This is a genomic window from Microbacterium sp. 22296 (assembly GCF_052045385.1).
GTDB lineage: Bacteria > Actinomycetota > Actinomycetes > Actinomycetales > Microbacteriaceae > Microbacterium.
Genome location: NZ_JBQEOS010000012.1, coordinates 1 through 56,398 on the forward strand (window position 1 = coordinate 1; position 56,398 = coordinate 56,398).

The window sequence follows — 56,398 nt, forward strand, 5'->3', positions numbered from 1 at the left end:
GTGCCGACGGCGCGCTCGAGGGTCGCGACGAGCGAGGCGTACACGCCGAGGCTCGTCGGACCCGCGGGTTCACCGGAGCCGCCGACCGAATCGGGGAGACCGACCACTTGCGCGGTGCGTTCGCTCACGACGAGCATGTCCTCGGTCGTGGAACCCACGTCTTCGGCCGTGCGGTACAGCCCACCGAGGCTCTCGACGGCGTCGCCGAGGTCGAGGAAGGCCGCGCGGCGACGGTCGGCGTCGAGAATCGTGCCCTCGGGGAGGCCGATCACGCTCTTGCCGCCGCCCGCGTCGAGTCCTGCTGCGGCGTTCTTCAACGTCATGGCCGCGGAGAGCCGCAGGGCGTCGCCGAGGGCGTCGGTCCAGGACGGGTAGGTCCACAGACGGGCGCCGCCGAGGGCGGAGCCGAGCACGGAGGAGTGCAGCGCCACGGCGACGAGCAGACCGCTGCGCCGCCCCGTGATCACCTCCACGCGTTCGTGCGTGAAATCGGGCAGGGGCAGGGCGTTGATCATCGCGTTCCTTGTCGTCGGTCGCCTTGTGGGCGGCACTTTCCGGATGCCGCAGCGTCGCGGCATCCACCTCCATTGTGTCGCGCGCGACGGCCGGGCGCGAGCGTCCCGGGCCGCAGGAAATGGGGGAGGTGCCGAGACCGCACGTCCGGCCCGAGACGACACGGTTCGGCGCGATCGAAGCCCGTGATCTCGCGCGGATCGTGGGATCTCGCGGTGGGCGGCGTCCTAGGCTGTCGGGCATGACCGACGCCCTCCCCGCCCGTAGCCGTCTCGTCGCCGCAGCCCTTCGGGAGGCCGGTATCGAGGGCGACATCGTCGTTCTACCGGATGCCGCGTCGACGGCGGCCCTGGCCGCGGCGGCGCTCGGCATCGAGGTCGGCGCCATCGCGAACAGCCTCGTCTTCTGGAGCGACGACGAGCCGCTGCTGGTGATGACCAGCGGCGCGCACCGGGTGGACACGGCGGCTCTGGCCGAGCGGCTCGGGCGGGGCGGCATCCGCCGAGCGACTCCGGATCAGGTGCTGGCCGCGACCGGACAGCCCATCGGGGGAGTGGCGCCGACCGGCCACCCCGCGCCGCTGGTCACGATCGTCGACGAAGACCTGGCGGCGTTCGACGAGATCTGGGCCGCGGGTGGCACGCCCCACACGGTGTTTCCCCTGACGTTCGACGAGCTGGTGCGCCTCACCGGGGGTTCGGTCTCGCGCGTGGCGTGAGCCGGGCGCGGTCGTGGGGCGTCGCGTCGGGTCGCGGGATGCAGCGGGGCCTGGCGCGGGGTCGCGGGGCGGACAATGTGCACCGGGGCGGTCGGTGTGCGCCCCGGTGCACATTCGGCGCCCCGCACGGTGCGATTGCGTCCGTGACGGGCCCGCCGCGCGGCCGCGCGAGTCAGCGCGGTGACGCGCGGGGGCCACCACCGCGCTGTCGGTCAGACCCCGGTCTCGGGGGTGAGCGCGGTCAGGCACACCACCGCGGCGGCGGCCGACCACGCCTGGGGGCGGCACGCGGCCGGATACGGCGTCGGCACGGAGGAGTGACTGCGCGGGTCGCCGGAGTGCAGTTCGGGGACGCGGTAGGCGAAGCCCTCGGCGGCATCCAGCAGCCCGTCCACCACTGCGCGCGCCCCCTCGTCCAGGCCCGCGCGCAGCATGCCGTGGACCGTGATCGCGGTGTCGTGCACCCAGACGCTGCCGCCGTGATACGACAGGGGCCAGTAGCCCGCGGCGCCGGTCGACATCGTGCGGATGCCGTACCCGCTCGACATGCTCTCGCCGAGCAGCAGCGAGGCGACGTGCGCCTCCTGCTCGCGGGTGAGGATGCCGGTGCCGATCAGGTGGCCGATGTTGCTCGTGAGCGAGTCGACGGGACGCTTGTCGCGATCGAGGGCGACCGCGGGGTAGCGGCCCTCGGGCGTCTGGACCCAGTACGTGTCGGCGAAGCGCGCCTTCAGGTCGTCGGCCCAGGCGCGCCAGAAGAGGACGTCGTCGGCATCCGTCGCCTCCCCGAGGGCGTCGAGCAGATCCGCACCGGCGAGGGCGGCCTCGTACGCGTACGCCTGCACCTCGCACAGGGCGATCGGACCCTCCGCGAGGCGGCCGTCACGCCACTGGATCGAATCGCCGGAGTCCTTCCAGCCCTGATTCGACAGTCCGGTGCCGAGGCGGTCGATGTAGTCGAGGAAGCCGTCGCCGTCGCTGTCGCCGCTGTCGCGGATCCAGCCGAGGGCGCCGCGCAGCGCGGGAAGGAGCTCGCGCACCTCCGCCTCGGGCATGCCGGCGCGCCAGGCGTCGGCGAGCAGGCAGATCCACAGCGGGGTCGAGTCGACGCTGCCGTAGTACTTCGGCGGCAGCACGATGCCCTCGCCCGGTATCTCGAGGGCCGAGGCCCGCAGCTCGTGGAGGATCTTGCCCGGCTCCTGAGCGGTCTGCGCGTCGTCGTCGACCCCCTGCAGCCGCGCGAGCACACGCAGGGTGGATGCCGCGATCTCGCGGTCCAGCGGAAGAGCGAGACGCGCGGCCCAGATGGAGTCACGCCCGAACAGCGTGAAGAACCAGGGAGCGCCGGCGGCGAAGAACTCGTCGTCGGGGTGCTCGGGGAGCACGAGGCGCAGGGCGTCGAGATCGTCGAGGGCGGTCCGCAGCCACCGCGCGAGACGGGGATCGGGCGCCTGGGCGGCCACGGACGCGGCATCCCACCGCGGCGCCGCCGCGGCCGACCCGACGACGAGGGTGTCGTCGCGGAGCGTCAGCGTCCAGGCGACCTCGACGTTGCCGAACGCGGGGACCTCGACGCTCCAGCTCGCCTCGAGCCCGTCGACTCCGGATGCCACGCGGGCGCCGGGAGCGACGAGTTCGAGACCCTGCGTCCCGGCATCCACGATCGCGCGGTCGCCGTCGACGTCGGTGGTCATCTCGCGGCGATTCGCGTGGCCGGACTTCACCTCGTGGAGCTGCGCGAACTCGGGCGACAGCGCGAGCCGCAGGGTCGTCGAGATCGGTCGGTCGACGCGCGAGTGCAGCGTCCAGGTCTCGCTGACCACTCCGTCGGCGACGCGCCGGTCGCGCAGCACCCGCACCTTCGGGTCGGGCGTGGTGTCGTCGAGTCCGCGCAGCAGACCCCCGAGCACGAGACGCGAGGCGCCGTCGGGTGCGGTCGAGATCCATTCGACGGGCGAACCGTCGCAGACGAGCGCGAGGGAGCGCACGTGCCGGACGTCACCGTGGTACACGCCGTGCACCGCGGCCGCGCCCATGTCGCCGGTGGCGTCGGACCACACCTGAGTGGGGGCGCGCAGCACGATGATCGCGTCGTTCAAGAGGGGTTGGAGCGGGGCGGTCACGGCGTCCGTCGTGGCGTCCGTCACGGCCGCGGGCGTCGCGGTGGGGGCGGTGGTCATTCTTTGACGGCTCCTTCACTGGCGTTCATGATGCGGCGCTGGAAGACGAAGAACACCACGGCGACCGGAATCGTCATGATGGCCGCGGCCGCGAGTTTGAGGGGGAATTGGCTGCCCTGACTGAGCTGACCGCTGGCGAGGGCGGCGACGCCCTTGGTCAGGGTGGTGAGCTCGGGCGATTGGGTGGAGATGACGAAGTGGCTGAGCTCGTTCCACGATCCCTGGAACGACAGGATGACGATCGTGATGAGGGCGGGACGTGCCATCGGCAGCACGACCGACCAGAAGATGCGGAACGTGCCGGCGCCGTCGATACGCGCCTGTTCCTCGACCGACGGCGGGATCGACTCGAAGAAATTCTTCATGATGAACACCCCCGCGGCATCCACGAGGAGCGGGAGGATCATGCCGGCGTACGAGTCGTAGATGCCGAGCTGGTTGATCACGAGGAACTTGGGGATCAGCAGCACGACGCTCGGAACGGCCATCACCGCGATGAGACCCGCGAAGACGAGACCGCGCCCACGGAACTGCAGGCGGGCGAGGGCGTACCCGGCGAGGGAGTTGAAGAACACCCGGCCCGCGGTGACGAACACCGTCACCACCGCGGAGTTGGCGAACCAGACGGGGAAGTCCGAGTTCAGGAAGAGCCGCTCGTACGCCGCCCACGTGAAGGTCTGCGGAAAGAGCGAGATGGGATCCGCCGCCGCCGCGGCATCCGTCTTGAAGGAGGTCGCCACCTGCACGAGGAACGGATAGATGTAGATCAGCGCGAGCACGATCAGCAGGGTGTACAGGCCGATCTGCCAGCCCAGCGCCTTGCGCGACATGCGGTGCTTCGCGGGGCGGCGGCCGGGCCCGTCGAGACGCTGCTCGGCGAGGACGGTGGTCTGCGGGGACGCCGTGGCGGTCATCGCTCGCCTCCCTTCGTGGGCACCTCGTATTGACGGATCCGTCGTTTCGACACCGGGCGGTCGCGCAGCACGAAGCGCTGCAGGATCGTCAGCGCGACGATGATGACGAACAGCACGAAGGCGATCGCCGCACCCTGTCCCCATTGCTGCGACAGGAATGCCGACGAGTAGCTCAGGTAGGCCGGGGTGAGCGTGGTCTTGCCGGGGCCGCCCTGCGTGCCGGTGTAGATCTGGTCGAACACCTGCCACGTGCCGATCAGGCCCAGGGTCAACACGGTGAACAGCACGGGCTTGAGCTGCGGCAGGGTGACCCGCCAGAACCGCTGCCACCCGCTGGCGCCGTCCATCATGGCGGCCTCCTGCACGTCGCCGCCGATGTTCTGCAGGCCCGCGATGAAGAGCAGCATGAACGTGCCCGACGTGGTGAACACGGCCATCAGGATGAACGCCGACATGGCGACCGAGGGTCCCGCCAGCCAGTCCCACCACGAGACGCCGAGCAGGGTGTTGCCGGTGAGGAACGCGGGGCCGCTGGTCACGCCGACGGCGGCGAGCAGATTGTGCACGACGCCGGAGGGGTCGCTGAACCAGTTCGGCCCGTTCACGCCGAGCCACGAGAGCACCTCGTTGACGGCACCGGATGCCGAGAAGAGGAACAGCCACAGCACGGTGATCGCCACGGAACTGGTGACCGACGGGAAATAGAAGGCGGTGCGGAAGAACCCGCGGCCGCGCAGGACCGCCCGGTTGACCAGCACCGCGAGGAAGAGGGCGAGCGCCGTCTGCAGCGGGACCACCAGCAGCACGTACCAGGCGTTGTTGCGCAGCGCGGTGCCGAAGTCGCGTTCGGCGAGTCCGCCGCCGGTGGTGACGGCGGCGTAGTTGTCGACGCCGACGAAGTTCACGTTCGACGAGAAAGGGCTGCCGCGACCGGTCCAGTCGGAGAAGCTCACCCACAGCGCCATGAGCACGGGGATGAGCAGGAACACACCCAGGATGACGAGCACGGGTGCGGTGAAGAGCCAGCCGGCGGCGGCCTCGCCGCGCCGGATCCCCGAAGAGGAGGATCCGGCGCGACGCGGCGCGGTGGTGAGAGCACTCACGATTACGGGACGATCGCCTCGAGGTTGGACTGGGCCGTCTGCAGCAGCGCCGCAGGGTCGCCGGTCTTGAGCGACTCGAGCTGCGCGTTGAAGTCGGTGATGACGTCGGCCGCGCCGGCCATGTTCGGCGGGAACTGCGCGTACTCCGCTCCGGCGAGGAAGGCGCCGAGGTCGGGGTTGGCGCTGGTCCACGCGTCGGCCGCGGACTGGATGGACGGCATCGGGCCGAAGGCCTGCGAGAACGCCAGCTGCTGGTCGGTGCTCGTCAGGTACTCCACGAGCGAGCGCGCCTGCTCCTGGTTGCCGCTGTCGGCGGCGAGGCCCCAGCAGTTCGTGAACTGCAGCGTGCCTTTGCCGCCGGGGCCGGCGGGAAGCTCGGCGACGGTGTAGTTCACGTCGGGGTAGTCGGCCGACATGGCCCCTGTGATCCAGTTGCCCTCGATGACCATCGCGGCCTTCTGCGTGCCGAGGGCTTCGCCGCCCCAGCCCGCGCCCACGTCGGACGCGAAGGCGAAGGAGCCGTCGTTCAGGTGCGTCTTGACGTAGGTGAGGGCCTCGACGTTCTCGGCGCTGTCGGCCGTGGCCTGCCCGTCGGTGACGAGCCCGCCGCCGGCCTGCGCCATGAAGGCGCCGACGCGCTGGTACTCGGCGCCGAACGCCAGGCCTACCCGGCCGTCGGCGGTGAGCTTCTGGGCGACGGATGCCAACTGGTCCCACGTCGTGGGGATGTCGGCATCCGTGAGTCCGGCCGCGGTCCACAGGTCGGAGTTGATGATCAGCGCGAGCGTGGAGAAGTCCTTCGGGGCGCAGTAGAAACTGCCGTCGACGGTGAAGTTGTCGACCAGCGAGGGGTAGAAGTCGTCCTTGTTGGCGAGGTCGTCGCCGTAGGCGGCGATCGACCCGTTCGCCGCGTAGCCGGCGAGGGCCTCGGGCGCGAGGTAGAACAGGTCGGGCGGGGAGCCGGCGGCGAAGCCCTGCGAGAGCTGCTGGGGCAGGTCGTTGGCGGTCTGCACCTCGGCGGCGACGCCGGACTGCTCGCTCCACGCGGCGACGGCGTCGGTGACGGCCTTCGTCTCGGCGTCGCCCGAGGAGCCGATGAGGATGCTGAGGCTGCCGCTGCCGGAGGCCTGGCCCTCGCCGGGGGTGTCGTTGAAGCCTGAGCCGCACGCGGTGAGCGTGAGGGCTCCGGTGGCCAGCAGCGCGCCGGCGGCGAGCGCCGTGCGTGTGCGGGGTGCGGGCGTGTGCCGTGTCATGTGTCTCTCTCCTTCGATGAGGCATGCGACCCCTCCGCATGTGGTCGGAGGGCCGTCAGTTTGAACGTTCAAATAACGGTTTCCCCACGGTACGAACACCTCACGGCGGATGTCAAGCGGTTGTCCCCCGGCCTAGGCTGACGGTCTGGACGCGCGTGCCGCACCACCGCCGGGAGCCGGACACGGGGTCGACGCCGCTGCACAGACCGGGACGGGAGGGGATGACATGGCGAAGGCGCCCACCGTCGACGACGTCGCCCGCGTCGCCGGCGTCTCACGGCAGACCGTGTCCAACGTGGTGAACACCCCCGACATCGTGCGCGAGACCACGCGGCACCGGGTCGAGGCCGCGATCGCCGAGCTCGGGTACCGCCCGCACGCCGCCGCTCGTCGGCTGCGGATGCGTCGGAGCTCCACCATCGGCATCCACCTCGATCCGTACGCCGGCGGCATCTCGGGCGTCGTGCTCGACCGCTTCGTGCACGCCCTGACCGAGCGCGCCGGCGAGCGCGATATGCGCGTGCTGCTGTACGCCGCTCGCACGCCCGAGGAGGAGATCGCCCGGCTCGGCGACCTGCTGGAGGGGGGAGAAGTGGATGCCGTCGTCGTCACCGGCACCTTCCACGGCGACCCCCGCACCGGGTGGCTGACCGCGCGGAACCTGCCGTTCGTGTCGTTCGGCCGGCCGTGGGGTGAAGACGACGTGGAAGCGCCCGCGCACCTGTGGGTCGACGTGGACGGCGCGGCGGGGACGCGGGCCGCGACCGAGCACGCGCTGGCCCTCGCGCACGGCGGTGGGCACGTGGCGTTCCTCGGCTGGCCGGCCGGGTCGGGCACGGGGGACGAGCGCGAACGCGGATGGCGCGAAACGGCGAGTGCCGGGCCGAGGTGGGTGGTCGAGGAGAACGTGTCGGCGGCGCGCGACGTGGTGGCGGCCGGTCTCGTCGCCGACCCGGGCATCACCGGCATCGTCTGCGCGAGCGACTCCCTCGCCATCGGGGCGCACCTCGCGACCTCGCTCGCCGGGCGCCCCGACATCACCGTCGTCGGCTTCGACAACACCCCCGCCGCCGAGGCCCTCGGACTCTCGAGCGTGGAGCAGTTGCCCGAACGGGTGGCATCCGGGGCTCTCGACCTGCTGATGGGCGACGGCACGGTCGTCGCCCCGCGGGCGGCGACGGCAGGTGCGGCGCACGTGCTGGTGGAGCCGCGACTCGTCGTGCGGTGAGGCGCGGCGGTGCGCCGCACCGCGGTGTCGCGAGCCGACGGCGGGGCGGCGTCGCGGGTCGGGGCGGGGGGAATGGCATGCGGCGGGATCCTGCGGCGCGCGGCGGCCGGTGGCCCGCAGCACCGGGGCGTGGAATGTGCAGGGGGGCAGTCGTCGCTCGCCCCGGTGCACATTCCGCGGCCCGGACCGGCGGAATGCGCTCGAACCTGTGGAACGTGCACCCTCACGCACCCGAGCGACGCGCGGGGGCGGCGGTGTCGATCCGCGCGGGCGTCAGGCGTGACGGCCGATGCGCCGCGCGAGCTCGCCCGCGGTGGCGGAGGCGGCGTCCGCGAGCGAGGTGGCATCCCGCTCCGGACCGTCCGACGGCCACGTGATCGCCACCGCGGCCGCGGGCCAGCCGGCGTGGTCGAGGACGGCGGCGGCGACGGAGCGGAAACCGGGCGTGACCTCGCCGTCCTCGCTGGCGAAGCCCGCCGCGCGCACCTGGCGCAGAACCTCGCGTAGCGCGCGCGGGGTGGCGGGGCCGGAGCCGTGGCGCTGGGTCAGGGCCGTGGCATCCGGAAACGACGCCCGCACCTGCTCGCGGGGGAGGGCCGCCAGCATCGCCCGACCCGTCGCGGTGAGATGGGCGGGAAGACGCACGCCCACGTCGGTGACGAGTGCGGGGCGACGGGGGGCGCGTTCTTCGACGATGTACAGCACGTCGCGTCCGGCGAGCACGGCGAGGTGGGTCGACTCGCCGACCCGGTCGGACAACGCCGCCAGCAGCGGGCGCCCGAGCCGGGCGAGGGGCTGCTGACGCGCGTATCCGCCGCCCAGTTCGAACGCGGCCGTGCCCAGACCCCACCGTCGGTCGCCGGGCAGGTGGACGACGTATCCGTGCTCCTCGAGCGTCGCGAGCAGGTGGTACACGCTCGAGCGGGGGATGCCGAGGGTCGTGGAGATCGACTGCGCGGCCATCGGGCCGGGCTGGCGCGCGAGCAGCGAGAGGATCCGCAGCGTCTGATCGGCGGCGGGAACCTGCGGGCGCGGATTGTCTGACATGACAGACACAGGATGCCAGAACCCTCTCGTCGCCGGCCGCCTCCCGCGATGGAATCGGCGTATGGACGTCAGCATCACCGTCGGAGCAGCCCCCCTCACCCCCCGCGAGGTGGTCGACGTCGCGCGCCACGGCGCACGGATCGTCGTCGACGGCGACGCGCTCGGCCGCGTGGAGGACACCCGCACCCTCATCGAGGGCCTCGCCGACGACCCGCAGCCGCACTACGGCATCTCGACCGGCTTCGGGGCTCTCGCCACGACCTTCATCGCCGAGGACCGCCGCGCGCAGCTGCAGGCGAGCCTGATCCGCTCCCACGCCGCCGGGACGGGCGGCGAGGTCGAGCGCGAGGTGGTGCGCGCTCTCATGCTGTTGCGCCTGCAGACCCTCGCCACCGGTCGCACGGGCGTGCGCCCCGTCGTGGTCGAGACCTATGCGGCGCTGCTCAACGCCGGGATCACCCCGGTCGTCCGCGAGTACGGCTCGCTGGGCTGTTCGGGCGATCTCGCACCGCTGTCGCACGTGGCGCTCGCCGTCATGGGCGAGGGCGATGTGCGCGACTCCGGCGGGCGATCGATGCCGGCCGCCGACGCCCTCGCCGCCGCGGGGATCACCCCCGTCGCCCTGCGCGAGAAGGAGGGACTCGCCCTCATCAACGGCACCGACGGCATGCTCGGCATGCTGCTGCTCGCCCTGCACGACCTCGAGACACTGCTGCTGACCGCCGATGTGTCGGCCGCCCTGTCGATCGAGTCGCAACTCGGCACGGATGCCGTGTTCGCGGCCGACCTGATGGCGCTGCGCCCGCAGCTCGGCCAGGCCGAATCCGCCGCGAACCTGCGCGCGTTCCTCGCGGGTTCCCCCATCGTGGCGAGCCACCGCGGACCCGCGTGCACGCGCGTGCAGGACGCGTACTCGCTGCGCTGCGCCCCGCAGGTGCACGGCGCGGCGCGCGACACGCTGGAGCACGCCACCGTCGTGGCCGAACGCGAGCTGGCGTCCGCGGTCGACAACCCCGTCGTGACCGTCGACGGCCGCGTCGAATCGAACGGGAACTTCCACGGTGCACCGGTGGCCTACGTGCTCGACTTCCTCGCGATCGCGGTGGCCGACGTGGCATCCATGTCGGAGCGCCGCACCGACCGTGCGCTGGATGCCGCGCGCAGCAACGGACTGCCGCCGTTCCTCGCGCACGAGGTGGGCGTCGACTCGGGCTTGATGATCGCCCAGTACGCCGCGGCCGGGATCGTGTCGGAGCTGAAGCGTCTGGCCGTGCCCGCGTCGGTCGACTCGATCCCCTCCAGCGCCATGCAGGAGGACCATGTGTCGATGGGGTGGGCGGGTGCCCGCAAGCTCCGCCGCGCGATCGACGGGCTCGCGCGCGTGCTCGCCATCGAAGTGATGACCGGATGCCGCGCCCTCGACCTGCGTGCGCCTCTCGTTCCCGCGGCCGCCACCGGCGCCGTGCGCGCGCTCGTCCGCACGCGTGTCGCCGGCCCCGGTCCCGACCGCTTCGTCTCGCCCGAGATCGAGGCCGTCACCGACCTCGTGGTCTCCGGCGCCGTCGCCCAGGCCGCCGTCGCCGAGACGGCCCTCGCCGAGACCGCACTCACCACCTAGACCGCTGTCGCCGAGACCGCGCTCACCGAGAATCACGCTCACCCGGACGGCGCTCGGCGAGACGGCCCGTCCGAACCGCCCCCGACCGGATCGAAGGAGATCACGCATGACCGACACGATGAACCCCTCGCACACCGCCGCTGCCGCCGGCGGAGGGGCCGAGGTTCCGGTCTCACGGGGGCCCGTCCGCGCCGCGCGCGGCAACACCCGCACCGCGAAGAGCTGGGGTGCCGAGGCGGCCAAGCGCATGCTGATGAACAACCTCGACCCCGACGTCGCCGAGCGCCCCGACGACCTCGTCGTCTACGGCGGCACCGGCAAGGCCGCCCGGTCGTGGGCCGCGTACGACGCGATCGTGCGCACCCTCGACGAGCTGGAGCCCGATGAGACGCTGCTCGTGCAGTCGGGCAAGCCCGTGGGGGTGTTCCGCACGCACGAGTGGGCGCCGCGCGTGCTCATCGCCAACTCGAACCTGGTCGGCGACTGGGCGACGTGGCCCGAGTTCCGCCGGCTGGAGGAGCTGGGCCTGACGATGTACGGGCAGATGACCGCGGGATCGTGGATCTACATCGGTACGCAGGGCATCCTGCAGGGCACGTACGAGACGTTCGCGGCGGTCGCCGCCTCCCTCGGCCGAGAATCGCTCGCCGGTACCCTCACCCTCACCGCGGGCTGCGGGGGAATGGGCGGGGCCCAACCGCTCGCCGTCACGATGAACGGCGGCGCCGTGCTCATCGTCGACGTCGACCGCACGCGCCTGGACCGACGTGTCGCCCACGGGTATCTCGACGAGGTGGCCGACGACCTCGATGCGGCGATCGAGCGGGTGAGCGCCGCACGCGACGCGGGCGAGGCCCTGTCGGTCGGGGTCGCGGGCAACGCGGCCGAGGTGTTCCCCGAACTCCTCAACCGCGGCATCCGGATCGACGTCGTCACCGACCAGACCAGCGCCCACGACCCCCTGTCGTACCTGCCCGTCGGGGTGTCGGTCGATGACTGGCGGGCCGAGGCCGCGCGCGACCCCGAGGAATTCACCCACCGCTCGCGCGAGAGCATGGCCGCACACGTGCGCGCGATGGTGGAGTTCCAGGATGCCGGAGCCGCGGTGTTCGACTACGGCAACTCGATCCGTCGCGAGGCGGAACTCGGCGGATACGACCGCGCGTTCGCCTTCCCGGGGTTCGTTCCGGCGTACATCCGCCCGCTGTTCGCCGAGGGCAAGGGCCCGTTCCGCTGGGTGGCGCTGTCGGGCGACCCCGACGACATCGCGAAGACCGATCGCGCGGTCGCGGAGCTGTTCCCGCACGACACCGCCCTGCACCGCTGGCTCGAGAAGGCCGGCGAGCAGGTGCACTTCGAGGGGCTTCCGGCGCGCATCTGCTGGCTCGGCTACCAGGAGCGCCACCTCGCGGGGCTGAAGTTCAACGAGATGGTCGCCTCGGGCGAGCTCTCCGGGCCCATCGTGATCGGTCGAGACCACCTCGACGCCGGTTCCGTCGCCTCGCCCTACCGTGAGACCGAGGCCATGGCCGACGGATCGGATGCCATCGCGGACTGGCCCCTGCTGAACGCGCTGCTGAACACCGCCAGCGGAGCGTCATGGGTGTCGATCCACCACGGCGGCGGGGTCGGCATCGGCCGCAGCATCCACGCGGGGCAGGTGTGCGTCGCCGACGGCACCGCGCTCGCCGCCGAGAAGCTCGCGCGCGTGCTGGTCAACGACCCCGGCACCGGGGTGATGCGCCACGTGGACGCCGGCTACGACCGCGCCCGGGAGGTCGCGGCCGAACGGGGCCTCACGGTGCCGATGTGGTGAGCACTTCCGTGCCGACCGGTGCCACTGATGCCGCGAAGACGTTCCTTCTGACCGGGATCGGCGAGCTGACGACCAACGTCGCCGCCGACGGCGACCCGTGCGGCACCGTCCACGACGCGGCGGTGCTCGTCCACAACGGGCGCATCGCGTGGACGGGTCGGGCGACAGACGCCTCGGAGGCCCTGGCATCCGGAGCCGAGCCCGGCGTCCGCATCGTGAACGCGGGCGGTCGCGCCGTGATCCCCGGTTTCGTCGACAGCCACACCCACCTGATCTTTGGGGGCGACCGGGCGGAGGAGTTCACCGCGCGGATGGCGGGGGAGCGGTACGCGGCGGGCGGGATCCGCACGACGGTCGCGGCGACGCGGGCGGCGACCGACGACCACCTGCGGGCACGTCTCGCCGCGCTCGCCGCGGAATGCCGGGCGCAGGGCACCACGACGCTGGAGGTGAAGACGGGATACGGGCTCGACGTCGAGACGGAGGCGCGTCTGGCGCGACTCGCCGCGGAGGTGACCGACGAGGTGACCTTCCTCGGGGCGCACGTGGTCGCCCCCGATCACGCCGGGAGCGCGGACGAGTACGTCGACCTCGTGGTGGGCGACATGCTCCGCGCCGTCTCGTCGCACGTGCGCTGGATCGACGCGTTCTGCGAGGAGGGCGCCTTCACCGCCGATCAATGCCGGAGGGTGCTCGAGGCGGGCCGCGCGGCGGGACTCGGCATCCGGGTGCACGGCAACCAGCTCGGCTTCGGCGAGGGGGTGCGGTTGGCGGTCGCCCTCGGAGCAGCCGCGGTCGACCACTGCACCTTCCTCACCGACGACGACGTGATCGCGCTCGCCGGCTCGGACACGGTCGCCACCCTGCTCCCGGGCGTGGAGTTCTCGACACGTCAGCCCTACCCCGACGCGCGCCGACTGCGGGACGCCGGCGTCACCGTCGCCCTCGCCAGCGACTGCAATCCCGGCTCGAGTTTCACCAGCTCGCTGCCGTTCGTGATCGCCCTCGCCGTGCGCGAGATGGGCATGACACCGGCAGAGGCGGTCTGGGCGGCGACGGCGGGCGGGGCGCGAGCGCTGCGCCGCACGGACGTCGGAACGATCGCGCCCGGGACGCGGGCCGACCTGGTGCTGCTCGACGCACCGTCGCGCGTCCACCTCGCCTACCGGCCCGGTGTGCCCCTCGTGCGCCGGGTGTGGAAGGACGGCGAAGAGCTGCCGGCCGCCGGGACGCCCTAGGAGCAGGGGGCGGCGATCGCCTTGGCGAACCCGCCCGTCTGATAGGCGAACTGGTAGAGCCACTCTCCGAGATCGAGAGGGATCCGCACGTCGAGCACGGTCACCTGCGCGGCAGCGCACTGCGCCGCGATGAACCGCGTGCGGCTCACGTGGGGCGTGAAAGTGATGACGACGGCGCTGGCCTCGGGGCCGTACCGGGTGTTGAGGAGCGCCATCTCTCCGGCGGTGGTGAACGGATCGGGGTGCGCGCAGGTCACCTTGCGCTCCTGGCAGACGCTCAGGTTCGCGGCGGACTGCTCACCCTCCGAAGGGACCGAGATGAGGATGTCGTCAGCCACGCCCTCGCTGCGAAGCTGCTTGGCGAGGGCGATCCGCCCCTCGGTGGGGGGACCGATCACGTAGATGACGTCGGCGCGCGGCGGCGCTGCGGCGACGGCCGGGAAGACGTACGCCGGCACCATGATCGCCAGTCCCGCGACGACCGTCGCCACGACGAGCGCGAGGGCGGTCACCCATCCGCGTCGGCGACGGCGCGTGCGGGGCAGGGTCAGCGAATCAGTGGCCACGTCCGGCTCCAAGGCGGTCGACCTGCAGGCGCCGTTTCGCGAAGCGGTCGATCGGGGACGGGAGGGTGAAGATCCCTGAGATCGAGCCGACCGCGCGGCGGACCAGCAGGGCCGTCGTGATCACCAGGGCCGTGAGCAGTACGGCGGCGAGCGAGCCCGGCACCAGTTCGACGGGCAGGATCGCGACCGCGAGCGCGAGCAGCAGCGAGTTGAGCACGTAGATCGGGAGGGTGCGCGACCCGAGTGCACCGACGGCACTCCGAGCGATCGGAGAACGCGCCAGCATGACCGCGATCGAGACCCCGAACGCCGCGCCCACGACGCACAGTGCCACACGGAACACGCCCTGCAGCGGCAGGAAGGGCAGCACGACCGTTCCCGCGGCGAGGGCCGCACCGGTTCCCAGCAGCCACCACACGGTGACGCGACGAGCGAACGCCTCGACGATCTGCCGGCAGAGGACTCCGGTCATGAACAGGGCGAAGTAGGTGCCGACCGACCGCCAGGTGTACGACGAACCGACGGTGACGATGCCGGTGGCGAAGAGGCAGGCGACGCCGAAGGCGATCCCGAGCTGGGCGACCCGCGGGAGGCGGCGGAGCGCCCAGGCGGCGACGGTGTACAGGATCAGTGCGTAAAGGAACCACAGGCCCGACCACGGCAGATACAGCGCTGTCGCCAGATCTCCGACCGGGGAGGTCAGTGGGTCGAACGGGCGGGGGACGAAGAGGAACCAGGCCCACCAGATGATGCACCACAGCGCATAGAGGTAGACCAGGAGCGCCAGGCGCTTCCAGAAGAGGGAGGCGAAGCTCAGCCGTGCGATCGCGGAGGACGCGAGAAGCCCCGACACGAGGAAGAACAGCGGCATCCGGAACGTCGACAGCGCGGCGGTCACCTGCACGAGAGCGTCCACCTGCCACCCGGTGGCATCCAGGAACTGGATGGAGTGGTGGAAGACGACGAGGGTGATCGCGATGCCGCGCGCGACGTCGATCCACGCGATCCTCTGCGCGGGCGCAAGGGTGCTGTCGGGAGTCATGACCGTTCCTCAGGTTCCGCCGTCTGCGCCCGCCGGGTCCCCGCGCGGCACAGACGGCCGCGTCGGTTGTCTCCAGTTCTATCAGACGGATGTTCGCCGCAAGAGCGCGTCAGATGTCGGACGGATGACGAAACGCTGATTCCCCGAGCGCATCCGTTGTCGCGGGCGCGAGACCTCGGAGGCGATGACGTGCCTCGTCGTCGCCCGAAACGGGGGGCGACCCGGTGGGTCTACGGGGTGTAGAGGTCGAATTCGTCGGGCGGCGTCTGGTCGACGTCGTCCCAGGTGCCGTCGTGCCAGGTGAAGACGGCGACCGCGCACGTCACCATGCGTTCGTCGCGATCAGCCAGTCGCGACACCAACGAGCTCATGCCGGGATCGTGCGCGACGAGCATCACTTCGTCGACACCGGAGGCGTGGGCGGCCTCGAGCAGACCGTCGGGTGCAGCGAGGTAGAGCTCGGGCCGTTCGACGACCTCGACCTCGAAGGCCTCCGCGAACGCCTCGGCCGTCTGCCGCGCTCGCACGGCCGAGCTCGAGAGGATCACGGCGGGACGCACCCCCGCGCGTTGGACGGTGCGAGCGACCGAGGGCGCGTCCCGCTGCCCACGATCGTTGAGGGGGCGGTCGTGATCATCGAGGCCTTCGTCGGCCCAGTCGGATTTCGCGTGGCGCGCGAGGACGAGTTGGATCATGGTCTTTCCGCCAATCCAGCGAGGAGTTCGAGCACGCAGAGCGCGGCGAGTCGTACGGTGCGGGCATCGACGGTGTCGGCCGTGGCATCCACCTCGACGATGTCGGCGCTGGCGACGCGGGGGTCGCGGGCGACCCCGCGCACCAGTGCCCGCAGCTCCCACGCGGCGAGCCCGCCCGGAACGCTGGCCGGGCAGCCGGGCGCGACGGAGCGATCGCAGACGTCGACGTCGATGTCGAGGTGGATGCCGTCGCGGGAGCCCTCGTCGCCGCCACCCGCGATGCGCAGGGCGTCGCCGACGACAGCGGGGGTGCCGCGGCGGCGGACCTCGTCGAGGGTGATGACCGTGATGCCCGCCTCGAGCGCGCGCCGGGCATAGGCCGCGGAATTGGCGAAGTCGGCGATGCCGATCTGCACGACGCGTCGCGGATCAAGTCCTTCGGTGAGGAGTCGACGGACGGGCGAGCCGTTGGATTCTCCGTCGCGCAGGTCGAAGTGCGCGTCGAGGGTGATCAGCCCGCGCGAGCGTCGACCCTGTGCGACGGCGTAGGTCGCGGAGTTGTCGCCGCCGAGCGCGATCAGCAGTCGTGCGGAGGCGAGCTCGGCCACGGCGTCGCGGACGCGCGCTTCGCCCTCCCGCCCGTCGGGCTCGTCGACGTCGCCGGCGTCGGCGATGCGCAGCACGGCGTTCAGGTCGAGGGGTGGCGGGCCAATGATCGTGGGGGAGTACCGGCGCAGGGCCTCCCGCACGGCGGCGGGTGTCTCACCCGCGCCCGTCGGCGAGAGAGAGGTGCGCCATGCGGGAACACCGAGGAGAACGGCATCCGGTGCTTCTTCGCGTGTCGACGCGGGCCAGCCCCCCGCTCGTGGCCAGAGCGGATCCACCGAGAGCGCGCTCATGCGCCCACGTAGACCCAGGCGCTCAGACCGCTCTCGAGGACGACCGAGATGCGGCGCGACCCCGACATCAGGTACTCGTCGGCCGCGTCGAGTTCGTCGGGGCTCAGGCGCACGACCGTGCCGAACACGCGATCGAGCGGGTCACCGGTGTGACGCAAGATGCGGCGGCGGTGGGCGCCCCCGGCCGGGACGCCCCGCTCGTCGCCGTCGTCGAGGCGGAAGGCGGACAGGGTGTCGTCGTCGCCGTGCAGGAGGCGGCCGAATGTGTCGAGTTGCACGTCGGGCGCCTGAAGGACCCCGTAGGTGAAGAGGGACTCCGCGGCCCCCGAACCGTCGCTCACGAGGCTCAGAGTACTCACCCGCCCACGGCGCGCGGTGGTGCGACGCGGGGCCCTTCGTTTACCGGCCACGACGTCGTTCATGGACCCCAGACGAGATGGGCGACGGTGAAGATCACCAGACCGGCGAGAGCTCCGACGATCGTGCCGTTCAAGCGGATGTACTGCAGGTCGCGGCCGACCATGAGTTCGATCTTCTCGGTGGTCTCCTCGGCATCCCACCGCTCGACGGTGTCGGTGATGATCGATGCGATGTCGTGACGGTAGCGGCCGACGACGAAGACGGCCGCGTCGGTCACCCACCCGTCGACGCGCTTCTGCAGCGTCTCGTCGCGCTGCAGGCGTGCGCCCACCTCGGCGAGGGCGGCCGAGGCGCGTTTCCGCAGACCGCTCTCGGGGTCGGCGAGCGAGCGCAGCAGGCCCGTCTTGGCCGTGTTCCAGGCGTCGGCGGCGAGCTGGCGCACCCGCGGGCTGTCGAAGATCGCCGCCTTGGCCTCTTCGAGGCGCACCATGGTGGCCGGGTCGTTCTGGAGATTGTCGGCGAGCCGCGCGAGGTAGCCGTCGATCGCGCCGCGCGCCTGGTGCCGTGGATCGGCGCGCACGGCGTCGACGAACTGCACGGCCTCGCGGTACACGGTGTCGTCGACGAGGCGGGTGGCGACGCCCGGAACCCACGCCGGCAGACGCCGCGACACGAGACCCTGGAAGGTGTCGCGGTTGTTGCCGAGCCAGACCGCGATGTTGTCGAGGGCGAGATCGACCGCGCCGTGGTGGGCACCGGAGGAGACGACCCGCTGGAGCCATCCGCCGATCGACGGACCCCAGTCGGGCGACAGCAGGTGCTCGCGCGCGAGATCCTCGATGAGGCCCTGTACGTCGTCGTCGTCGAGCGCGGTGAGGATGCTCGACGCCAGCGTCGCGGCCTCGGCGGCGACGCGATCGGCGTGTGCGGGGTCGGCCAGCCACGCGCCCGCGCGCGCCGAGAGGGGAGTCGACTCGAGCTTGGCCCGCACGACGTCGCCCTCGAGGAAGTTGGTCTCGACGAACTCGCCCAGCTGGCGGCCGATCTCGTCTTTGCGCCGCGGGATGATCGCCGTGTGCGGGATCGGGAGGCCGAGAGGGTGCCGGAAGAGTGCGGTCACCGCGAACCAGTCGGCGAGCGCGCCGACCATGCCGCCCTCGGCGGCGGCGCGCACGTACTGCAGCCACTCCACCTCGCGCTGGAGCGAGAACGAGATCGCGAAGACGACCGCCATGCCGAGCAGGGCGCCCAGCGCGACGCCCTTCATCACGCGCAGGGCGCGACGGCGCTCCTGGTCGGCGGGGCTGAGCGCCGCCGTGGGGGTGCGGGCCATCAGGCCGTCACCGGTCCGAGCCACGCGGACGCGGCGGTCGAGTGGGCCGACTCGGCGTCGGAGGGGTGGAACATGCCGGCCAGGACGTCCCGGTAGAGGCGGCTGAGCTCGTTGCGCGTGAAGTACGCGGCGCCGCCCCCGACGAGGATCGCATCGTCGACGACGTCTTTCGCGGTGGTGACGGCTCGGTGCTTCACACCCGACAGCAGCGAGAACCATCGAGGGCCGTGGTCGGCGAGGCCGTCGACGTCGCGCGCGAGTGCGTCGAGTTGTGGGGGGAGGGCCTCGTACGCGAGAGCCATGTCGGCGACCCGCCAGCGGATGTCGGGATCGTTCGCGTACGTCGTGCCCGTCTTCTTCGACCGCCGCGAGATGGCCGCCTCGACGGCGAGGTCGAGCGCGCGCCGCGCGATGCCGGTGTAGACCGAGGCCAGCAGGATCTCGAAGACCGCGAAGATGCCGAACACCAGCGGATCGGGCTGCGGGCCCGGATCGATCCTCCGCACGACCCGCGCGGCCGAGGCGTGGGCGCCCCGGAGCTCGGTCGTGCGGCTCTGCGTACCGCGCATGCCGAGGGTGTCCCAGTCGTCGCGCGTGACGACCGCGTCGCTGCGGTCGAGGAAGGCGAAGACCATCTTCGGCCCGTCGGATGACGTGGAGTCGAGGCCGTGCACGCCCAGGTGCTGCCACACGGGGGACAGCGAGGTGAAGATCTTGGTGCCCGTGAAGGTGTAGCCGCCCTCTCCGTCGGGCTCGGCGGTCGTGTCGCTGCCGAACAGCACGAGGTCGTTTCCCGCCTCGCTGATGCCGAAGGCGAACACCTCGCCGGCCGCCGCGGCCTCCTCGACGAACGCGAGATCGTCGATGCCGCGGTCGCGCAGCACCTTGGCGACGCCCGTCCACACCAGGTGCATGTTGACCGCGAGCGCCGTCGCCGGGGCCGCGCCCGCGAGACGCTGTTGCAGCACCGACGCCTCGGCGAGACTCAGCCCCGCGCCCCCGGCGGCCTCCGGAACGAGGATGCCGAGATACCCCGCCGCGCGCAGCTCGTCGAGGTCGTCGTGGGGGAAGGTGTTCTCGCGGTCGTGCACCGCCGCTCGGTCGCGGATGCGCGCGAGGAGATCGTCGGGCAGATACCGAGCCGGATCGAACGAGGTCATGGCATCCATTCTGCGGGGGACGACCGGCATCGGGCCGGGGGGTGACAGCGGTCCGCCAGAAAGTCGTCTTCCTCGAATGGTCGGGGCGCCTGCCTGCGAGGTCCGCGTGCATCTGCGGGATTCGGCACGCGCGGACCCCTCGGCGCCGCTGCGGGTGGGCAGCGAGCGCGCAGCTCTCAGGCCAGCGCGTCGAGCAGCGCTGCGACCGCCGCCTCGGGCCGATCGCGGTGCGGGGAGTGCCCGGCGCCCGCGATGACGCTCATCGTGACCAGGGGATTACGCAGCACCTCCGCGGCGAGATCGCCCGTGAAGATCGAGTGCACCGCCGGATCCGCGCCGATCACGTGCGTGGGCACCGCGAGCGCGGCTGCGGCGGTCCGCACGTCCCAGTCGGCGTTCTGCAGGCTCGTCTGCTCGACCGCCCAGCGGCTCGCGCGTCGGGTGGCGCGTGCCTTCAATTCCACGTCGATCGGATGCCATGCGGGGTGAGCCGCCCGCACCGCCTCGATGCTCGGGTCGGCGAACGCCTGCTCCTGGCTCACCCGCACGATCTCGCGGTCGTCGTCCGACAGCGCGATGGCCGGGTCGATCAGGATGAGCCGGCGCGTCCACCCGACCTCGCCCGCCGCCGCGATCGTCGCCGCGGCGCCGCCCAGCGAGTGCCCGATCACGACGTCCCACGGAGCATCCGCCTCCGGTGTCGTCGCGGCGAGGTCGGCCGCGTACGCGGCGAGGGAGTAGTCCAGCGCGCGGGGTGCGACGCCGTGCCCGCGCAAGTCGACCGCCACCGCGTGCCACCCCGCATCGGCGAGGGCCGTGCCGTAGCGCCACATGAGGGCGCCGTCCGAACCGAGGCCGTGGGCGAGCAGGGCGCGAGGGGCGCGGGGGGAGCCCCACGACAGGCGGGGGAGCGTCACGGGTGCGGGCATGGCATCCATTCTTCCGCCGGTGAGACGGGGTGCGCGGACCCGGGCCGGCGGATCGCCCCCAGAATGGATGCCATGATCTCGACCGAGATGGCTCAGGCGCTCCGCACGGCGGGACTCGTGTGGCACCCGCGGTCCGGCGACCGCTTCCAGTTGGACGAGCCGGAGTTCGAGGCCGACGTCTTCACGGTGAGCGACATGACCGTCGAGCCCCGCGACTACCCGACCGGACGCATCCTCGCCTTCAACGGCACGACGGAGTGGGCGCTGGACTCCGTCGCCACCGAGGACGCCCTGTGGCTGCCGTCGGAGTCGCAGCTGCGCGAGATGCTGCGCGCGACGTTCCGGTCGCTGCGCCGGCTGTCCGACACGTACGAGGTCGAGATCTCGATCGGCGGGGCGACGCTGGTGTTCGATCACCCGGCGCCGGCCGACGCCTACGCCCTCGCGGTGCTGGAGCTGTTGCGTCGCACGCACTGAGGCGCTCAGCGCCGTGGTGTGAGCCGGTTCGGGGCGCATTCGGCGGCGTGGAGCGCATGGTTCACGCCCCGGCGTGCGTGATCCGCCCCAACCGAGAGGCGTGTACGCCGGCAGGTCGCGCCCGGTCGTGGTGGGCGCGGTCAGGAAGAGAAGGGATGCCGCGCGCCGCGGTATCTGATCAGGTGATCGTCTCGACCGGTTCGGTGTCGGGGATGGGGCTCGAGTCGCGGTGCCGCAGGTCGGGGAAGCCGCGGACGAACACGGCCGAGACGATGAGCCCGGCGATCGCGAAGCCGGCCGCGGCGACGTACGCGCCGGTGGGACCGACGCCGTCGACGAGGAAGCCGGCGACCGCGGAACCCGCGGCCGCGCCGATGAGCTGACCGGTGCCGATCCAGCCGTAGGCCTCGGCGGTCTCGCTGAAGCGCACGCTCGCCGAGGTCATCGCGAACATGACCGCGAGGGCGGGCGCGATACCGGCGCCGGCGACGATCAACGTGGCCCCGAGCCACCACGCGTTCAGCGACACGATGGTCAATGACAGGCCGAGGGCGACGATCGCGAAACGACGGGCCATGGCCCACGGTCCGATGGGGATGTGCCCGAACGAGAGACCGCCGGCGAGGCTGCCCACGGCGAAGACCGCGAGGATGAGTCCCGCCTCGAGCCCGCCGTGGTCGAACGTCGCCACGACGCCGGCCTCGACGGCCGCGCACGCGCCGATGAGCAGGAACCCGGTCGCGGTGGCGAGGATGACGGGCGGCTTGGCGAGCACGCGGCCGAGCGCGCGGCGGCTGCGCGGGATGCGGACACGGCCGACCTCGGGGCTGAAGATGAACCACGCACCGCCGCCGAGCAGGATGACGACCACCAGCAGCAGACCCGGAACGGTGCCGACCTGCGTGGCGACGAGGGTGATCACCACGGGCGCGAGCACCCAGATGATCTCTTGCAGCGAGGCGTCGAGCGAGTACAGCGGCGTGAGCTGCTTCGACGGCACCATCTTTGGATAGATGGTGCGCACCGCCGACTGGATCGGCGGGGTCGAGAGTCCGGCGACGAGCCCGAGGACCATGTAGAGCGGCAGGGGCATCTCGATGAGGGCGAGGGTCGCGATCGCGGCCGCACAGACCAGCAGCGTCACCGAGAGCACGCGCCGCATGCCCCAGATGCCCATCCACCTGCTGGTGACCGGACCGGCGACGGCCTGCCCGATGCTCGTGGCGGCGAGGACGAGACCGGCCGCGCCGTACGAACCGGTGACGTGTTCGATGTGCAGCAGCACCGCGAGACTCGTCATGCCGTTGGGGAAACGTGCCGTCAACTGCGCGGCGATGATGCGCCCCACGCCGGGGGTTCTGAGGAGTACGCGGTAGCCGGCCACCGCACCACGCTACAACCGACCTCCGACACGCGGTCCGACGCGGGCTGGTTCGTCCGTTCGCTCGTGCGGGCTGGCACGTGCGGGCGTGCGCCGAGATCACACGACCGAGTCGAGATCGCGCCTCCGTGGTGGCGCGGAAGGGGTGATCCCGCGCGGATCGTGCGACCTCGGAGAGCGGATGCCGCGACACGCCGCGACACGCCGGTCACGGAAATCGACGCCCTGTGCAATGTCGGAACCCCCGTCTACCGTCCGAGCTGTGGACAACCACCGGCGGGCGCCGCGACAACCGCGGAATCGCGCCTGTTAACAAGACGCCGAGAGGGGGCCGATCTGTGGATGAAATCGTGGACAACCTGTGTTGTACATGGGGAGAGACGGTGGAAAATCACACGGATGTAACTACTACCCCTTGTGGTGCCTTCCGATGTCTGTCCCCATATGTAGTATTGAGGTCCCGGCGAGCCCTGCCCGTCCGGACGACGATTTTCCAGGGGAAAGAGAGAACGACATGGCGATCACGGTCTACACCAAGCCGTCCTGCGTCCAGTGCACCGCGACCTACCGCGCACTCGACTCGAAGGGCATCGAGTACAACGTGCTCGACCTGTCCGAAGACCCGTCGGCACTCGAGCAGGTCAAGTCGCTCGGGTACCTGCAGGCACCCGTCGTCATCACCGACGAGGACCACTGGTCGGGCTTCCGTCCCGACAAGATCGACGAGCTGGCGTCGCGTCTCGCCTGACCCCTCGACACGCTCTCAGACCCCTGTCATGAGCGCTGTCATGTCGGCGACCGAGACCCCGCTGCTGGTCTACTTCTCCAGCGTGTCGGGCAACACCGCACGTTTCATCGAGAAGCTCGGAAAGCGGGCCGTGCGCATTCCGCTGCTTCCGACCGACCCGGCCCTCGAGATCGACGAACCCTTCGTGCTTGTCACCCCCACCTACGGCGGGGGTGCTGGCCGGGGCGTCGAGAAGGGCGCGGTCCCCAAGCAGGTGATCCGGTTCCTCAATGAGGAGCGGAACCGACGCAACATCCGCGGGGTCATCTCCGCGGGCAATACGAATTTCGGCGACGCATTCTGCCTCGCCGGCGACATCGTCGCGCGCAAGTGCGCGGTGCCGCACCTTTACCGGCTGGAAGTTTTCGGCACCCCCGACGATGTCGAGCGGGTCACCGAGGGATTGGAACGATGGTGGAAGTTGAGCTGACCGACGTGGACTTCAAGACCGAGGCGCGCTTCGAGGGTCTGGATTACCACGCTCTCAACGCGATGTTGAACCTGTACGACGCCGACGGCAAGATCCAGTTCGACGCCGACAAGCGCGCCGCGCGGGAGTACTTCCTGCAGCACGTCAACCAGAACACGGTGTTCTTCCACTCCCTCAAGGAGCGCCTCGACTACCTCGTCGAGAAGGAGTACTACGAGCCGACCGTGCTCGCGAAGTACTCGATGGAGTTCATCCAGGAGCTCAACGACCGCGCCTACGGCGCGAAGTTCCGCTTCGAGACCTTCCTCGGCGCGTTCAAGTACTACACGAGCTACACGCTGAAGACCTTCGACGGCAAGCGGTACCTCGAGCGTTTCGAGGACCGCGTCGTCATGACCGCCCTCGCCCTCGCGGACGGCGACCCGCGTCTCGCGGTGCAGCTGGTCGACGAGATCATCTCGGGCCGGTTCCAGCCCGCGACCCCCACCTTCCTGAACGCCGGGAAGGCCCAGCGCGGCGAGCTCGTGTCGTGCTTCCTCCTGCGCATCGAAGACAACATGGAGTCGATCGCCCGAGGCATCAACTCCGCGCTGCAGCTGTCGAAGCGCGGCGGCGGCGTCGCGCTGCTGCTGTCGAACATCCGCGAGGCGGGTGCTCCGATCAAGCAGATCGAGAACCAGTCGTCGGGCATCATCCCCGTGATGAAGCTGCTCGAAGACAGCTTCAGCTACGCCAACCAGCTGGGTGCCCGTCAGGGCGCCGGCGCGGTGTACCTCAACGCGCACCACCCCGACATCCTGCGCTTCCTCGACACCAAGCGTGAGAACGCCGACGAGAAGATCCGCATCAAGACGCTGTCGCTGGGTGTCGTCATCCCCGACATCACGTTCGAGCTCGCCAAGAACGGCGAAGACATGTACCTCTTCTCGCCGTACGACGTCGAGAAGGTCTACAAGAAGCCGTTCGGCGACATCTCGGTCACCGAGAAGTACCGCGAGATGGTCGACGACCCCCGCATCAAGAAGACGAAGATCAACGCACGCGAGTTCTTCCAGACGCTCGCCGAGATCCAGTTCGAGTCGGGCTACCCGTACATCATGTTCGAAGACACGGTGAACAAGGCGAACCCCATCGCCGGCCGCATCAACATGTCGAACCTGTGCTCGGAGATCCTCCAGGTCAACACGCCCACCACCTACAACGAAGACCTGTCCTACGCAGAGATTGGCAAGGACATCTCCTGCAACCTCGGGTCGATGAACATCGCTCTGGCGATGGACGGCGGCGACCTCGGCCTCACGGTCGAGACGGCGATCCGCGCCCTCACCGCCGTGAGCGTGCAGAGCCACATCGCCTCGGTGCGCTCGATCGAAGACGGCAACGACCGCTCGCACGCCATCGGCCTCGGCCAGATGAACCTGCACGGTTACCTCGCTCGGGAGCACGTCTACTACGGCTCCGACGAGGGCATCGACTTCACGAACATCTACTTCTACACGGTGCTGTTCCACGCGCTGCGGGCGTCGAACCGCCTCGCGATCGAGCGCGGCACGGCCTTCGACGGCTTCGAGAACTCCACCTACGCGTCGGGGGAGTTCTTCGACAAGTACACCGACCAGGAGTGGGCGCCGCAGACGGCCAAGGCGAAGGAGCTCTTCGCCGGGGTGCAGATCCCCACGCAGGACGACTGGCGCGAGCTGAAGGCATCGGTGCAGGCGCACGGCATCTACAACCAGAACCTGCAGGCGGTGCCGCCGACCGGCTCGATCTCGTACATCAACAACTCCACGAGCTCGATTCACCCGATCGCGTCGAAGATCGAGATCCGCAAGGAAGGCAAGCTCGGTCGCGTCTACTACCCGGCGCCGTTCATGACGAACGAGAACCTCGAGTACTACCAGGACGCGTACGAGATCGGCTATGAGAAGGTCATCGACACGTACGCCGCGGCGACGCAGCACGTCGACCAGGGCCTGTCGCTGACGCTGTTCTTCAAGGACACTGTCACCACGCGCGACATCAACAAGGCGCAGATCTACGCCTGGCGCAAGGGGATCAAGACCATCTACTACATCCGCCTGCGCCAGCTGGCGCTCGAGGGCACCGACATGACCGAGTGCGTCTCGTGCATGCTCTGACCCACTGACCCCGACTGACACACCGATAGAGGACGCAGGAACGCCATGGCTGAGAAGCTGCAGCTGCTGAACCACGTGCAGGCCATCAACTGGAACCGCATCCAAGACGACAAGGACCTCGAGGTCTGGAACCGTCTGGTGAACAACTTCTGGCTCCCCGAGAAGGTGCCGCTGTCGAACGACATCCAGTCGTGGAACACGCTCACCCCCGAGGAGCAGACGCTCACCATGCGCGTGTTCACGGGGCTGACGCTCCTCGACACGATCCAGGGCACGGTCGGCGCCGTCTCGCTCATCCCCGATGCGCTCACCCCGCACGAGGAGGCCGTGTACACGAACATCGCGTTCATGGAGTCGGTGCACGCCAAGAGCTACTCGTCGATCTTCTCGACGCTGTGCTCGACGAAAGAGATCGACGAGGCGTTCCGCTGGTCGAGCGAGAACGAGTTCCTTCAGAAGAAGGCGCGCATCGTCATGGACTACTACCGTGGCGACGACCCGCTCAAGCGCAAGGTCGCCTCGACCCTGCTCGAGTCGTTCCTGTTCTACTCGGGCTTCTACCTGCCGATGCACTGGTCGAGCCGGGCAAAGCTGACGAACACGGCCGACCTGATCCGCCTCATCATCCGCGACGAGGCCGTGCACGGGTACTACATCGGCTACAAGTTCCAGCGCGGTCTCGAGACCGTCGACGAAGCCCGCCGTCAGGACCTGAAGGACTACACGTTCTCGCTGATGTACGAGCTCTACGACAACGAGGTGCACTACACGCAGAGCCTCTACGACTCGGTCGGCCTGAGCGAGGACGTCAAGAAGTTCCTGCACTACAACGCCAACAAGGCGCTGATGAACCTCGGCTACGAGGCGATGTTCCCGTCGTCCGTGACGAACGTGAACCCGGCGATCCTGTCGGCGCTCTCGCCCAACGCCGACGAGAACCACGACTTCTTCAGCGGGTCGGGTTCGTCGTACGTCATCGGCAAGGCCGAGGCGACCGAGGATGACGACTGGGACTTCTGATCGTCCGCCACATCATCGACAGGCCCGTCGTCGCACTCGCGACGGCGGGCCTGTCGTCTGTCGCAGCGGAGGCGCCGGTGCAGGGTGCGGGCGCCGGTCTTGTTCCGCGATGGCTTTCCGGCCGTGACCGGGAACGTCCCTGCATCCTTCCGCACAATTTCTGCCGGATGATGGGGCAGTGGCCTCCTCTCATCCCCAGGACCTCTACCGTCGCCATCCGAGTCTCGTGACGCGATGGACGGGCACGGACCTCGCACCCGTCGCCGAGTCCGCTGCGGCGACCAGCGAGATATGGGCCACCTGGCCGATGGCGAACGGCACATTCTGGGAAGCGCTCAACGCGACCATGAGTGAGCATGACACCGCGCGAGTCTGGGCCGTTCCCACACACGTCTACGGGATCCACTACGGAGACACGGTGGGCGTCGTCGCGTCTGCGGAAGGTCCGCAGGTCATCACGAAGGTCATCGCGAGGGGCGGGTACACCACGTTCCGGGTCTGGCTCGGCGATGAGTGCGCCACGACCTGGAAAGAGCTCGCGGAGACGTACGCCCAGCAAGGCTGCCTCGTCGACGTCTGGAGCGAACGTCTCGTCGCGCTGGCCTGCGCCGAGGAACGTTCTCGCGATATCCGGAACCATCTCGAGCGCGACGCCGGTGAACTCGCGTTCGAGTGGGAGATGGGCTCGCTCACCGAGAAGTGACCGCCTTGAAGGGTTGCCGCAGCACTGATCTGCTCGGCGTTCGCGGACGCTAGCCCGCCGCCCGCACCGTCCGCGCGACGTGCCGCGCGATCCACTCGGCGGTGAACGGATGGGAGCGCAGAAGCCAGCGGTGCAAGATCGGTTCGACGAACAGTTCCGCGAACTCGTCGGGGTCCGCGACGCCGGCGTGGAGGAGGCGATGGGCGATCGCCGACATCTGAACCGACAGGAGCATCTCGCGGTACTGCGTCGCGAGTGCGGAATCCGTCTGGATCTCGGCCGTAACGGCCCGCAGGAGCGGCTCGATCGTGCGGTCGGTCAGTGCCGCGACCATCGGCGATGACGCTTCCGCGCATGTCCGTGCCGCCCTGACCCGACGTCAGCAGGAATACGCCCGCGATCCGCGCTTCACCGTCGATTGACGGGCGACACGCCGCGACGACTCAGCTCGGCTAACTCCCGCGCCTCGAGGGCGCCCAGCAGCACCTCCACCGCCGACCCCTCCATGCCGCTCACCCACCGCTGCGTCGAGGAGCCGCGCGGCGACACGGTCCGCCCCCCGCTCGCCGTGCTCATTGTGCTCCGACTTGTTCAAATCGATGAGTAGTCAATCGTGTCACCCACCTGAGAAGCCGCGAAAAAGCGGAAGAGCTATCGAGGTGTCGGGCATCCAAGTGCTGATGGGGCCGGGCATTGGATTCACAGGATGGAGTGCTACCTCGTCAGTTTGACCTCCGAACCACAATTGGGCCATGACGCGGCCGCCGTCGACTTTGAGAGACGTCCCATCAAGGGCGTATCCGAGAGCGTTCGCGAGAATGTCAGAGGCTGCATGAATGGTCGCACGGTCGTGGGTGACTCCGACCGAGTCTGCGGCGTCACATACCTCGTCGATCACCGCGTGAATCTCGTAAAGGACTTCGACTGCTGGACCTGCGGGCTTCCGCCCGGTGCGAACGTACTCGCTGAGGCCCGAGGCGAAGGAACCGATGTATTCGAATGCGGGACCTCGGTCCCGGTCGTCATGAGCCATCATGTCGCCGAGGTCTCTCAGCAGTGATCCTCTCGGTGCTTCTTCTCTGAGGACGATGAACAGCGCCACCGCGTGGGATGGTTCAAAGAAGCCAGCAGAAAGCATGCTGAAAGAGGCCGCCAGAATCTTCTTGTAGCCATCACGCATGGCCCGACCGTACAGGACCCAGAACTTGAGGGTGCCCTTCCCTCTATGGCTGGCCGTCGTTGCTGCTAGGCCCATCGCACTCGGGAGGCGTCGACGTAGCCGATTCTCTGCTCACGCTCAGCGCGGCACAAGATCGGGCCCTGAAACTCGCCGAAGTCGGTGCTGCAAACATCAATGAAGCGATGGCGGCCGAGGGGCGCAAGTTCCGAATCAGCCCGGCCACTCCCGCGCCTCGAGGGCGCCCAGCAGCACCTCCACCGCCGACCCCTCCATGCCCCGCACCCACCGCTGCGTCGAGGAGCCGCGCGGCGACACCGTCCGCCCGCGCTCGCCGCGCTCGAGCCGCACCTCGACCTGGCCCGACGAGACGCTGACCCCGCGAAGAGAACCTGCCGCGACCATCGCGGCGAGCGGATCGTGAAGGGCGCAGCGCCGGTCGGGGAAGACGCGGCCGGCGTAGAAGTCGAGGTACAGCGGCAGCATCGCGGCCAGCGCCTGCGGGAGCGCGCCGGGGATCGCTTCGAGGCGCACGAGGTCGGTGGCATCCAGGGTCTGCGTCATCGTGACGTCGAGGGGGACGAGGGTGGTGTCCCAGTCCTGCGCGAACACGACGGCGGCGGCCTCGGGGTCGTTGTGAATGTTCGCCTCGGCCCACGCGGTGACGTTGCCCGAGTGCGCGAAGGCGCCGCCCATGACCACGAGTCGCTCGAACCGGGCGACCCCGGGAGCCTCAGCGTATGCGGCGAGGTTCGTCAGGGGCCCGAGGGCGAGAACGGTGAGATCCGGACGCCGCGACGCCAGGTGATCGATCAGCTCGACGGCGGCGCGCGCGTCGTGCGCGCGGGCCGAGGCGGTCAGCGCGATCCCCCCGACCCCGTCGTCCCCGTGCACGTGCGGGGCGCCCCCGGCGTACGCGCGGTCGCGGAAGTCGTGCGCGCCGACGGCGACGGGGATGTCGTGCACCCCGGCGAGATCGAACAGCGACAGGGTGTTGGCGGCCGCGCGGGCGGCATCCGTGTTCCCCGACACCGTCGTGACGCCCACGATCTCGACCGCGGGCTCGGCGAGCAGGTAGGCGAGCGCGAGGGCATCGTCGATGCCCGTGTCGCAGTCGACGAGGATCGGGCGGCGGGTCACGCGACGACCCCGTACGCGTCGAGCGGTTGGAGCGCGGGTTGCGAGGCCTCGTCGGCGACGGCCGCCGCACCGACCGCGCACGCACGCCCCAGCGCGTCCTCGGGCGCGTCGCCGCGCAGAAGACCCACGACGAGCGCCGCGCAGAAGGCGTCGCCCGCGCCGACGGTGTTGACGACGGTCGTCGCGACACCGGGGGAGGACGCCGCCAGTTCTCCGTGCCGGTACAGGCGTGCGCCCTCGGCTCCGAGCGTCACGCACAGCAGCGGCGCATCGTGCACCTCGGGCAGTTGCGCGTACTCCGTCTCGTTGACGATGACCAGATCGCAGCGCTCGAGCACCCCCGCGGGGAGCGAGCGCGCGGGCGCGGCATTGAGCGCGAAGAATCCGGCGGCCTCTGCGGCGGCCGAGACGACCGCATCCGACACCTCCAACTGCATGAGCACCGCCGCTCCCGGCTCGATGTCGAGCGCCCCGGCGTCGATGGCCGCATTCGCGCCGGCGCACACGACGATCGAGTTCTCGCCCGTCGCGTCGACCACGATCAGGGCGGTGCCCGTGGCGGCATCCGATGTCTGCACGCCCGACGCGTCCACGCCGACCGAGACGAGCCGATCCCGGATGCCACGCCCCTCGGCGTCATCGCCCACGGCACCGATCAACCGCACGGCGGCTCCGAGCCGGGCGGCGGCGACAGCCTGATTGGCGCCCTTGCCGCCGGGCCCCCGGTGCAGCACGCCGTCGGCGACGGTCTCACCCGCGGCGGGGGCTCGGTCGACGCGGGCGGTGAGGTCGACGTTGATCGCGCCGACGACGGTGAGGTCGGGCGTCGGGGGAGGAGGGGTCACGAGAATCCACCCTGTCACGGCCGGTCGCCCACGGGGCGGTGGCGCGGCGGCGGGGGGTCCGCGACGATGTGGGGATGACGATCGAGAGCCCGTCCGCACCGTCCGACCCCGCGCGGCCGAGGACGTTCGACGATGCGCTCCGCGCCCTTGCGGAAGCGCTGGATGCCATGGGCCACGGCGACCCTCGCCCGCTCGCGGCGCTGTGGACACCGACCGACGACGCCACCCTGATGGGCGGATTCGGCACGCACGCGACCACCGCCGCGGAGGTTCGGTCGACCCTGCGGGCGGTGGCTCGACGGTTCCGCGACGGAGCCCTCGTGCCGGAGTACGACCGCGTGCTCGTCGGCGACGACTGGGCGATGACGGCCGGACGCGAGCGGGGGACCTTGTCGGTCGACGGGGCGGCACCCCGACCGTTCGTCGTGCGGGTGACGCACGTCTGGCGCCGCGAGGACGACGTCTCGCGGATCGTCCACCGTCACGGCGACCACACCACGACCGCCGTGTGACGACGGCCGAGGTCTGTGACACCGACCGCTCCCGAACGGCTGGGCCCGCGGCGGCCCGCCGCGCGGTTCCGATTACAAGCCCGCGGTGTGCTGTCCGTCGCGCGGTTCCGTCCGCGGGCCCGCGGCGTACTGTCCTCCGCGCGGTCCCGCCCGCGGGGCTCCGGCGTGCGACCCGCCGCCCGGTCCCGCCCGCGGGGCTGGCAGCGTACGACCGGGTCGTCAGTGCAGCAGCAGTTTCGCCAGGATCAGCAGGGCCGACATCAGGGCCGCACCGACGGCCGTCAGCGCGACGCCCAGAAGGGAGGAGCCGCGCAGGCGCGCTCCCGCGGTGGCGACCACGACGAGGTACGACATCGCGACGCCGACACCCCAGAGCAGCGCCGTCGACAGGTCGACGCCGAACGCGGCGAGCACCACCACGACGAGGAGCGGCAGGAACGTCACCGACACCATCGGCGCGCTGACGCGCAGGTGGTGGGCGACGATCCTCGAGGGGCGCTCCGTCGACGTGTCGCCGACCGTGTAGGCGAAGACGTGGGTGGCGAAATACACGACGTTCGTCAACGCGACGACGGCGACGACCACCCCGAGGTCGGAGCCGCCGAGACCGATCAGAGTGGATGCCGACACCAGCGCGCCGTAGCACCCCGCGCTGATGCGTTCGGCGGCGATGTGGCCGAGGGGTTTCGCGGTCGCGGCGGTCATGGGATCAGCTCCTCGAGGATCGACGGCGCAGAACGGCGGAGACGATGGCGACGACGGTGCCCACCGCGACACCGATGATCGTCTCGATCACCCGGTCGCGCAGCAGCATCTCGGGCGTCGCGGGAGAGGCCAGCGAGATCATCAGCAGCGCGAGAGGGGTGATGAAGATCATGGCGATGCCGTAGTTGCGGCCGACGAACAGCTCGGACGCGGCCTGCAGGGCGACGGCCACGAGGATGACGAGCCAGGGCGGGAGGTGGAGCGCGAGGAGTCCCGCCGCGATCAGCACGCCGAGGAGCGTGCCGACCAGGCGCTGAACGCCGCGGATGAGGCGGGCCGTCACGTGCGCGCCGCCGACGGCCGCGACCGCCCCGACCATCGCCCAGTACCAGTGGGTGCCCACCAGGAGCGCTCCGGCGATTCCCGCCAGCAGGGCGGCGGCACCGACCGTTGCCGCCATCTCCCACGCGACGGGACCGATCGCCGGGCGCGAGCGCGTCGGCATCGCCCACGATCCGCGGCGGACGAGCACGAAGCCGACGGTGACGATGAGGCTCCACAGTACGCTCGCGCCGCCGACGAGCAAGACGAGCGGCAGCGACGACCACGTCGCCGGAAGGCTCGCCGTCGCGCCGCCGGCGAAGACCGCGAAAAGTGCTCCGGGCGGATGCCACTGGGCACGGTACGCGAATAAGGCGACGGCCGACGCGAGGGCGGCCACGACGATGACACCCACCACGGCAGGGCTGCCGAGCGCCGAGACGACCGTGCCGACGAGCATCGACGAGACGAGGACCGTACCCGCGGTCGCCTGCATGATCACGCGCGGCCGCGGCTTGTCGGTGCGGCCGTACAGCGCGGCGAAGGCGCCGAAGCTGGCGTAGACGCTGAGGTCGAGACGGCCGATCAGCAGCAGGACGACCAGGGGGACGCCGACGCTGAGCACGGCGCGGACGGCCACGCGATGATCTCCCGCGCGCGGTCCGACCCGGATGACCCCGGTCCACACGCGCCCCCGGGATTCCGCCACTCGACCACCCTACGCTCCACGTGCGCGCGTGCTGCGGACGGTTCGGACGGGCGGTCATGCGGGCACAACTCCGGAGAATCGGACTGCCGGACCTCTCAGGGAGGGATGTAGAGGCCATGCGCGATGGAGTTCTCCGGAGTTCGCGCCGAGGGTGCTTCCGCTCATCGGATGCCGGCCAGTCGAGTGACTCCTCGATGTCGAGGCGAGCGGCCGCGCGTGCATGACGCCCCTGCGTAGGGTGGGAAGCCCCGACCCGCCCGAGGAGAGACGTGTTCCGCACGCCCCTGACCCTGTTCCGAACGCTCGCGATCGCCGAGGCGATCTCATGGACCCTGCTGATCGGCGGGTTGATCCTGCGCGCCGTGGCCGACCTGCCCCTCGCGGTGACGATCGGGGGTGGCATCCACGGGTTCGTGTTCCTCGCCTACGGCGCCACCGCGGTGCTCGTCGCACTGAACCAGCGGTGGGGAATCGGGCCGACGGCGCTGGCCGTCGTCAGCGCGGTCATTCCGTACGCGACGGTCCCGACCGAGATCTGGTTGCAGCGCACCGGTCGACTGCGCGGTGCGTGGCGGCTCGATGAGACCGCCGACCCGCGTGACCGGCGTCCCGTCGATCGGATGCTGCGCTTCTTCCTGCGGCGTCCGTGGGCGCTCGCCGGGGCCCTTGTCGCCGTCGTGGCGGTGGTCTTCGTGGTGCTGCTGGTCGTGGGGCCGCCCGGCGGCAAGGGCTGAGCCCGTCGGACGGGGATTCGCTCTCGGTGCGATCTGCGCGGAGAGGGGTGCAGGATGCAGCGGACACAACGCAGGAATTCTGTGGACCCGCCGCCGGCATATGGCCCGTCGGAGCCCACACGGCCGCGGAACTCCTGCGTCGTGTCGTCGACGCAGGTGCGGCGACCATCAGCGCAGGTGCAGCCGCACGCTCGCCGGGGCGATACGGCAGGTGGCCGTGAAGGTCTCGACGGTTCCCGACAACGTCGCCGTCGCAGCGCCCGTGCCCAGGAGCGCGACCGAGGAACCCGTCGCGTGCAGCGAGGGCTCGCGGACCGAGAACCGTCGCATCGAGCCACCGGCCCGGCCCGCGAGCCACGCGTCGAGTTCGACGTCGAGAATGGGACCCGAAGTGGATGCCACCCGCCATGCGACCGTCGCGAGCCCACCGCCCCGACTCGTGAGGGTGAGGGTGGCCGACCCGCACTCCTCGCCGCCGACGGCCTCGACCCGCAGCGGCTGATCGGGCGGGATGGTGTCGGCGCCGCACAACGCGATGTCGTGGAGCCGGGCGTAGCCGCGGCCGTTGCCGGTGATGCTCGAGCAGTCGGCGAGCAGCGGCGACGACACGCTCTCCGAGAGAGGAAGGGGCGAGATGCCCGCGGTGGCGGCCGGGCCCGTCGCGAGCAGGCCCAGGACCACGCCCAGGGCGCCGAGGGTCGCAGCGATCGCGCGCACACGCATGCCGCACCTCCTCGTGGACCCCTGCGAATCTACGCTCGGCCGCGGTGCGCCGCCACCGGACCGTCACGGCGAGGCGTCGATGGCGTGAGGCGCCGTGGCCACGCGAGGGACGTGCCGCCGGCGCGCGCCGTCAGCGTTTCGTCGACACCGTCACGGTGAACTTGCGGTCGCGCGCGACCTGCCGGGTGGGTCCGACGACCCGCTCGAGGGTCGGGCGGTACTGCAGGGCGGAGTTCCACACGGTCCACAGCTCGCCGCCCGCACGCAGCACCCGTGCCGCATCGGCGAACATGCGCGGCGCGAGACCGTCGGCCACGGCTGCTCCCGCGTGGAAGGGCGGGTTCAGCGCGATGAACGAGGCCGTGGCATCCGGTTGCGCCCGCAGCATGTCGTCGCGCTCCACGCGCACGCGATCGTCCACGCCGTTCGCGGCCGAGGTCGCCCGCGCGGAGGCGACCGCGATCGCCGACTGATCGCACGCGAGCACCCGGAGCGAGGGATGCCGCACGGCCAGCGCCACCGCCACCACGCCGGTGCCGCAGGCGAGGTCGATCGCCTCGGACGCCCGCGGTTCGGGCAGGTGCGCGAGCAGCAGACGGGTGCCGATGTCGATCGAGGCCCCCGCGAACGCGCCGCCGAAAGCGCGCACCCGGATGCTGTCGACGTCGGCGGCCTCCGGAACGGGTTCGGCGCCGTCGTGGGGCCCGCGAGCGATGAGGACACGGGACTTCTGCCGGGCGTGCGAGACGTCGACACGATCGAAACGGGCGCGCAGAACGTCGTTCATGGTGATGGTCATGTGCTTGAGTCGTCCGCCGGCGAACACCATCACCTCGGGATCGGCGTGCAGTGCGATGAGCCCCGCGATGTCGGCGAGCGCCCGCAGCGAGCGCGGCAGGCGCAGCAGCACCACACGCGCCCCCGTGAGCAGCTCCGCGTCGAGACGGTGCGAGGTGAAGGCGGTGTCGAGCCCCGCGTCGGCGGCGTTGGCCGCGAGGGCCTGCTCGCCGAGGAGCTCGTCCTGGTGGACTCGGATGCCTCGCGCGCCCGCGTCGGCCGCGGCGAGGGTCAGCGCGCCGTGCGTGTCGCCGATGACGACGAGCGCGCCGTCGGACAGACCCGCGCGCGCGTCCGCCGACTCGTCGAGGATCAGGCGGTCGGCGGCGTCGACGGCGACGAGGTCGGGACCCTCGAGATCGGGGCGGCGACGGAGGGCGTCGAACGAGAAGGGCATCGTGTAACGGTACCCGTGTCGGGCGGGCGCTTCCGCGGCGCGCGCCACGCGGCATCCGTTCCGCGGGTCGATCGGTCGGTCGCGCGAGCGAGCACCTCGGCCCGGGCGCGGGCGGGCGCCGGGCGGGCCTCAGGCGCGGCGGTTCGCGGCCGCGGCCGCGGCGGCGAGGTCGGCGAGCACGGGAGGCACGTCGTCCTGCGGCACGACCGCCTGGATGAGCGTCAGCGACGACGACGCCCGCGCGTCGGCCAGCGCCCGTCGCAGGTCTGCGACCGTGTCGACCCGCACACCCGTCGTCGACCCGCGGGGGTCCATCGCGGCCAGCAGGGTCGTCCAGTTCCACGCCGCGATGTCGTTGTACTCCTCGTGCAACCCGTGGATCACCCGCTCGACGGTGTAGCCCGCGTTGTCGACGACCACGATGATCGCGGGCACGTCATGGCGCACCAGCGTGCCGAGCTCGGCCGCGGTCAGCTGCGCCGCGCCGTCGCCGATGAGCAGCACCGGGCGTCGCTCGCGCCGCGCGAGCGCGGCGCCCAGGATCGCGGGGAGCGTGAAGCCGATCGCGGCCCACAGCGGCTGGCCGCCGAAGACGACGCCGTGGGGAAGGCGTTCTCCGGCCATGCCGTAGAACGAGGTTCCCTGATCGGCCAGCACGGTGTCTCCCTCGCGGAGGAACCCCGCCACCTCGCGCCAGAGGGCCCGCTGCGAGAGGGGGCCGTCGGCATCCGGGTCGCGCGGGGGAGCCTGCGCCGCCGCGGAGGCGTCTGCACGGAAACGGTCGCCCCGCGCCGCCACCTCGGCGGCCACGGCGTCGAGCGCGTCGCGCATCGCGAGGGGCCGGTAGTCGTCGTCGCCGACCCGCGCGTGCTCGCCACGGATCTCGACCGTGCGGGCGGTGTCGATGCGCTGCGAGAAGAAGCCCGTGGTGAGGTCGGTGAACTGCACGCCGGCCAGCACGAGCAGGTCGGCTCCCTCGATGCCGGCGCGCACCGCCGGAGCGCTCGCGGCGCCGAGGTAGGAACCGAGGTACCCGGATGCCGACTCGTCGACGACGCGGCGTCCCCAGAGCAGCGAGGCGTGGGAGATCCCGTGCGAGAGCAGGCCGTGGAGCGCGTCTTCGGCGCCGAGACGCGCCACGAGGATGTCGGCGAGCACGGCGACGGTGTCGGCCGCCTCGAGACGGGCGGCGACGGCGTCGCGGAAACGCGCGAGGACGACGGGGTCGGTCACGACGTCGGCGTCGGGAAGCGGTGAGGACGGCGGTTCGGCCGGGGCTTCGCCGACGTCGGCCGGGATGAGGAGGTAGCCGGGCAGGCGCCGATGACGCACCTCCGCGAGCAGGCGGTCGATCTGCGCGGGGGCGTCGGCGGCCGACAGCACCTCTTGCGCGGCGGTGACCTCGGCGGTCATGCGGGCGAAGTGTCCGAAGTCGCCGTCGCCGAGGGAGTGGTGACTCGCCCGGCCGGCCGCCTGCACCGCGGTGGTGGGTGCGCCCACGACATGGACGACGGGCACGTGCTCGGCGTAGCTGCCGGCGACGGCGCTGATCGCCGAGAGCTCGCCGACACCGAAGGTCGTGCTGAGCGCGCCGAGGCCGAGCAGGCGTCCGTAGCCGTCGGCGGCGTACCCGGCGCCGAGCTCGTTCGCGCACCCGACCCATTCGATGACGGGGTGGCGCTCGACGTGGTCGAGGAAGGCCAGCGTGAAGTCTCCCGGCACACCGAAGAGGTGTCGCACACCCGCCTCGGCGAGACGGTCGAGCAGGTAGTCGGCGACCGTGTACATCGTCATGGCCGCCGCGCGGGTTACCGGGTGCCGAAGTGGAAGGGGAGGGCCAGCGAGGCCGACACGAGGATGATGCCGAGCGCGAAGAACAGCGCGGGAGCGGCGAGCGAGAACGACAGTCCCGTCAGCAGCATGCCGCCGACGAACAGGATGAGCGAGACGATGAACATGAGGATCCCTTCGGTCGGTCCAGGCTATCGTGCCGGGTCGACCGGCCGGTTCGCCGGAGAGGTCGGCGTGGCGGCGCGGGGCGAGGCCGGCGCGCCGGTCGCCGCGATCCCGGGGTGGGGGTCGACGCGCCCGTCGAGCGGGCGCCTGCCGTCGAGGGCCGAGAGCGTCCACAGGGTGCTTCCGGCCACCGCGGCGGGCATGACGGCGACGGCGCCCAGGGGGACGAGGAAGCACAGCTGCGTCGCGACTCCGAAGCCGAGGGCTCGTGCGCGGTGCGCGCGGATGATCTCGCGCCGCGCGCGGCGGTCGAAGCCCCGCGCCGACAGGGACCGCGAGGTGAGCTCGTCGGCGAGCAGCCAGCCGGTGAGCGCGACGCCGGTGGCGAAACCGAGCACACCGCCCACGAACGGGACGAGTCCGATGAGCCACGCCAGAGCGGCGGCCAGGATGCCGCGGAGGATGAGGCGCACGCTGTCGCCGACCGCGCGCCAGAAGCCGTAGTCGGCGTCGGGCACCGCGCCGGTGGCGCTGCGCTCGGTCGCTCGCCAGATGCGGTCGTAGAAGGGCTCGCCGACCGCGAGGGTCACCGCCGTGAACGACACCACGACCACCAGGAGGGCGGCGCCGAAAGAGGCGAGGCCGATCGCCCAGCGCACGGCGTCGGCCCAGAAGGGCGGCCACGCGTCGGCGAAGGGCGTCCAGTCGTCGACGAAGCCCGGGAGCGCGAGAGCCCACCCGATGAGCGCCGCCAGGAAGACGATCCCGACGACGGTCCCGGGGATGAGGCCCAGCGCCATCGCCCCGGGCGTCCGGCGCCACTGGCCGAGACCGCGGAGCAGGAGTCCTGCGCCGGTGAGGAATTCGCGCATGCCGGAAGTCTGGCAGACCCGCCCGCACGGGGCTGGTCGCGGCGGCAACGAGCCTCAGGACGCGGGGAACTGCTGCAGCGTCCAGCGGTTGCCGTCCGGATCGGCGAAGGTGACGAACCGCCCCCATTGCTGTTCGTCGACGCCGTCGGCCTCCACCCCCGCCTCCCGCAGGTGCGCGAGCGCGTCGTCGGCGTCGGGCACGACCACCTGGATCGTGTCTTGGCGTCCTGGCTCGAGCGTCATCCCGAGACCGGTTCCGAAGGCGATCGAGCAGGCGGACCCCGGCGGGGTCATCTGCACGAAGCGCAGCTCGTCGGTCACCTGGTGGTCGTGGTCGGGGTGGAACCCGATCCGTTCGTAGAACTCCTTCGCCCGGTCGACGTCCGTCACGGGGACGAAGATGAGCTCGATCCTCCACTGCATGAGCGGCTCCTCTCGATGTGCGGCCAGTATGGCCCCGGCCTCCGACATCACGCGAGCGGCGGTGCCCGCAAGGACCCGCGCCGGTGTCGGAGGGCCCTGGAAGGATGCCGTCATGCGCATCCGCACGACCTCGACCCAGCGCACGTACCGGTACGTGCGACTGGCGCTCATCGGTGCCTCCGTGTTCCTCGCGATCGGGGTCGCACTCGAGGTCGCGGGCGGTGCGGCGCTCCCGTCCGTCAGCGCCGCCTATTACGGCCCGGCGGGGCCGGTGTTCGTCGGCGCGCTGAGCGCGATCGCCCTGGCGCTGCTGGCACTGTCCGGCAGGAGCATCGAGCAGGGTCTGCTCGACATCGCCGCGGTCCTCGCGCTCGCGGTGGCCTACGTTCCGACCACCGTCGCGGCGGGTGTCTGCGAGCCGGTGCTGCGGTGCGTGCCGCCCGAGGTGCGCGCGACGGTGGTGAACAACGGCGCGGCCGTGGCATCCGTTGTCCTTCTCGGGGCCATCGCCGGGGGGATCCTCGCGCGGGTGCAGGGCACGGCCAGCCGGGGAGTGGCGGCGACGATCGGGGTGATCGTGTCGCTCACCGTCGCGGCGTGGGCGTGGGCGGTGATCGCACCGGAGGGCTTCTTCGCGATGGCGCACGAGGTCGCGGCCGTGGCGTTCTTCATGCTGATCGCGGCGGTGGCGGCCCTCGCCGCGTGGCGGCCGCAGTCGACCGGCCGTCGCCGCGCGGGCCTGCGGCGGGCGTACGGCGCCGTCGCGGTGGGGATCCTCGCGACGCTCGTCCTGCTCGCCATCGGCATCGTGACGGACCTCGAGCGCACGGGGTTCCCCGTGGTGTTCGTGGGGGAGTCGATCGCCCTCGCGCTGTTCGGGGTGTTCTGGGTGGTGCAGACCGTCGAGTTCTGGAACGAGGCCGATCCGGGTCTTCGGGAATAGCCGCGACGGCCTCGCGTTGAAGTTGATACGGCGGCACTCAAGTTGCCAGTCCTCACGTATCACAGGAGACGGAATTGCCCGAAGATGTCACTCCCGGCGCCGGCGACGGCGCGCAGTCGTTCGACGAATTCCTCGCTCGCTACCTGGCGGGCGAACAGGCTCGCGCCGAGCGCTCCATCGACCTCAGCCGCTTCCTGAGCGCCCGCACCCAGGACGCCCTGCAAGAGGCCGGTCGCTTCGCCCTCAGCCGTGGTCAGCGCGAACTCGACGCGCTCCACGTCCTCCACGTGCTCGTCGGTCGCTCGCCCGCGAAGGAGGCGGTGAGCCGGCTCGGCGCCGACCCCGCCGCCATCGCCCGGGCCGCCGAGAGCCGTCTGCCCGCCGCTTCACCCGCCGCCGACGTCGACGGCGCGGTGGTGGCCGGCTCCGTGCAACGCGCCCTGTTCCACGCGTTCCAGGTGGCCCGCGCGGCGGGATCGACGTACGTCGACCCCGACGACCTCTTCTTCGCGCTCGTGCTCGCGCAGGACGCCCCGGCGGGCCAGATCCTCGCCCAGGCCGGCGTCACCGCCGAGGCCCTGACCCAGGGCGTGCGCGAGACCGTCCTGGGCGGCGAGCAGAGCGAGACGACGGCGGAGAGTGCATCCGTGACCCCGAACCTCGACCGCTTCGGCACCGATCTCACCGCGCGCGCCGCCGCGGGCGAGCTCGACCCCGTGATCGGGCGCACAGACGAGATCGAGCAGACGATCGAGATCCTCAGCCGCCGCACCAAGAACAACCCCGTGCTCATCGGCGAGGCCGGCGTCGGCAAGACCGCCGTCGTCGAGGGACTCGCGCGCGCCATCGTCGCGGGTGAGGTGCCCGAGCAACTGCGCGAGACCCGCGTGGTGTCGCTCGACCTCGCCGCCATGCTCGCCGGGGCCCGCTATCGCGGTGACTTCGAGGAACGTCTCACCCAGACGATGGACGAGGTCTCGGCATCCGAGAAGCTCGTCGTCTTCATCGACGAGGTGCACACGCTTGTCGGAGCAGGCGGGAGCGGCGATGGATCGATGGATGCCGGGAACATCCTCAAGCCCCGCCTCGCGCGCGGCGACGTGCACCTGATCGGTGCGACCACCCTGCGCGAGTACCGCACGATCGAGAAGGACCCCGCTCTCGAGCGGCGCCTGCAGCCCGTGCGCGTGGGGGAGCCCTCGATCACGGATGCCGTGGAGATCCTGCGCGGACTGCGGTCGGCGTACGAGCAGCACCACGCCGTCACCTACACCGACGACGCCCTGCGCGCGGCCGTCGAGCTCAGCGATCGCTACCTCGCGGATCGGGTGCTGCCCGACAAGGCGATCGACCTCATCGACCAGGCCGGCGCGCGTCTGCGGCTGAAGCTGGGCGTGTCCGTCGACACATCCGCCTTGCTCGAGCGTCTCGCGACCCTCGAGGCCGACAAGAACGCCGCCGTCTCGGCCGAGCACTACGAAGAGGCCTCGCGCTTGCGCGACGAGATCGCCGCGGTGCAGACGCGCCTCGACGAGGCGACCAGCCGCCCGAGCGCTGCGGCCGTGGTCGACGAGCCCGAGATCGCCGCGGTGATCAGCCGCGCGACCGGCATCCCCGTCGCGCGCCTCACCGCGACCGAGCGCGGTCGACTCGCCGAGCTCGAGACCGAGTTGCACGCCCGCGTCATCGGACAGGACGACGCCGTCGCGGCCGTCGCCAAGGCCGTGCGCCGCAACCGCACCGGCATGGGCGACGAGAACCGTCCCGTGGGCTCGTTCCTCTTCCTCGGACCCACCGGCGTCGGCAAGACCGAGCTGGCCAAGGCCCTGGCCGGATCCCTCTTCGACGACGACGGCGCCGTGATCCGCTTCGACATGAGCGAGTTCGGCGAGCGCCACACCGTCTCGCGCCTGATCGGCGCCCCTCCGGGATACGTCGGCTACGACGAAGCCGGTCAGCTCACCGAGCGCGTGCGCCGCAACCCCTACGCGGTGGTGCTGTTCGACGAGATCGAGAAGGCCCACCCCGACGTGTTCACCCTGCTGCTGCAGGTGCTCGACGACGGTCGCCTCACCGACGGCCAGGGGCGCACGGTCGACTTCCGCAACACGGTCATCGTGATGACCTCGAACCTCGGCGCGGAGTTCTTGGCATCCCGATCCGGTGCGATCGGGTTCACGACCACCGGCCGCGAGTTCGCCGACGCCGACCTGCGCGACCGGGTGATGGGCAAGCTCCGTGAGGCCATGCGGCCGGAGTTCCTCAACCGCATCGACGACATCGTGCTGTTCCGCAAGCTCGAGAGGGCGCAGTTGCGCGAGATCGTGGGGCTGTTGCTGGGCGCCACATCGCGGCGGCTCGCTTCTCGAGAGGTGACTTTCGAGGTGACGGATGCCGCGATCGACCGCCTCGCCGAGGTCGGCTACGAGCCCGAGTACGGCGCGCGGCCGCTGCGCCGCGTCATCCAGCGCGAGGTCGACGACCGCATCGCCGACCTCTTCGTCTCGGGGGAACTGGCAGACGGGGGAGCGGTGACGGTGGATGCCACCGACGCGGGCTTCGTGGTGATGCCCGTCGTGCCGGCGCTCGCCGCCTGAGTCGTCCCTTTTGTGCGCGGGTGGCGCGCCAGTCACGCCCCCGGTGCTTCGGCGCCGGGGGCGTCCAGCGTGTCGGGGGCGTCGGCGCCGGGTTTCGGCATCCGTGGACCGGCTGTGCGCGGCACCCCGCGGACATGACGCAGGAGTTCCCGGGCGCGGTCCGCGGTTCGGCGACGTGTCGCGCCCGGTCGCGGCGCAGAAGTCCTGCGTTGTGTCGGCGTGGGCGCGGGCGCGGGCGCGGGCTCGGGCGCGGGCGTGGGCGTGTGGGCGGGCGTGGGCGTGGGCGTGTGGGCGGGCGTGGGCGTCGGCGCGGGCGTGGGCGTGGGTGCGGGCGCGGGTGCGGGCGTGGGCGCAGGAGGGAGGCGGCGACGCCGGTTCTGCCCGCAGTCCCGAACGGACGGAATCCTCTGCCGCGATGTCGGAGGTTCGGGGCAGAGTAGACCCATGAGTCGTATCGGCATGATCTTCAGCCCGTACCCGCACCCCCCTGAGCAGCTCCGTGACGCCGCGCGTGCGGCCGAAGACGCCGGCGTCGAGGAGCTCTGGTTGTGGGAGGACTGCTTCCGGTCGTCGGCGTGGGCGGCGGCCGCGGCAGCGCTCGCGGTCACCGACCATCTGCGCATCGGCGTCGGCATCGCGCCGTTGCCTCTGCGCAACGTCGCCGCCTCGGCGATGGAGGTGGCGACGATTGAGCGGATGTTCCCCGGTCGTCTGCTCCCCGGGTTCGGTCACGGAGTGCAGGACTGGATGCGACAGGTCGGGGCCAAGGCCGCATCCCCGCTCACGCTCATGCGTGAGCACCTGCCGGCGCTTCGAGCGCTGCTCGCGGGCGAGACGGTCAGCACCGAGGGGCGGTATGTGAAGCTTCGCGGTGTCGCGCTCGACTGGCCGCCGGCGACTGCTCCTCTCGTCTACGCCGCCGCGGAGGGGCCCAAGACGCTCGCTCTCGCGGGCGAGGTGGCCGATGGTGTGGTGCTCGACAGCCGTCACACCGTGGCCGAGATCGCCGCCGCCGTCGAGACCGTGCAGGCGGGGCGTGCCGACGCGGGTCGCGAGGGTCGCGCCGACGTGGTGGCGTACGTGCTCACGGCATTCGGTCCCGGCGCCCGCGAGCGCGCGACCGCGATGATGCGCGATCGCCCCGATGCCGCCGACCGCGTGCTGGCGGGCTCCGTGTCGGAGGTCGCCGACGGAGTCGCGCGGTTCCAGGCCGTCGGTGTCGACGATGTGGTGCTGCTCCCCACCGACGACGTCGATCTGGCGGCCTTCGCCGCTGCCGTCGGCCAGGTCGCTCTCGCCCTCCCCGCCGCCGGGGGCGTGTCGTGACGCGGGGCGTCGTCTCGCTCGGACTCGCGGGTTCGCTGGGGCCCGATGCCGTGGCCGAGATCGCCCCCGCGGTCGAGAGCGCGGGCTTCCACACGCTGTGGATCAACGACACCCCCGACGGCGACGCCCTGGTGGTCCTCGCCGCGGTCGCCCGCGTCACCGACAGCCTGCACCTGGCGACCGGGGTGGTCCCGATCGACCGCCGCCCGGCCGACACGATCGCCGCCGAGGTGCGGTCTCTCGGACTTCCGCTCGACCGGTTGACCCTCGGGATCGGCTCCGGTGTCGCCAGAGAGGGCGCACTCGCGCGTGTCGGACGTGCGATCGAGGTGCTGCACGACGCCGGGCTGCCGCGCGTGGTCGTCGGGGCGCTGGGGCCGAAGATGCGCCGCGTGGGAGCGGAGCGGGCGCAGGGCGTGGTGCTCAACTGGGTGCCGCCTCTCGAAGCGCGCACGCAGTCCGATGCACTGCACGAGATCGCTCACGCGGCCCACGTCGCCGTGTACGTGCGCACGGCCGTCGATCCGGCCGCGCGAGCCCGTCTCGACGCCGAGACCGCACGCTATGCGTCGTTCCCGAATTACGCCGCCAACTTCGAACGGATGGGGGTGGATGCCGCCGACACCACCATCCGCGACCTCGCGCACCTGGGCGAGACCCTCGAGGCCTACACGGCGGCGACCGATGAGGTCGTGCTGCGGGCGATCGTGCAGGAGGACACCGTCGAGGCCTACGTCGACTTCATCCGTCGAACGGCACCGTCGACACGCTGACCCGACGCCGCCGGGCGGAGGGCAGGGGGTTCGCCGGTCTGGGCTGCTGTCGCACGGCGAGCACCCGTCGAGCACGATCGGATCAGCGCACCATCCGCAGCGTCCGCGGGATCGGACCGAACGAGGACAGCGCGCAGCGGTGCCCGCTACCGTGGAGGACATGCCCGACCCGCGCCAGGTCCGCGACACCGTGTCGGCGGCGATCGACGGCGAGCGGCTCGAGGCGCACGGCATCCATGTCCTCATCGGCGACGACGAGGCCGAGCACCGCTGGGTGCGTGACGAACCGTCCGACGTGTACTCGGTGTCGAAGGGGGTGAGTGTGCTCGCCGCCGGGATCGCCGTCGCCGAGGGGGTCCTTTCAGCGGAGACACGCGCGGTCGATGTCGTGCCCCTGACGGATGTCGGGCCCGGGGTCGATCAGGTCACCCTGCGTCACCTTCTGACGATGACCAGCGGGATCGACTTCGAATGGTTCGCGGGACAGCCGGTGCCCGGCGACGATCTCGCCCGGACGATGCTGCGCGCAGGCTCACGCGGACCCGGTCGCGTGTTCCAGTACTCGGACGCGAGCACCTACGTCGCGATGCGGATGCTCGCGTCGCGCGTCGGCGACGTTCGGGACTGGCTCCTCCCGAGGCTGTTCGGGCCTCTCGGCATCCCGTGTCCGGCGTGGACGCGGTGCCCGAGCGGGTACGTCCTCGGCGGGAGCGGACTGCACCTGCGCACGAGCGACCTCGTCCGGATCGGGCGCGTCCTGCGCGACGGTGGCCGTTTCGGCGAGCGCAGGATCGTGGATGCCGCCTGGGTCGCCGCGATGCACGTCGACCCGCGCGAGACGGGGGCTCCCGCGCCCTGGTCCCGGTACGGCATGGGCGGGTGGGAGGGACCCGGACGCGGCTGGCGGCTCGACGGCCTGAACGGTCAGTACGTGTTCGTCTCCGCGGTGCACGACGCGGTGATCGCGATCACGGCCCACGAAGAGTCGCGCGACCACCGCCTCGTCGAGATCGCCGCGGAGGCGCTCGAGGGCGCGTGAACGTCGTCGCGGGTGCGCCCGGCACGGGTGCCGGTGGCTCGCCCGCTCTCCCTCGACCCGAGGCCCGCAACCTGGTGGAAGACTGACCGGATGCCACGTCGTCGAGGTCTCACCGTCCGTTCGGTCGCACGCGGGGCGCTGGCCCTGCTGCTGGTCGGGGCGGGCGTCAGCCATCTCACGTGGGGCCGGCGGGGGTATCGCATCGTCGTGCCGGGCTGGGCCACGCGGATGCTGCACACGGACAAGGACGCCATCGTCGTGGCATCCGGAGCCGTGGAGATGATCCTCGGGACGGCGCTGATCACGTTGCCGCGCGAACGCCGCCGCATCGGGGCGGTCATCGCCGTGTTCTTCGTCGCCGTCTTCCCGGGCAACGTGCACCAGTGGCGTACGGGGCGCGCGGCGCCGGGGCTCAACACCGACCGCGCGCGTTTCCTGCGCCTGTTCCTGCAGCTCCCGCTCGTGGCGTGGGCGTGGTGGGCGACGCGGGACCGCTGATCCTCGCGGAACATCTCCCGTCACGGTGAGGGGTGGGTCGAGCCTTCCCGGTGCGAGGCACGCGCGACATCGCGGCGGACGGCGCCCCGAGAGGTCCCACCGGTCGCGTCCTGGGGGTGGTCGTGCGCTTCGGGGCGCCGGATGTGCGGTGGGGCGGCCGTTGTCCGCCCCGTTGCACGATCCGCGTCCTGAACGCCGAGCGCCTATCGACGCCCTGACCGGGCGCAGCCCTGACCGGGCACAGCCCTGACCGCGTTGAGCTGCGTCTCGGCACGACGCCGCGACCGCCCGTGAGCGTAACCCCGCGCAGCCCCGACCGCACCGGGCGGTGGTTACGCCGCCTCGCCGAGCTCCAGGATGCCGGTCTCGAACGCCGCGCGGGCGAGCACCTTGTAGCCGTGCTCGGCGAAGAACACGGTGAGTCGGTCGTCTTCGATGCCCATGACCGTGCCGGTGCCGAACTCGCCGTGCTCGACGACGGAGTCGATCCGGATGCCGCCGTCGTCTGCGTCCGCGGGGCCGTCCGCCGCGACCGGGGCCTGGGCGCCGCTGTCGCAGCGGTCGCACGCCCCGCAGTGCTCGGGGGTGGCGACGCCGAAGTACTCCAGGAGAGCGCGCCGACGGCAGCGGGTCGTCTCGGCGTATCCGCGCATGATCTCGATGCGCGACGCGCGGATGCGCTCCTCGGCCTCGTCGCGCTCGCGCACCGCGCCGACCGCGTCGCCCGCCGACACCCGTTCGTGCACCGAGACGCCCTCAGGGCCCGACACGGCCAGGCCGCACGCGACGAGCTGGTTCAGCACCCGCCCGATCGCGCGGGTCGAACGGCCGCTCTCGTCGGCGATGCCTTTCGCGCGCAGGGGCGTCGTCGCGCGGAGAAGGGCGTCCCACACCCCGGCGATGTCGGCGCGTTTGGTGTGCCCGCCGGCGAAGAACGACCGCAGCGAGAAGTCTTCGGCGCGGTAGTGCAGGATCGCCCGGGCGGGCTGCCCATCGCGCGCCGCGCGACCGATCTCCTGGGCGTACGAGTCGAGCGACTCGGTGACGTCGGCGTGCACGACCAGGCGCACGTCGCTCTTGTCGACGCCCATGCCGAACGCCGAGGTCGCCACGACGACGTCGAGTTCTCCCGCACTCCACGCCGTGTGCACCTCGTCGCGCCTCTTCTGCGCCATCGCGCCGTGGTACGCGGCCGCCCGCAGACCGAGGGCGGCGAGCTCGTCGGCGTAGGCGTCGGTCTCTTTGCGGGTCGCCACATACAGCAGCGCCGGGCCACCGGCATCCTGAACGTCCGCGATCACGGCGCGCCGCTTGTCGTCGTCGTGCTCGTGGCGGCGGACCGCCAGGTGGATCTCGGGTCGGTCCATGCCGCGCACCTCGAGGTGCGGGTCGCGCATGCCCAGGCTCGACACGATGTCATCGCGGACGGGAGCGGATGCCGTGGCCGTCAAGGCCAGCAACGGCGGATGCCCGAGCGCCTCGACGGCATCGCCGATCCGCGCGTAGTCGGGGCGGAAGTCGTGTCCCCACGCCGAGACGCAGTGGGCCTCGTCGACGACGACCAGGCGCACATCGGCCTTCGCGAGGCGGTCGAACACCTCGCTGTTGGCCAGCTGCTCGGGCGCCAGGAAGGCGTACACGGCGTCGCCGCTCTCGATCGTCGCCCACGCGGTGCGCTTCGCGGCGGCGCTCGTCCGGGAGTTCAGCGCCACCGCGGCGGGAGCATCGGGTGCGCGGTCGATCGAGTCGATCTGGTCGCGCTGCAGGGCCAGCAGTGGCGAGATCACGACGGTTACGCCGCCGAGTTCGCATCCGGAGATCTGGTACACCGCCGACTTGCCGGCGCCGGTGGGGAAGACGACCAGGGTGTCGCGCCCGCCGACGACGGCGTCGATCGCTTCGGCCTGCCCCGGCAGCAGGTCGTCCCACCCGAAGACCTCACGGGCGGTGCGGGCGGACTGTTCGAGGGTGGCGGGAGCGTTCACGGATGCCTCATTCCTGGGGAGGCCTTCAGCACACCTCAGACCTCCGACATCGACGCGGGGGTTGCGACGATCGGCGACCTGTGATGACCCCGACCGTCCCGGACGGGGCGACGCGTCGTCGTCGCACCCGCACGAACGACTCCGCACCGGGTCGGCGGACGCCCCACGGCACGGCCGACGCCTGAGGTCTCGATGCACCGCGACCCATCTCACGACCCGCAGATCGAGGGCGAGGCGGTTCTGATCCCGGATGCCACGGGCGCGCTGCCGACGCAAGCGCACCGGCGATGTCGGAGGTGGGTGTCAGGATGCCGACATGCTCTTCAGCGATATCGAGACGGCCCTCGCGGCGGTGACGAACACGCGCTCCCGGCTGGCGAAGGTCGACGCCCTCGCCGCGGTGCTGCGGTCACTCGCGCCCGATGAGATCGTGCCGGCGGTGGGTCTGTTGACGGCGTCGCCGCGTCAGGGCCGGCTCGGTGTCGGGTGGCGCACGCTGTCGAGCCGCGGCGGATCCCACGCCGCCGAGCCGTCGTTGAGCATCGACGACGTCGACGACGCCTTCTCGCGGCTGTCCGCGATCGGCGGGGCGGGGTCGGCAGCGGTCCGCACGGCGCTCCTCGACACGCTGGCGGAGCGGGCGACATCGGGGGAGTGGCAGCTTCTCGTCCGCGTCATGACCGGCGAACTGCGCACCGGAGCACTCGAGGGGGTGCTCCTCGACGCGGTCGCTCGCGCGTCCGATCGCGACGTTTCGGCGGTGCGGCGCGCGGCGATGCTCTCGGGCGATCTCGGCGAGACGGCGCGTGTGGCCCTGACCGGCACGGTCGACGATCTCGCCGCGGTGGGCCTCGTCGTCGGTCGTGGCGTTCAGCCCATGCTCGCCTCCACCGCCGCATCGGTCGCCGACGCGCTGGGTGTCGCCGGCCGGGCGTCGGTGGAGTACAAGCTCGACGGGGCGCGCGTGCAGGTGCACCGGCACGGCGACGAGGTGCACGTGTACACGCGCACCTTGGCCGACGTCACGCACCGGGTGCCCGAGATCGTCGAGGTGGTCCGTGGTCTGCCGGTGAGCGACGTCATCCTCGACGGTGAGACGCTGTCGCTCGACGACGACGGGGGTCCGCGCCCCTTCCAAGACACGATGGCGCGATTCGGTGCCGAGACGGCCCGCGAGATCGCCCTGCGGCCCTGGTTCTTCGACGTCCTGCACATCGACGGGCGCGACCTCGTCGACGAGCCGCTGTCGGCCCGACTCGACGAGCTCGAGCGCATCGCCGCGGCGTGGCGCATCCCCGCGGTGATCACGGACGATGTCGACACCGCCGACGCGTTCGCGCGCGATGCCCTCGCGGCCGGTCACGAGGGCGTGATGGTGAAAGGCCTCGACGCGGCGTACACGGCGGGGCGGCGTGGCAAGAGCTGGCTCAAGGTCAAGCCCGTGCACACCTTCGACCTCGTGGTGCTCGGCGTCGAACGCGGCTCGGGGCGGCGCTCGGGCTGGCTGTCGAACCTGCACCTCGGAGCGCGAGACCCCGAGGGGCGATTCGGGCGAACCGACGGTTACGTCATGGTGGGCAAGACCTTCAAAGGCCTCACCGACGAGCTGTTGACCTGGCAGACCGCGCACTTCTCCGAGCGCGAGGCGGGAGAGATCCCCGGCGGCATCCGGGTCGTGCCCGACACGGTCGTCGAGATCGCGATCGACGGCGTCCAGCGATCCGTGCGATACCCCGGCGGCGTGGCGCTGCGCTTCGCGCGCGTGAAGGCCTACCGTTCCGACAAGCCCGCGGCCGAGGCCGACACGATCGACACGCTGCGTTCACTCCTCCCCGGGGGCGGCGGTTCGGCCGATTCCGATGAGACGGACGAGGTGTGATGCCGCGGGCGGCACGCGAGCGGCAGACGCCGCTCGGGCGAAAAGACCGTCTCGTGGCGCGCCGCGGGACCGAGAGGACGACGCGATGAGTCTTGCCCCCTGGCTCGACGGCGAGCTCGGCTACCGGAGTTTCGGAACACCCGGAGCGCCGCGCGCCGTGTTCGTTCTCCGCACCGGCGATGCGGCCACCACCGACCCGGACGCGCGCGTCACCTCCGGCTACGACGTGCGCGTCGTCGCCGTGGGACTCGACGCCCCCGAGCTGGAAGACCCGCCGGTCTTCGGGGGACAGACTCCCGCCGGTCTCACCGTGGAGGCGCTGCGAGAGCTGGTCGACCGGGAAGCGCCCGGCGCCACCGTCGGACTGGTGGGGGAGCGCTCCGCCGGCCCGATCGCGATCTATCTCGCCGCGGCCCTGGGCCCGGTCGTGGATCGCCTGGCCATCGTCGGCGTGCAGAGTCCGTCCGACCCGCTCAGCCGCGATCTGCGCACGCCTCTGCTCGACCATCTCGATGCCGAGGTGCTGGTCGTCGTCGGGGGAGACGGTCCGGCCGACACCGGCGACGCCGGGTGGTACGTCGACCGGATGCGGTCGGCCGAGGCCGAGGTCGTGCCCGACGCCGAGATCACCTCGGTGAACGGACACGTGACCCTCACCTCGGTGTGGGAGCGTGTCCTCGCGCACGTCGCACCGGGTGCCGAGCGCCGCTGATCCCGAGACCTCCCGGTCAGCCGCGCACGACCGTGCGTGGCCGCCGTCGCGGTGCGCACACCGATCCTCGTGCCGGGTGCCGCCGAGCTTCGAGCCCTTCCCGTCAGCCGCGCACGACGGCCTTCACCTGCACGACGTTGGACTCCTCGTCCACCTCGACGTGTGCGGTCTGCGCCTTCAAGAAGTCGGAGAAGCTGCGGAACCCCAGCGCCTTCTCACTGAACGACGGATCGAGACGCTTCATGAGGTCCTTCACCGCCGACGCGTGCAGCCATTCCCCGTCGGCGCGTTCGCCCTCCAGCTGCATCGCCCGCTCGAGCAGGTCGACCGCCGGGTCCTTCGAGCGCTTGCGCGCCCGCGGCCGTGAGGGCGGGGAGTCCTTCTTGGTCTCGGCGAGGTTCGGGATGCCGGGCAGGGAGTCGTACGCGTCGAAGCGGTCGCAGGCCGCCGCGAGCGATTTCGCCGTGGAGCCCGCCACTCCGACGCCCACGACGTAGCGTCCGAGCCTCTTGCACCGCTGCGCGAGGGGGACGTAGTCGCTGTCGCCGGCGACGATGACCACGTGCGTCAGGTCGGGGAGACGGAACATGTCTTCCACGGCATCCACGGCCAGGCGGATGTCGGCGCCGTTCTTCGCGTAGGCCGCCGCGGGGAAGAGCTGCACGAGGTCGACCGCACGCGCCACCAGCTGCGAGCGGTACTCGGCGTTCACCGGGGCCGACCAGTCGGCGTACGCGCGGGTCAGCACGAGCGTGCCGAACGACGCCGCGTAGTCGATGATCGCGCCCACGTCGATCGTGGCCTTCGTCAGCCGTTCGGTGATCTCGGGCTCGACCGGGCTGTCGGCGATCTTCTGCCGGTCGCGCGAGTAGGCGTTGCGCCCGTGGACGCGGTCGTACCACGACATCACGATGTTGTCGAAGTCGAGGTAGACGGCGACGCGGGCGGTCTGGGTGTCGGGCATGACTCCAGTCTGACCCGTCCGCCGGGCGCGGAGGAACCCTGCGCCCGGGAACGCCCGCCGAGTGGGAACCGCTGCGGCACGTTGCTCTTCACCACCGCGCGCACGGCCGAGACGCCCGCGGCGCACCGGCCGCGAGCGTCGGTGCTCAGCGCTCGCCGGGGTAGACGACGCCGATCTGGCGGCGCACCTCGTCGAGCACGCCCATGATCGCGACGGTCTCCTCGATCGAGAGGATGTCGTTCGCCGCGGCGCCGTCGGCCGCGAAGCGCTCCGCGGCGAGCGCCTGGTACTGCATGCCGCGCCCCTCGACCTCCGAGGTGAACTCCTCGAGCACGTCGCCGTCGGGCGACACGACGCGGAACGAGGTGGGCGTGTACCAGACCCGGTCGATCTCGATGCGCGCCTCGGTGCCGACGATCTGCGCGGCGTTCATGCCGGCACCTCGCGACGACGACACCGTGGTCGAGATCGCGCCGCCCGCGTGCACGAAGGTCGTCGCCACCTCGGCGTCGCTCCCGGCATCCGAGAGGCGGGCGAGGGCGGTGATGCGCTCGGGCAGTCCGAGCACGTCGACCGCGAAGGAGATCGGGTAGATGCCCAGGTCGAGCAGGGCGCCGCCGCCGAGCGCGAGGTCGTTGAGGCGGTGCGCGGGGTCGGTGGGGAGCTTCTGGGTGTGGTCGGCCGAGACGACGCGCACCTCGCCGAGGGTGCCGGCGGCGAGGATCTCGCGGATGCGGACCATGTGGGGCAGGTAGCGCGTCCACATCGCCTCCATGGCGAGCAGGCCTTTCTCGGCGGCGCGGTCGCGGATGAGCGCGGCCTCGGTCGCGTTGAGGGTGAAGGGCTTCTCGACAAGCACGTGCTTGCCGTGATCCAACGCCAGCAGGGCGTTGTCGACGTGACCGGGGTGCGGGGTCGCGATGTAGACGATGTCGACGTCGGGGTCGGCCACGAGCTCCTCGTACGAACCGTGGGCGTTCGCGATGTCGTACTGTTCGGCGAACGCGCGAGCGCTGTCGATGCGGCGCGAGCCGACGGCGGCGACATGTCGTCCCGCCGTGCGCAGGTCGGAGGTGAAGGCGTGGGCGATGCCGCCCGTCGCGAGGATGCCCCAGTGCAGTCCGGTCATGGCATCCACCGTATCGGCGCGCGACGTCCCCGCGGGCCGCCCCCCGGAGTCGTGTGCTCCCTCCCGCCCCCGACCCCGGTGACGGCGCCTGACGAACGCGACCGGACCCCGCGCCGATCGCGGTCGGCGATCCGCGTGTGGCAGCGGTGCATCTCGTGCGCGCGACCGGTGCGAAAGTGTTCGATGCGCGCCGGGTTCACCCTTCCCGCGTCGTCGGCTATCCTCGTGTGACCGGTCACGCAGCAGCGCGCGACCCGCAATGAGGCGGACGATGAGCGACACCGATATCCCGGAGGCGACAGGGCGCGCCCCGAGCATCCGCGATGTCGCCCGCGTGGCGGGGGTGTCGTACCAGACCGTCTCGCGGGTGATCAACAACAGCTCGCAGTTGCGTCCCGAGACGGCGGCCAAGGTGCGTTCGGCGATCGCCGAGCTGAAGTTCGTGCCGAATCAGGCGGCCCGAGCCCTCGCCACCAGCCGTTCGCGTCTGATCGGCGTCCTGGGCCCGCGCGTCACGACCCACGGCGTGGCATCCATGGTGCAGGCGATCGAGTCGGCCGCGCGCGCCGCGGGATACCGGCTGACCGTCACGAATCTCGCCACGAGCGACCCCGACGACGTGCGCGCCTCGATCGATCACCTCATGCAGCAGTCGGTCGAGGGGCTGATCGCGGTCGCCCCTCAAACCCGCGTGATTCCGATCCTCGAGGAGTTGAAGCTGCCCGTGCCGGTGCAGACCGTGGCATCCACCGGGGTCTCCAGCTCGCACAACGATCAGGCCGCCGGAGCGCGTGCCGCCGTGCGGCATCTGATCGAGCTGGGCCACACCCGCATCCTGCATGTCGCGGGCCCACGCGACTGGATCGAGGCGGACCATCGCATGCGGGGCTATCTCGCCGAGATGGATGCCAACGACCTGCCGCCGCGCCCGCCGGTGCTGGGCGATTGGACGGCGCAGTTCGGCTACGAGGCCGGACGGGAGCTGCTGCGAGCGGAGGACGTCACCGCGGTGTTCGCGGGGAACGACCATATGGCGCTGGGGTTCATGCATGCCGTTCGGGCCATAGGTCGCTCGGTCCCCGAGGACATCTCGGTGGTCGGCTTCGACGACGTGCCCGAGTCGGCGCATCTGTGGCCACCGCTCACCACCGTGCGACAGGACTTCGTGGGGATCGGTACGCGCGCCGTCGCCGACCTGCTCACGACGCTCGGCGAGTTCCAGGGCGATGTCCCCGCTGCCGAGCCCGACCATCTGCGCCTGATCGTGCGGTCGTCGACCGCGCCGCCCTCGCGCTGACTTCGTCACGTTTCGGCAACGGCTCGATGTCATTCGCGTCGGGACTTGACAGGTCGACCGCCGAGCGGGGTAGCATCACACACACAATGTGAACGGTCACATGACCGGGTCACACGGCCGACGGGACTCGCTGCGGAGCGGATCCGTCGAGACGAAGACGTTTCGAACGACGCGGGGTCTCCCGCGCCACCGACCGGCCCTTCGTTTCGCCCTCGAAGCCGTGCGTGCCCGAGATGCTCCGTCAGCAGTGCCTGCGATGGCCTCCAGGGGGAGACATCGCGACTAACACCCAATGGAGGGAACCAGAGTGAAGAAGCACAGCATGCTCAAGGCGGTCGCCGGAGCCGGCGTCCTGGCGCTCGGCATCGGTCTCGCGGGTTGCGCGGGCGACCGCACCGGTAACGCCGGTGGCGGCGAAGAGGAGGCAGGCGGCATCATCGGTGTCGCGATGCCGACGCAGCAGTCGGAGCGCTGGATCGCCGACGGCAACAACGTCAAGTCGCAGCTCGAGGAGCTCGGTTACGACGTCGACCTGCAGTACGCCAACGACGACATCCCCACCCAGGTCTCGCAGATCGAGAACATGATCACCACGGGCGCCAAGGCTCTGATCATCGCCTCCATCGACGGCACCACGCTGACCGACGTCCTGCAGCAGGCCGCCGACGCCGGTATCCCCGTCATCGCGTACGACCGCCTCATCAACGGCACGCCCAACGTCGACTACTACACGACGTTCGACAACTACAAGGTCGGCGTGCAGCAGGCCACCTCGCTCCTCACCGGCCTCGGCGTGCTCGACGCCTCGGGTGCCGACACGGGTGCGGCGGGTCCGTTCAACGTCGAGCTGTTCGCCGGTAGCCCCGACGACAACAACGCCACGTTCTTCTGGAAGGGCGCGATCGACACGCTCCAGCCCTACCTCGACAAGGGCACGCTCGTCGTCCCGTCGGGTCAGACGGAGTTCGGCCAGGCGGCGATCCTCCGCTGGCTGCCCGAGACGGCGCAGGAGCGCATGGAGAACATCCTCACCGTCATCGGCTCCACCAAGCTGCAGGGCGTGCTCTCACCCTACGACGGTCTGTCGATCGGCATCATCTCGGCTCTCACCTCGGGCGGCTACTCGGCCAGCGACCTGCCCGTCGTCACCGGTCAGGACGCCGAGGTCGGCTCGATCAAGTCGATCATCGCCGGTGAGCAGTACTCGACGATCTTCAAGGACACGCGCGAGCTCGCCAAGCAGGCCGTGACCATGGTCGACGACATCCGCAAGGGCGAGACCCCCGAGGTCAACGACGAAGAGACCTACGACAACGGCGAGAAGATCGTCCCGTCGTACCTGCTCGAGTCGACGATCGTGACGAAGGACAACTACAAGGAGATCCTGGTCGACAGCGGTTACTACACCGAGGCCGACCTGGGTTGATCCCCGCGGGAGGGCTCCGGCCCTCCCGACCCGCCTCCGCCGCGGCCCGATCGGGTCGCGGCGGAGGCTCCCGCGGAGACGCGCGACGCGCACCCGCCCCCCATCATCCCGACCGGCGATGAGCCGGTTCTGCAAGGAGGACCTCGTGAGCACCATCCTCGAGATGCGCTCGATCACCAAGGAGTTCCCCGGCGTCATCGCGCTCGCCGACGTGTCGTTGACCGTCGAGCGCGGAACGGTTCACGCCATCTGCGGCGAGAACGGCGCCGGCAAGTCGACCCTCATGAAGGTGCTCAGCGGTGTGTACCCCGCGGGCGACTATCGCGGCGAGATCGTCTTCGACGGCAACACCGTCGAGTTCAAGGACATCCGCGACAGCGAGGCCGCGGGCATCGTCATCATCCACCAGGAGCTGGCGCTCAGCCCCTACCTCTCGATCGCCGAGAACATCTTCCTCGGCAACGAGATCACCCATCGCGGCCTGATCGACTGGGATGCCACCAACCGCGAGGCCGCCAAGCTCCTCGCCCGCGTGGGTCTCGGCGACAGCCCCGACGTGCCCGTCAACGAGATCGGCGTCGGCAAGCAGCAGCTCGTCGAGATCGCCAAGGCGCTGTCGAAGGACGTCAAGCTCCTCATCCTCGACGAGCCGACCGCCGCCCTCAACGACGACGACTCCGAGCACCTGCTCGATCTGATCCGCCACCTGCGCGGTCAGAACATCACCTGCATCATCATCAGCCACAAGCTGAACGAGATCCGCGCGATCGCCGACGAGGTCACCATCATCCGCGACGGCCGCACGATCGAGACCCTCGACGTGGCCACCGGCGGCACCAGCGAAGACCGCATCATCCGCGGCATGGTCGGCCGTGAGCTCGAGAACCGCTACCCCGACCGCGACGTCGAGATCGGCGACGAGGTCCTGCGC

At 71.1% G+C, this 56,398-nt stretch carries 55 protein-coding genes (1 of these 55 cut by a window edge); 24 read left to right on the forward strand and 31 right to left on the reverse strand.

Translation table 11 applies throughout. From position 1 onward, the window contains the following. Nucleotides 1-515: Glu/Leu/Phe/Val dehydrogenase dimerization domain-containing protein (locus tag ACTJJP_RS16085; RefSeq protein ID WP_440775993.1), on the reverse strand; the 515-nt coding region annotated here is incomplete at its 3' end. Between the two features lie 239 nt (nt 516-754). Between ACTJJP_RS16085 and ACTJJP_RS16090 the strand changes: the two genes are divergently transcribed. Beyond that, complete coding sequence (locus tag ACTJJP_RS16090; protein WP_440775994.1) at nt 755-1,231, forward strand: YbaK/EbsC family protein; 477 nt, start codon at nt 755-757, stop codon at nt 1,229-1,231. Between the two features lie 212 nt (nt 1,232-1,443). Here ACTJJP_RS16090 and ACTJJP_RS16095 read toward each other — a convergent pair whose 3' ends face one another. The 4 genes from ACTJJP_RS16095 to ACTJJP_RS16110 form a co-directional block, all read right to left on the reverse strand. Next, entirely contained in the window at nt 1,444-3,411 is a 1,968-nt protein-coding gene (locus ACTJJP_RS16095; RefSeq protein WP_440775995.1) for a glycogen debranching N-terminal domain-containing protein, read from the reverse strand. Continuing rightward, nucleotides 3,408-4,241, reverse strand: a complete 834-nt coding sequence (locus ACTJJP_RS16100; RefSeq protein WP_440776061.1) for a carbohydrate ABC transporter permease — start codon at nt 4,239-4,241, stop codon at nt 3,408-3,410. Before ACTJJP_RS16100 ends, ACTJJP_RS16095 begins: the two co-directional genes overlap by 4 nt. 80 nt (nt 4,242-4,321) lie before the next feature. Further along, on the reverse strand, nt 4,322-5,428 hold the full coding sequence (locus ACTJJP_RS16105) for a carbohydrate ABC transporter permease (protein WP_440775996.1): 1,107 nt from the start codon (nt 5,426-5,428) through the stop codon (nt 4,322-4,324). A gap of 2 nt (nt 5,429-5,430) precedes the next feature. Continuing rightward, a complete protein-coding gene (locus ACTJJP_RS16110) occupies nt 5,431-6,681 on the reverse strand; it encodes a sugar ABC transporter substrate-binding protein (RefSeq protein ID WP_440775997.1) in 1,251 nt (416 codons plus the stop codon). A 226-nt stretch (nt 6,682-6,907) separates the two neighbouring features. Between ACTJJP_RS16110 and ACTJJP_RS16115 the strand changes: the two genes are divergently transcribed. Continuing rightward, complete coding sequence (locus tag ACTJJP_RS16115; protein WP_440775998.1) at nt 6,908-7,909, forward strand: LacI family DNA-binding transcriptional regulator; 1,002 nt, start codon at nt 6,908-6,910, stop codon at nt 7,907-7,909. 273 nt (nt 7,910-8,182) lie between these two features. Here ACTJJP_RS16115 and ACTJJP_RS16120 read toward each other — a convergent pair whose 3' ends face one another. Continuing rightward, complete coding sequence (locus ACTJJP_RS16120) at nt 8,183-8,956, reverse strand: IclR family transcriptional regulator (RefSeq protein ID WP_440775999.1); 774 nt, start codon at nt 8,954-8,956, stop codon at nt 8,183-8,185. A gap of 61 nt (nt 8,957-9,017) precedes the next feature. Between ACTJJP_RS16120 and hutH the strand changes: the two genes are divergently transcribed. From hutH to hutI, 3 genes are all read left to right on the forward strand, one after another. Then, nucleotides 9,018-10,574 carry a histidine ammonia-lyase gene (hutH, locus tag ACTJJP_RS16125; protein WP_440776000.1) on the forward strand — a complete coding sequence of 519 codons (1,557 nt, stop codon included), beginning with the start codon at nt 9,018-9,020 and terminating at the stop codon, nt 10,572-10,574. Between the two features lie 118 nt (nt 10,575-10,692). Then, entirely contained in the window at nt 10,693-12,390 is a 1,698-nt protein-coding gene (locus ACTJJP_RS16130) for a urocanate hydratase (RefSeq protein ID WP_440776062.1), read from the forward strand. Continuing rightward, the gene (hutI, locus tag ACTJJP_RS16135; protein ID WP_440776001.1) at nt 12,387-13,628 is read left to right on the forward strand and encodes an imidazolonepropionase; all 1,242 of its coding nucleotides are present in this window, start codon (nt 12,387-12,389) and stop codon (nt 13,626-13,628) included. Before ACTJJP_RS16130 ends, hutI begins: the two co-directional genes overlap by 4 nt. On the opposite strand, the gene ACTJJP_RS16140 is transcribed toward hutI, so the two are convergent. From ACTJJP_RS16140 to ACTJJP_RS16175, 8 genes are all read right to left on the reverse strand, one after another. Then, nucleotides 13,625-14,194, reverse strand: coding sequence for a YdcF family protein (locus ACTJJP_RS16140; protein WP_440776002.1), 570 nt, complete (start codon nt 14,192-14,194; stop codon nt 13,625-13,627). The two genes, hutI and ACTJJP_RS16140, sit on opposite strands and share 4 nt — an antisense overlap. Then, entirely contained in the window at nt 14,184-15,236 is a 1,053-nt protein-coding gene (locus ACTJJP_RS16145) for an acyltransferase family protein (protein ID WP_440776003.1), read from the reverse strand. Before ACTJJP_RS16145 ends, ACTJJP_RS16140 begins: the two co-directional genes overlap by 11 nt. Nucleotides 15,237-15,466: 230 nt before the next feature. Further along, nucleotides 15,467-15,931 carry a SixA phosphatase family protein gene (locus ACTJJP_RS16150; RefSeq protein WP_440776004.1) on the reverse strand — a complete coding sequence of 155 codons (465 nt, stop codon included), beginning with the start codon at nt 15,929-15,931 and terminating at the stop codon, nt 15,467-15,469. Continuing rightward, the gene (locus ACTJJP_RS16155) at nt 15,928-16,830 is read right to left on the reverse strand and encodes an agmatinase family protein (protein ID WP_440776005.1); all 903 of its coding nucleotides are present in this window, start codon (nt 16,828-16,830) and stop codon (nt 15,928-15,930) included. Before ACTJJP_RS16155 ends, ACTJJP_RS16150 begins: the two co-directional genes overlap by 4 nt. Beyond that, complete coding sequence (locus ACTJJP_RS16160; protein WP_440776006.1) at nt 16,827-17,171, reverse strand: gamma-glutamylcyclotransferase family protein; 345 nt, start codon at nt 17,169-17,171, stop codon at nt 16,827-16,829. Before ACTJJP_RS16160 ends, ACTJJP_RS16155 begins: the two co-directional genes overlap by 4 nt. Before the next feature lie 77 nt (nt 17,172-17,248). Next, nucleotides 17,249-18,523, reverse strand: coding sequence for a DUF445 domain-containing protein (locus ACTJJP_RS16165; protein ID WP_440776007.1), 1,275 nt, complete (start codon nt 18,521-18,523; stop codon nt 17,249-17,251). Next, nucleotides 18,523-19,683: an acyl-CoA dehydrogenase family protein gene (locus ACTJJP_RS16170; RefSeq protein WP_440776008.1), complete on the reverse strand. Its 1,161-nt coding sequence runs from the start codon at nt 19,681-19,683 to the stop codon at nt 18,523-18,525. The genes ACTJJP_RS16165 and ACTJJP_RS16170 overlap by 1 nt, the downstream gene beginning before the upstream one ends. Nucleotides 19,684-19,859: 176 nt before the next feature. Then, nucleotides 19,860-20,612, reverse strand: coding sequence for an alpha/beta fold hydrolase (locus ACTJJP_RS16175; RefSeq protein WP_440776009.1), 753 nt, complete (start codon nt 20,610-20,612; stop codon nt 19,860-19,862). 72 nt (nt 20,613-20,684) lie between these two features. Here ACTJJP_RS16175 and ACTJJP_RS16180 point away from each other — a divergent pair, with 72 nt between their 5' ends. Continuing rightward, nucleotides 20,685-21,089, forward strand: a complete 405-nt coding sequence (locus ACTJJP_RS16180; protein WP_440776010.1) for a pilus assembly protein CpaE — start codon at nt 20,685-20,687, stop codon at nt 21,087-21,089. 178 nt (nt 21,090-21,267) lie between these two features. Here ACTJJP_RS16180 and ACTJJP_RS16185 read toward each other — a convergent pair whose 3' ends face one another. After that, a complete protein-coding gene (locus tag ACTJJP_RS16185; protein ID WP_440776011.1) occupies nt 21,268-22,473 on the reverse strand; it encodes an MFS transporter in 1,206 nt (401 codons plus the stop codon). 511 nt (nt 22,474-22,984) lie between these two features. Between ACTJJP_RS16185 and nrdH the strand changes: the two genes are divergently transcribed. The 5 genes from nrdH to ACTJJP_RS16210 all read left to right on the forward strand — a co-directional run bounded on the left by nrdH (nt 22,985) and on the right by ACTJJP_RS16210 (nt 27,548). Beyond that, on the forward strand, nt 22,985-23,218 hold the full coding sequence (nrdH, locus tag ACTJJP_RS16190) for a glutaredoxin-like protein NrdH (protein ID WP_055838040.1): 234 nt from the start codon (nt 22,985-22,987) through the stop codon (nt 23,216-23,218). A 28-nt stretch (nt 23,219-23,246) separates the two neighbouring features. After that, nucleotides 23,247-23,687, forward strand: coding sequence for a class Ib ribonucleoside-diphosphate reductase assembly flavoprotein NrdI (gene nrdI, locus ACTJJP_RS16195; protein WP_440776012.1), 441 nt, complete (start codon nt 23,247-23,249; stop codon nt 23,685-23,687). Next, complete coding sequence (gene nrdE / locus ACTJJP_RS16200; RefSeq protein WP_440776013.1) at nt 23,669-25,825, forward strand: class 1b ribonucleoside-diphosphate reductase subunit alpha; 2,157 nt, start codon at nt 23,669-23,671, stop codon at nt 25,823-25,825. The genes nrdI and nrdE overlap by 19 nt, the downstream gene beginning before the upstream one ends. Nucleotides 25,826-25,870: 45 nt before the next feature. Then, entirely contained in the window at nt 25,871-26,845 is a 975-nt protein-coding gene (nrdF, locus tag ACTJJP_RS16205) for a class 1b ribonucleoside-diphosphate reductase subunit beta (protein ID WP_440776014.1), read from the forward strand. A gap of 178 nt (nt 26,846-27,023) precedes the next feature. Further along, nucleotides 27,024-27,548 (forward strand): DUF4265 domain-containing protein, encoded by a 525-nt coding sequence (locus ACTJJP_RS16210; RefSeq protein ID WP_440776015.1) that lies wholly within the window; start codon nt 27,024-27,026, stop codon nt 27,546-27,548. A 49-nt stretch (nt 27,549-27,597) separates the two neighbouring features. On the opposite strand, the gene ACTJJP_RS16215 is transcribed toward ACTJJP_RS16210, so the two are convergent. From ACTJJP_RS16215 to ACTJJP_RS16235, 5 genes are all read right to left on the reverse strand, one after another. Beyond that, entirely contained in the window at nt 27,598-27,882 is a 285-nt protein-coding gene (locus ACTJJP_RS16215; RefSeq protein ID WP_440776016.1) for a TetR-like C-terminal domain-containing protein, read from the reverse strand. A 74-nt stretch (nt 27,883-27,956) separates the two neighbouring features. Further along, on the reverse strand, nt 27,957-28,124 hold the full coding sequence (locus ACTJJP_RS16220; protein WP_440776017.1) for a hypothetical protein: 168 nt from the start codon (nt 28,122-28,124) through the stop codon (nt 27,957-27,959). A 40-nt stretch (nt 28,125-28,164) separates the two neighbouring features. Beyond that, nucleotides 28,165-28,728 (reverse strand): hypothetical protein, encoded by a 564-nt coding sequence (locus ACTJJP_RS16225; protein ID WP_440776018.1) that lies wholly within the window; start codon nt 28,726-28,728, stop codon nt 28,165-28,167. A 210-nt stretch (nt 28,729-28,938) separates the two neighbouring features. Next, nucleotides 28,939-29,865: a nucleoside hydrolase gene (locus ACTJJP_RS16230; protein WP_440776019.1), complete on the reverse strand. Its 927-nt coding sequence runs from the start codon at nt 29,863-29,865 to the stop codon at nt 28,939-28,941. Beyond that, entirely contained in the window at nt 29,862-30,710 is an 849-nt protein-coding gene (locus ACTJJP_RS16235; RefSeq protein WP_440776020.1) for a PfkB family carbohydrate kinase, read from the reverse strand. The genes ACTJJP_RS16230 and ACTJJP_RS16235 overlap by 4 nt, the downstream gene beginning before the upstream one ends. Nucleotides 30,711-30,784: 74 nt before the next feature. Between ACTJJP_RS16235 and ACTJJP_RS16240 the strand changes: the two genes are divergently transcribed. Further along, entirely contained in the window at nt 30,785-31,222 is a 438-nt protein-coding gene (locus ACTJJP_RS16240) for a YybH family protein (protein ID WP_440776021.1), read from the forward strand. Nucleotides 31,223-31,441: 219 nt separating this feature from the next. Here the strand turns inward: ACTJJP_RS16240 and ACTJJP_RS16245 are convergent, their stop codons facing one another. Together ACTJJP_RS16245 and ACTJJP_RS16250 are read right to left on the reverse strand one after the other, a co-directional pair. Beyond that, a complete protein-coding gene (locus tag ACTJJP_RS16245; RefSeq protein ID WP_440776022.1) occupies nt 31,442-31,927 on the reverse strand; it encodes a hypothetical protein in 486 nt (161 codons plus the stop codon). Between the two features lie 4 nt (nt 31,928-31,931). Then, complete coding sequence (locus ACTJJP_RS16250; protein ID WP_440776023.1) at nt 31,932-32,957, reverse strand: FUSC family protein; 1,026 nt, start codon at nt 32,955-32,957, stop codon at nt 31,932-31,934. A gap of 269 nt (nt 32,958-33,226) precedes the next feature. Between ACTJJP_RS16250 and ACTJJP_RS16255 the strand changes: the two genes are divergently transcribed. Beyond that, nucleotides 33,227-33,691 (forward strand): DUF3817 domain-containing protein, encoded by a 465-nt coding sequence (locus tag ACTJJP_RS16255; protein ID WP_440776024.1) that lies wholly within the window; start codon nt 33,227-33,229, stop codon nt 33,689-33,691. A gap of 168 nt (nt 33,692-33,859) precedes the next feature. Here the strand turns inward: ACTJJP_RS16255 and ACTJJP_RS16260 are convergent, their stop codons facing one another. From ACTJJP_RS16260 to ACTJJP_RS16285, 6 genes are all read right to left on the reverse strand, one after another. After that, nucleotides 33,860-34,414, reverse strand: coding sequence for a hypothetical protein (locus tag ACTJJP_RS16260; RefSeq protein ID WP_440776025.1), 555 nt, complete (start codon nt 34,412-34,414; stop codon nt 33,860-33,862). A 130-nt stretch (nt 34,415-34,544) separates the two neighbouring features. Beyond that, nucleotides 34,545-35,648, reverse strand: coding sequence for a class I SAM-dependent methyltransferase (locus ACTJJP_RS16265; protein ID WP_440776026.1), 1,104 nt, complete (start codon nt 35,646-35,648; stop codon nt 34,545-34,547). A 129-nt stretch (nt 35,649-35,777) separates the two neighbouring features. Next, complete coding sequence (locus tag ACTJJP_RS16270) at nt 35,778-37,442, reverse strand: alpha-keto acid decarboxylase family protein (protein ID WP_440776027.1); 1,665 nt, start codon at nt 37,440-37,442, stop codon at nt 35,778-35,780. Nucleotides 37,443-37,456: 14 nt separating this feature from the next. Further along, on the reverse strand, nt 37,457-37,606 hold the full coding sequence (locus ACTJJP_RS16275; protein WP_013585971.1) for a hypothetical protein: 150 nt from the start codon (nt 37,604-37,606) through the stop codon (nt 37,457-37,459). A gap of 24 nt (nt 37,607-37,630) precedes the next feature. Further along, nucleotides 37,631-38,476: an EI24 domain-containing protein gene (locus ACTJJP_RS16280; RefSeq protein ID WP_440776028.1), complete on the reverse strand. Its 846-nt coding sequence runs from the start codon at nt 38,474-38,476 to the stop codon at nt 37,631-37,633. Between the two features lie 54 nt (nt 38,477-38,530). Continuing rightward, complete coding sequence (locus tag ACTJJP_RS16285; protein WP_440776029.1) at nt 38,531-38,899, reverse strand: VOC family protein; 369 nt, start codon at nt 38,897-38,899, stop codon at nt 38,531-38,533. 112 nt (nt 38,900-39,011) lie between these two features. Here ACTJJP_RS16285 and ACTJJP_RS16290 point away from each other — a divergent pair, with 112 nt between their 5' ends. From ACTJJP_RS16290 to ACTJJP_RS16315, 6 genes are all read left to right on the forward strand, one after another. Continuing rightward, the gene (locus tag ACTJJP_RS16290; protein WP_440776030.1) at nt 39,012-39,842 is read left to right on the forward strand and encodes a hypothetical protein; all 831 of its coding nucleotides are present in this window, start codon (nt 39,012-39,014) and stop codon (nt 39,840-39,842) included. A gap of 74 nt (nt 39,843-39,916) precedes the next feature. Then, the gene (locus ACTJJP_RS16295) at nt 39,917-42,439 is read left to right on the forward strand and encodes an ATP-dependent Clp protease ATP-binding subunit (protein WP_440776031.1); all 2,523 of its coding nucleotides are present in this window, start codon (nt 39,917-39,919) and stop codon (nt 42,437-42,439) included. Nucleotides 42,440-42,883: 444 nt separating this feature from the next. Then, complete coding sequence (locus ACTJJP_RS16300; RefSeq protein WP_440776032.1) at nt 42,884-43,765, forward strand: LLM class flavin-dependent oxidoreductase; 882 nt, start codon at nt 42,884-42,886, stop codon at nt 43,763-43,765. After that, the gene (locus ACTJJP_RS16305) at nt 43,762-44,538 is read left to right on the forward strand and encodes an LLM class flavin-dependent oxidoreductase (RefSeq protein ID WP_440776033.1); all 777 of its coding nucleotides are present in this window, start codon (nt 43,762-43,764) and stop codon (nt 44,536-44,538) included. Before ACTJJP_RS16300 ends, ACTJJP_RS16305 begins: the two co-directional genes overlap by 4 nt. 160 nt (nt 44,539-44,698) lie before the next feature. Next, the gene (locus ACTJJP_RS16310) at nt 44,699-45,577 is read left to right on the forward strand and encodes a serine hydrolase domain-containing protein (protein ID WP_440776034.1); all 879 of its coding nucleotides are present in this window, start codon (nt 44,699-44,701) and stop codon (nt 45,575-45,577) included. A gap of 90 nt (nt 45,578-45,667) precedes the next feature. Further along, complete coding sequence (locus ACTJJP_RS16315) at nt 45,668-46,075, forward strand: DoxX family protein (RefSeq protein ID WP_440776035.1); 408 nt, start codon at nt 45,668-45,670, stop codon at nt 46,073-46,075. 332 nt (nt 46,076-46,407) lie between these two features. On the opposite strand, the gene ACTJJP_RS16320 is transcribed toward ACTJJP_RS16315, so the two are convergent. Continuing rightward, complete coding sequence (locus tag ACTJJP_RS16320) at nt 46,408-48,060, reverse strand: RecQ family ATP-dependent DNA helicase (protein ID WP_440776036.1); 1,653 nt, start codon at nt 48,058-48,060, stop codon at nt 46,408-46,410. Between the two features lie 316 nt (nt 48,061-48,376). Here ACTJJP_RS16320 and ACTJJP_RS16325 point away from each other — a divergent pair, with 316 nt between their 5' ends. Further along, nucleotides 48,377-49,939, forward strand: a complete 1,563-nt coding sequence (locus ACTJJP_RS16325) for an ATP-dependent DNA ligase (protein WP_440776037.1) — start codon at nt 48,377-48,379, stop codon at nt 49,937-49,939. 85 nt (nt 49,940-50,024) lie between these two features. Continuing rightward, on the forward strand, nt 50,025-50,651 hold the full coding sequence (locus ACTJJP_RS16330) for a hypothetical protein (RefSeq protein WP_440776038.1): 627 nt from the start codon (nt 50,025-50,027) through the stop codon (nt 50,649-50,651). 103 nt (nt 50,652-50,754) lie between these two features. On the opposite strand, the gene ACTJJP_RS16335 is transcribed toward ACTJJP_RS16330, so the two are convergent. Both ACTJJP_RS16335 and ACTJJP_RS16340 read right to left on the reverse strand, forming a co-directional pair. Next, nucleotides 50,755-51,615, reverse strand: a complete 861-nt coding sequence (locus ACTJJP_RS16335) for an NYN domain-containing protein (protein WP_440776039.1) — start codon at nt 51,613-51,615, stop codon at nt 50,755-50,757. A gap of 145 nt (nt 51,616-51,760) precedes the next feature. Continuing rightward, complete coding sequence (locus ACTJJP_RS16340) at nt 51,761-52,744, reverse strand: Gfo/Idh/MocA family protein (protein WP_440776040.1); 984 nt, start codon at nt 52,742-52,744, stop codon at nt 51,761-51,763. A gap of 271 nt (nt 52,745-53,015) precedes the next feature. Here ACTJJP_RS16340 and ACTJJP_RS16345 point away from each other — a divergent pair, with 271 nt between their 5' ends. The 3 genes from ACTJJP_RS16345 to mmsA form a co-directional block, all read left to right on the forward strand. After that, the gene (locus ACTJJP_RS16345; RefSeq protein WP_440776041.1) at nt 53,016-54,041 is read left to right on the forward strand and encodes a LacI family DNA-binding transcriptional regulator; all 1,026 of its coding nucleotides are present in this window, start codon (nt 53,016-53,018) and stop codon (nt 54,039-54,041) included. A gap of 322 nt (nt 54,042-54,363) precedes the next feature. Next, nucleotides 54,364-55,467: a multiple monosaccharide ABC transporter substrate-binding protein gene (chvE, locus tag ACTJJP_RS16350; RefSeq protein ID WP_440776063.1), complete on the forward strand. Its 1,104-nt coding sequence runs from the start codon at nt 54,364-54,366 to the stop codon at nt 55,465-55,467. A gap of 118 nt (nt 55,468-55,585) precedes the next feature. Then, on the forward strand, nt 55,586-56,398 hold the 5' portion of the coding sequence (gene mmsA / locus ACTJJP_RS16355; RefSeq protein WP_440776042.1) for a multiple monosaccharide ABC transporter ATP-binding protein. The gene runs 759 nt beyond the window's last position; only the first 813 of its 1,572 coding nucleotides appear in the window; it begins with the start codon at nt 55,586-55,588; the stop codon falls past the right edge of the window.

Coding starts and splice junctions, on each gene's coding strand:
- ACTJJP_RS16090 (WP_440775994.1), top strand. CDS start 755: ATGACCGACGCCCTCCCCGCCCGTAGCCGTCTCGTCGCCGCAGCCCTT.
- ACTJJP_RS16095 (WP_440775995.1), bottom strand. CDS start 3,411: ATGACCACCGCCCCCACCGCGACGCCCGCGGCCGTGACGGACGCCACG.
- ACTJJP_RS16100 (WP_440776061.1), bottom strand. CDS start 4,241: ATGTCGCGCAAGGCGCTGGGCTGGCAGATCGGCCTGTACACCCTGCTG.
- ACTJJP_RS16110 (WP_440775997.1), bottom strand. CDS start 6,681: ATGACACGGCACACGCCCGCACCCCGCACACGCACGGCGCTCGCCGCC.
- ACTJJP_RS16115 (WP_440775998.1), top strand. CDS start 6,908: ATGGCGAAGGCGCCCACCGTCGACGACGTCGCCCGCGTCGCCGGCGTC.
- ACTJJP_RS16120 (WP_440775999.1), bottom strand. CDS start 8,956: ATGTCAGACAATCCGCGCCCGCAGGTTCCCGCCGCCGATCAGACGCTG.
- hutH (WP_440776000.1), top strand. CDS start 9,018: ATGGACGTCAGCATCACCGTCGGAGCAGCCCCCCTCACCCCCCGCGAG.
- ACTJJP_RS16130 (WP_440776062.1), top strand. CDS start 10,693: ATGAACCCCTCGCACACCGCCGCTGCCGCCGGCGGAGGGGCCGAGGTT.
- ACTJJP_RS16145 (WP_440776003.1), bottom strand. CDS start 15,236: ATGACTCCCGACAGCACCCTTGCGCCCGCGCAGAGGATCGCGTGGATC.
- ACTJJP_RS16150 (WP_440776004.1), bottom strand. CDS start 15,931: ATGATCCAACTCGTCCTCGCGCGCCACGCGAAATCCGACTGGGCCGAC.
- ACTJJP_RS16155 (WP_440776005.1), bottom strand. CDS start 16,830: ATGAGCGCGCTCTCGGTGGATCCGCTCTGGCCACGAGCGGGGGGCTGG.
- ACTJJP_RS16165 (WP_440776007.1), bottom strand. CDS start 18,523: ATGGCCCGCACCCCCACGGCGGCGCTCAGCCCCGCCGACCAGGAGCGC.
- ACTJJP_RS16170 (WP_440776008.1), bottom strand. CDS start 19,683: ATGACCTCGTTCGATCCGGCTCGGTATCTGCCCGACGATCTCCTCGCG.
- ACTJJP_RS16175 (WP_440776009.1), bottom strand. CDS start 20,612: ATGCCCGCACCCGTGACGCTCCCCCGCCTGTCGTGGGGCTCCCCCCGC.
- ACTJJP_RS16180 (WP_440776010.1), top strand. CDS start 20,685: ATGATCTCGACCGAGATGGCTCAGGCGCTCCGCACGGCGGGACTCGTG.
- nrdH (WP_055838040.1), top strand. CDS start 22,985: ATGGCGATCACGGTCTACACCAAGCCGTCCTGCGTCCAGTGCACCGCG.
- nrdI (WP_440776012.1), top strand. CDS start 23,247: ATGAGCGCTGTCATGTCGGCGACCGAGACCCCGCTGCTGGTCTACTTC.
- nrdE (WP_440776013.1), top strand. CDS start 23,669: ATGGTGGAAGTTGAGCTGACCGACGTGGACTTCAAGACCGAGGCGCGC.
- nrdF (WP_440776014.1), top strand. CDS start 25,871: ATGGCTGAGAAGCTGCAGCTGCTGAACCACGTGCAGGCCATCAACTGG.
- ACTJJP_RS16215 (WP_440776016.1), bottom strand. CDS start 27,882: ATGGTCGCGGCACTGACCGACCGCACGATCGAGCCGCTCCTGCGGGCC.
- ACTJJP_RS16220 (WP_440776017.1), bottom strand. CDS start 28,124: ATGAGCACGGCGAGCGGGGGGCGGACCGTGTCGCCGCGCGGCTCCTCG.
- ACTJJP_RS16225 (WP_440776018.1), bottom strand. CDS start 28,728: ATGCGTGATGGCTACAAGAAGATTCTGGCGGCCTCTTTCAGCATGCTT.
- ACTJJP_RS16240 (WP_440776021.1), top strand. CDS start 30,785: ATGACGATCGAGAGCCCGTCCGCACCGTCCGACCCCGCGCGGCCGAGG.
- ACTJJP_RS16245 (WP_440776022.1), bottom strand. CDS start 31,927: ATGACCGCCGCGACCGCGAAACCCCTCGGCCACATCGCCGCCGAACGC.
- ACTJJP_RS16260 (WP_440776025.1), bottom strand. CDS start 34,414: ATGCGTGTGCGCGCGATCGCTGCGACCCTCGGCGCCCTGGGCGTGGTC.
- ACTJJP_RS16265 (WP_440776026.1), bottom strand. CDS start 35,648: ATGCCCTTCTCGTTCGACGCCCTCCGTCGCCGCCCCGATCTCGAGGGT.
- ACTJJP_RS16270 (WP_440776027.1), bottom strand. CDS start 37,442: ATGACGATGTACACGGTCGCCGACTACCTGCTCGACCGTCTCGCCGAG.
- ACTJJP_RS16275 (WP_013585971.1), bottom strand. CDS start 37,606: ATGTTCATCGTCTCGCTCATCCTGTTCGTCGGCGGCATGCTGCTGACG.
- ACTJJP_RS16280 (WP_440776028.1), bottom strand. CDS start 38,476: ATGCGCGAATTCCTCACCGGCGCAGGACTCCTGCTCCGCGGTCTCGGC.
- ACTJJP_RS16285 (WP_440776029.1), bottom strand. CDS start 38,899: ATGCAGTGGAGGATCGAGCTCATCTTCGTCCCCGTGACGGACGTCGAC.
- ACTJJP_RS16290 (WP_440776030.1), top strand. CDS start 39,012: ATGCGCATCCGCACGACCTCGACCCAGCGCACGTACCGGTACGTGCGA.
- ACTJJP_RS16300 (WP_440776032.1), top strand. CDS start 42,884: ATGAGTCGTATCGGCATGATCTTCAGCCCGTACCCGCACCCCCCTGAG.
- ACTJJP_RS16310 (WP_440776034.1), top strand. CDS start 44,699: ATGCCCGACCCGCGCCAGGTCCGCGACACCGTGTCGGCGGCGATCGAC.
- ACTJJP_RS16315 (WP_440776035.1), top strand. CDS start 45,668: ATGCCACGTCGTCGAGGTCTCACCGTCCGTTCGGTCGCACGCGGGGCG.
- ACTJJP_RS16325 (WP_440776037.1), top strand. CDS start 48,377: ATGCTCTTCAGCGATATCGAGACGGCCCTCGCGGCGGTGACGAACACG.
- ACTJJP_RS16330 (WP_440776038.1), top strand. CDS start 50,025: ATGAGTCTTGCCCCCTGGCTCGACGGCGAGCTCGGCTACCGGAGTTTC.
- ACTJJP_RS16335 (WP_440776039.1), bottom strand. CDS start 51,615: ATGCCCGACACCCAGACCGCCCGCGTCGCCGTCTACCTCGACTTCGAC.
- ACTJJP_RS16340 (WP_440776040.1), bottom strand. CDS start 52,744: ATGACCGGACTGCACTGGGGCATCCTCGCGACGGGCGGCATCGCCCAC.
- ACTJJP_RS16345 (WP_440776041.1), top strand. CDS start 53,016: ATGAGCGACACCGATATCCCGGAGGCGACAGGGCGCGCCCCGAGCATC.
- chvE (WP_440776063.1), top strand. CDS start 54,364: ATGCTCAAGGCGGTCGCCGGAGCCGGCGTCCTGGCGCTCGGCATCGGT.